This window comes from Spongiimicrobium salis, assembly GCF_043678055.1.
GTDB lineage: Bacteria > Bacteroidota > Bacteroidia > Flavobacteriales > Flavobacteriaceae > Spongiimicrobium > Spongiimicrobium salis.
In genome coordinates this window covers 1,644,299-1,701,969 of the sequence record NZ_JBHEQA010000001.1, presented here as the reverse complement: position 1 = coordinate 1,701,969, position 57,671 = coordinate 1,644,299, and the positions used below count along the sequence as shown (strand labels likewise).

Below are 57,671 nucleotides of genomic sequence, written 5' to 3'. Positions count from 1 at the left end.
CACGAATCAGGTCTATTGGCTGTTGTGGTCATGGGTATGGTCATGGGAAATATTGACTTACCCAATCTTAAGGAACTGCTCTACTTCAAGGAATCCCTCAGCGTGTTGCTGATCTCTATTCTTTTTATACTGCTCTCCGCAAATATCAATATGAGTGATTTGGAGTTGATCTATACTTGGAACACAGCCCTGCTTTTTGCCTTGGTCATTTTTGTGATACGCCCCCTTGGAGTCTTCCTTAGCACCTCTGGTTCCAGCCTAAAGTTCAAAGAAAAACTTTTTATCAGTTGGGTAGGCCCAAGAGGTATTGTGGCCGCGGGTATTGCTTCCTTATTTGGGTCCAAATTATTGCTTTTGGAAGAACCTGGGGCAGAATACATTACTCCTCTTGTGTTCATGATCGTACTGGGTACGGTTCTGCTCAATGCTACCACTGCCCGGATTTTTGCTCAAATGGTGGGTGTCTTTCTAAAGAAGTCCGAGGGCATTCTTATCATTGGCGCCTCCAAGGTTTCCCGTCTGATTGCACACTATCTCCATCAAAACAAACGCCATGTGGTATTGATCGATAACAACCAGGCCAACATCAACAAAGCTAAAAAATTGGGATTGGAAGCCATGACCGCCAATATCTATTCCGATAGCCTACAAGACAATATAGAGCTTAACGATATGGGATATCTTATGGCGTTGACCGGAAATGCGGAAATCAATACGTTCGCCCTTGATAAATTCAAAGATCAATTTGGAGAAAATGGTGCTTTTCGATTGGTCAATAGTGACGAGATGAAAGATCCTCAAAATAATCCGGAAGAAGGTTTATTCTCCCATACGGATGACTTTATCAAACTCATGGATGCTGTACGTAAATATCCGGCGATACATGAAATTGATATACAGCATAAAGATCATTACGACAGCCTTATTGCCCGTACGCAAAAGGACAATGATATTATTCCCGTCTTTACGAAATCTCCGGACGGGAGTATCGATATCATTCATGCGAACAATACCGATTTTGTTCCTTCAGGAGAAGGCTACAAATTAGTTTATCTTGGAAAGGCTCTTGATATAGAGGGCATCTCCCTTACGAAACAAGAAGGGGAAGACGAAAACTAAATATCTCGCTCATATTTCTCCTTCGGAATCAATCATTGAGCTTCAAAACCGCCATAAATGCTTGTTGCGGAATTTCCACATTCCCTACTTGACGCATCCGTTTCTTTCCTTTCTTTTGTTTTTCCAAAAGCTTTCGTTTACGGGAAATATCTCCTCCGTAACATTTGGCAGTAACATCCTTCCTTAGGGCCTTAATCGTCTCTCTGGAAATAATTTTGGAACCAATAGCAGCTTGAATCGGAATGTCAAATTGTTGCCTTGGGATAAGTTCCCGAAGCTTCTCGCACATTTTTTTCCCAATGTTTGTGGCATTGTCAAAATGAATCAATGCAGATAGTGCATCCACAGGTTGTGCATTTAATAGGATATCTACACGCACCAATTTGGAAACGCGCATGCCAATAGGTGCATAATCAAAGGAAGCATACCCTTTGGATACCGTTTTAAGTCGGTCATAAAAATCAAATACAATTTCAGCGAGGGGCATATCAAAATTCAACTCCACCCGTTCCGTGGTCAAGTAGGTTTGATTGGTAATAAGTCCTCTTTTTTCAATACAGAGCGACATCACATTCCCTACAAAATCTGACTTTGTGATGATGGTTGCCTTGATAAAAGGTTCTTCTACACGATCAACCGTAGAAGGGTCTGGCAAATCGCTAGGGTTGTTTACAATCAAGGGAGTCTCCGGATCTTTCCGGGTAAAGGCGTGGTAGCTTACGTTAGGTACGGTAGTAATTACCGTCATATCGAACTCCCGTTCCAAACGCTCTTGAATAATTTCCATATGCAGCATCCCCAAGAATCCGCAGCGGAATCCAAAACCGAGGGCGGCACTACTTTCGGGTGTAAAGACCAGGGAGGCATCATTTAACTGCAATTTTTCCATGGACGACCGCAATTCTTCAAAATCTTCCGTATCCACCGGATAGATCCCTGCAAAAACCATAGGTTTTACATCTTCAAAACCTTCAATGGCATTGCTGGTAGGGTTGGCGGCATCCGTAATGGTGTCTCCCACTTTTACTTCCCGGGCATCCTTTATTCCCGTGATCAAATATCCAACGTCCCCGGTAGCAATGCTTTTCTTGGGAACCTGGTTCAATTTTAGGGTGCCGACTTCATCGGCAAAATAATCTTTATTGGTAGCGACAAATTTTATCTTTTGTCCCTTGGTAATAGCACCATTGATCACTCTAAAATAGGTTTCTACACCTCTGAATGGGTTATATACCGAATCAAAAACCAAAGCTTGTAAAGGTTCCTCTGGATTACCTTCGGGTGCAGGAACCCGTTCAATGACTGCCTTTAATATCTCCTTAATCCCAATTCCCGTTTTAGCACTGGCCGGGATAACTTCTTCGGGGTCACAGCCCAAAAGATCCACAATATCATCCGTAACTTCTTCGGGGTTGGCACTGGGAAGGTCTACTTTGTTCAATACCGGAATAATCTCCAAATCGTTTTCTAAAGCCAAATACAAATTGGAAATCGTCTGGGCTTGTATACTTTGTGCTGCATCTACCACCAATAAGGCTCCTTCACAAGCAGCAATAGATCGGGACACCTCATAGGAAAAATCCACATGCCCCGGAGTATCGATCAGGTTAAGGATATATGTTTCCCCCTCAAGGGTATATTCCATCTGAATCGCATGACTTTTAATGGTGATCCCACGTTCCCGTTCCAAATCCATATTATCCAAAAGTTGGTTTTGCTCTTCCCGCTCTGTAGTCGTTCCGGTAAAACTCAATAACCTATCGGCCAAGGTACTTTTACCATGATCGATATGTGCTATAATACAGAAGTTCCTAATGTTTTTCATGCAAATTCCCTTTATTTATCCGCTTTAATCGGCATCGGATTTTAAGTGACTGCAAATATAGTGCAAAATCCATGGGATATTCCGCTTTTTAATGACAAGCTAGTGTTTATCTCCGATTAAAAAACACATTAGGGCATCTTCTAGCAGCATCAGATTCAAACCATTGCGGGAATTGTAATTTTTAGAATACGCCGGCCAAACCTCCACAAACCCCCAAGCTGATCAATAAATAGACCCCCGCCAGAATAAAGAAAATCTTGGCGGCCTTTTTCTTCTGTTTCGATCGAAGAATAAACCCGATGATTAAAAACAAAAGCGCTGGCCCAAACATAATGAATAGAATAAGGGCAAAAAGGCCATCTAAATTGCCAACTTCCCAAGGAATTGTTTTCATAAGGCATCTATTTAGTGTTCATCAAAGATGTATTTCAAATATTGGACAACAAGAGACCACAAGTACCTAAGCCTATGATAAGGTAGATTCCCGCAATGATAAAGAGGAGCTTGGCCAATTTCTTTTTTTGTTCCCTCCAAACTACCATCCCTGTAATGATCAGCATCAATGCCGGACCAAGCAATAGAATCAAAAGTATAGTCATCGCAATGCTATTTTAAGTTATCCTCCGATACCACATAATCCTGCACCTATTAAAAGTACAATCCCCGCGATCATTAAAGTCTTTTTGGCGGCCTTCCTTTTTTTGGCTATGGCTAAAATCAAAGCCAACAACAATAGTATTGGGGTTGCCAAAAGAATGACAAAACCAAAAAAGGCGGTATCGCTTACTCTAAACTCAAGAGGCAGGTTTGGTATCATATCTCAGCTTCCTGTTGCAATTCCTTGAGGCGCTCTATTTTATCATCCCTGTAAAACAAATTCATGGTTTCAAAAGGAATGATTTTATAATCTTTATTGACAATATGCACACAAGATTTTTTAATGGCCCGAACATCAAAATTATGAGCGTCTATAAATTGCATAATAATAATTCTAAATAGATTATCATAGCCCAATTCGGGAGCATCAATTTCTGGCAAACAGCACATGATGCTCTTTAGGTTTTCCGAGGCTTTCTCTACGGAATTTCCCGTACTGAACAATTCGATCATTTTTCCGTGCAAAGCTTCATCTTGCTCATATATGATGGTATTCTTCCCTTCATTCAACAAATCTTCTGGATTAATATAACGGGTCAAAGGCGTTACCTCATTTCCCAGTTTTAAAGCATAACCCATAACCAAGGCATCTGGATTACAGGGTACGGGAATAAGGTCATCGCTCTCAAAAATAGAGGATTGCTCTAAAATATTTCGGCGTACTTCCGTTAAGGTAATCCGATGATCATCTGCCTCAAAATTTTCCAAACGTCCGGCCACCTGTGTAGGCTGAAAAGTAACCCCTCGTACCGCCTGTTGCTTTAAGGCAAAATCTATGGTCGCACCCATTTCAGCATCGTTCAATCCCTTTTGTAAGGTAACGACCAGTGTGGTAGAAAGGTTCAAGCGGTTCAGATGCTCCAATGCCTGTAATCGGGTCTCTGCTAAATCGGCTCCTCGTAATCGCTGTAATACGGTATTGTCCAAAGAATCAAATTGAAGGTAAATTTCAAAATCCGGGGCATAGGAGGCCAGACGTTCCGCAAAGGCAAAGTCCTTTGCGATTTTAATGCCATTGGTATTGACCATCAAATGCCTGATGGGTAGGGATTTTGCATAATCCAAGATTTCAAAAAACTGAGGATGTATCGTAGGTTCCCCTCCGCTAATTTGCACCACATCGGGTTCCCCTTCATTTTTCACAATTACATCGAGCATCGTTTTAATCTCCTCCAAACTACGATGACGCCCGTAGGTAGGTGAAGAAGAGGCATAACAAGTGGGACAGGTAAGGTTGCAACGATCGGTGACCTCCACTACCGTAAGGCAAGAATGCTGTTCGTGATCTGGACATAGGCCACAGTCATACGGACAACCATAATCTGTTTTGGTATTAAAGGTTTTGGGATACTCTGACTTTTTATTGTAATTCCGAATATTCTTATAGTATTCAATATCATCGGCAATAAGCACTTTTGATCTCCCATGCTCTCTACAGTTTTTCAGCATATACACCTTGGCATTTTCAAAAATAATCTTGGCATCCACCCTTCGCAAGCATTCCGGGCAAAGGCTCATGGTGAAGTCATAATAGGTGTAGTTTCTTGTTGGCATATTGGATGGCTTTTCCGATGGTTTTATAGTAGTACCCAAAACAAATTAAGCATAAATATTGAATGCTGCTCAATCCAAGGAATAAAAATGTATTTGGCTTAATGAATTCAATGGCAAAGCGAAAACCAAAGTAGGCCAGCATAAAGACCTTGAACAGGGTGCCGTTTTCAAGCTGATCGGAATAGTGTTGAAGTTTCTTTATTCCCATGAACAAGAAGAACAGGAATACCAATTCATAGAGCGAAGTAGGATGGCGTAACAGTCCATCTCCCAAGTCCATTCCCAAGAAAAAAGTAGTTTCGGTTCCATAGGTAAACTCATGGGTGCCCGAAAGAAAACAGCCCAAGCGCCCAATACCAATGCCTAAAATTAGCGGTAGGGTAAACAAGTCGCCCGAAGATTGTTTTTCTCCAATGATCTTTTTAGCCAACTCTACCCCCAACAATCCTCCAAAGAGTCCGCCCATAATGGTTTTATTGTTCAATAGGGCCAATATGCCCTGCGTGGCATGAAGCGGAGGGTTTTCTAAAAAGGCCATTCCCCTGGACAGGAACAAGGCCCCGAAAACAGCCCCTATAATAATGGACAGGCGATTTAAACTGGAAATGCTATCATTGCTCTTTTTACGTAAGCGCACATAATACCGAAAGCCTACAAAAAAAGCCAAATACTCCAGTATCAAATGGATGTTCAGTTTAGTATCAAAGAGTACAGGTTCATAAGGAATATCCATACTTATGGGGTTGCGCTTTGCTTATTTTGTTTGGTCTAATCGTTTGCTCTCTATTGGAGTGAGTCTAATAGCTCTCCAAAAGTACAATGGTGATTTTCCTACGAAGATAGTTGGATTTTTAGGTTTTTGTGCCTTGCGGATAAGTTGTAAATTTGCAGCATGCCTAAAATAGGAGACATACAATTGCCAGATTTCCCCCTATTGCTCGCTCCCATGGAAGATGTGAGTGACCCTCCTTTTCGTGCCTTGTGCAAAGAACAAGGGGCAGATGTGGTGTACACGGAATTTATCTCTTCGGAGGGACTGATTCGCGATGCGGCCAAGAGCGTGATGAAATTGGATATTTACGAAAAAGAACGCCCGGTGGGCATTCAAATTTTTGGGGCCAATCTGGATTCTATGCTGCGTTCGGTGGAAATTGTGGAAAAATCGAATCCTGATATTATCGACATCAACTTTGGTTGCCCGGTAAAAAAAGTGGTCAGTAAAGGTGCTGGAGCCGGTATTTTGAAAGACATTGATTTGATGGTTTCTTTGACCAAAGCTATGGTAGAACACACCAAACTTCCGGTGACCGTAAAAACACGCTTGGGCTGGGACCATGATTCCATTAAAATCGTGGAGGTGGCCGAACGCCTTCAGGACGTCGGTTGTAAAGCTATAGCCATTCATGGGAGAACCAGAGCCCAAATGTATAAGGGCCATGCCGATTGGAAACCTATCGCTGAAGTAAAAAACAATCCCAGAATGCATATTCCCGTCTTTGGGAATGGTGATGTGGATTCGCCTGAACGCGCTATGGAAATGCGGGATAGTTATGGCTTGGATGGCGCCATGATCGGCCGTGCCAGTATTGGGTATCCTTGGTTCTTTAAAGAGGTGAAGCACTATTTTGAAACAGGCACGCATTTGGCCCCTCCCACTATGGAAGAACGAGTCACAGCAGCCCGAAGGCATCTGCAAATGTCCATAGATTGGAAAGGCGAAAAATTAGGTGTTTTTGAGACGAGACGACATTACACCAACTACTTTAAGGGAATTCCCAATTTCAAGGAATATCGCATGAAGATGGTGACCAGTGACGATGCTGTAGATGTTTTTGCTGCCTTTGACGAAGTATTGGAGAAATTTGGGAATCATCAGTTTGTTTAGCATGGCCCAATAAATCCATGCTCCTGCTCCTTTCTTAATTCTAAAAAAAACCCTAAAGTCCACTCAAGGAGACCATATCATTATGATGCAATTAATTTCCTGGTAATTCTACTGCTGGCAATTTTTGAAGCTATGACCCCCAAGACAATAATGGTGCTTAATACAATAGCAACATTCATGAGGTTGTATTCCACAGGATAAGCCAGGGAAGGAGTTATTTTGAACCATCCGAACCATATTTGGGACCAAATCAGGAGCGAAGCCACAAAGACCCCTACAATGCCTCCTATACTAGTGACCATGACCCCTTGAACAAAGTAAATCCTACGTAAGCTCTTCAAGGTTGTCCCTAAACTATATAAGGTTTTGGAGTTTTGTTGTTTGTCCAATATCATCATAATAATGGCTCCCACCACATTGAAAAGCGCAATGACAATAACCAAGGTAAAAATAAGATAGGTGGCCACATTTTCCGTATTGAGCATCCGATAGAGCGTTCCATTTTGCGCTTCACGATCTTTCACATCCAATTTTCCATTGAACAGTGCCGTTACCGCTTCTTCTACCTGAGCGATGTCTGCGGTTTCCGTTAGTTTTATATTAATTCCGGAAACTTCAGTAGCATCTTTGTCCAAAAGGGCCTGTACTACGCCTAGTTCTGTAAAGATGTATTTCTTATCCAAATCCTGCTCCACTGCATAGGCACCGCTGATGACCAAGGGCAACTCATTATAGAGTGTATTTACATTAAAAGATTTGGGCGTCACTGCTCCTTTCCCTGGTTTCAGGGCCAATACACGTAAAGGACTGCTATAACTATTGAGTGCTATTCCCAAGGTATTCACAATACCGATGCCCGCAACACCCTGTTTTGCGTTGATGACCCAATCGCCATAGTATATCATACTATCTACGGCCACCACATCACCATATTGCGTATCTATTCCCTTAATATAGGCGACATCACTTTTTTCCCGATGAGTGATATACACGCGTTCCTCCAACTCTTTGGCATAAAAGGCAATGCCTTCAATGGCCTTTAGTTTGGTTTCCTGTTCTGGCGATAGGGAAAATGATTTTCCCACAAAAGGAGTGGCTTTTAAATCAGGATCAAAAGTATCGCTAAAGGAAAGGCTGAAGGTTTTTAATCCTGCAAAGCCAGAAAGTACAATGAACAAAGCACCGGCCCCAATAACAATGACCAGAAATGTGATAAAATTAATGATGTTTACCGCATTTTGACTGCTCTTGGAACGGAGGTACCTCTTTGCAATGTAAAAGGAAAAGTTCAAGCTTAGGATTTTTTTCTTTTCGGAAGTAGGTCCGGATTCTCAATAGGATTCTCTTCTCCTTTCAAAGATTTTTCAATATTGTCTATATATTCCAGGGAATCGTCCAAGAAGAATAACAAATCGGGCATACGTCGCAACTGATGTTTTGTACGTTGTGCCAATTCATGTTTGATCAAAGGTTGGTTAGATTTAATGCCCTCCAACAGTTCCGCAGCATTTTTTGCCGGAAAAATGCTCACATATACTTTAGCAATGGAAAGATCGGTGGTTACGCTAACTTTGGAAACCGAAATCAAGGTTCCCCTTAAGCCACCATCTGTAGCGGCGCGCTGCAAGATATCTGCAATATCTTTTTGAATGACCCCTCCAATTTTTTTCTGTCGCTGTGTTTCCATGGGACAAAAGTACGGTTAATATTGTGTAATTTTGAGCTTTGCACTACTGAAATATAGCATACTTGTATGAATAAAATAGAACATATTGGAATCGCGGTCAAGGACTTGGAGGTTTCCAATGGTATTTTCGAGAAATTATTGGGAGCGCCCCACTACAAAATTGAGGAAGTGATCTCCGAAGGGGTAAAAACCTCATTTTTTCAGGTAGGCCCCAATAAAATAGAATTATTGGAAGCAACGAAGCCGGATAGCCCTATTGCCAGGTTCTTGGAAAAGAAGGGAGAAGGCATTCATCATATTGCCTTTGCCGTGACCGATATTCTCGCGGAAATAGAGCGCCTTAAAAAAGAAGGTTTTAGGGTCTTAAACGAGACGCCCAAAAAAGGGGCAGATAATAAGTTGGTCGCTTTTTTACATCCTAAAGGGACTAGTGGGACTTTGGTAGAGCTGTGTCAGGAAATTCCTGAAGTCTAGTGTGTTGTTCTCTTCTTACCTCTGGAACGATATCATCTTTTCGTTCTGTTTTCCCGTAACGTTCATTTCTTTTGCCCATCCAAAAGAAACGAAGCAAAGAAAAGGATGCTTTTCCATAGGAATTTTTCGGCCGATGCCGAAAACCGCTGACCAAATACTGCGCTGTTTCACAGCTGAATCTCAGTATTTGTTTCAGCATATTCTCGTGGAAAAGATGTTTTTAAGACTCTGTTTGATATAAAAATTCCAATCGAATGAACAGAAATCGAGGAAAGTATTTTCTTTTCGCTTAAAAGTAAGCCTTTACTCTCCTAAATTCCTTGCAATGTTTGGAAATAAGTAGTAATATTGCATCCGCAATTTGCAGGTCCTATAGCTCAGCTGGTTAGAGCACCTGACTCATAATCAGGGGGTCCATGGTTCGAGCCCATGTGGGACCACTAAGAATTGAATAAAGCTACTTCCTAAGAAGTGGCTTTTTTTGTGTCCAAAAGTTGCTTGGGCGAGAAGCCTGTCCTGAGCACTCCGCAATGCAATAAGGAGTAGCCGAAGGGAGCCCATGTGGGACCACTAATCATTGAATAAAGCTACTTCTCAAGAAGTGGCTTTTTTTATGTTCAAAAGTTGCTTGGGCGAGAAGCCTGTCCTAGAATTAATAAACCTTGAACCTCCCAACTGAACAACAATGGCTTTTATACCGTCATTTTGATCTCTTCAAAAGCGCTTAGGTCAGCTTCACATACCGGACATTGGTAATCTTCCGGAAGCTTTTCAAATGGGGTTCCCGCAGTAATATCATTTTTTTCATCTCCAAATATGGGGTCGTAAATGGTAAGGCAGGAAGTACATTGGTGTACCATTGCCTCGGCAACTTCTTTTTCTGTGATTTCTTGGAAAGTTTTTCTTTTCTCGCCCAATTGTTCAAAGTATTTTTTGCTGAGTTCCATCAGCAGCCCAGGAAGTTCTACTTTGTCCACATCCCTCGCATAGGACAGATAGGTCAATGTATTGGGATCAAAAGCCTTAAAATGCAATACATTATAAGTAGGTCGTATTTGAAAATTTTTTATAATAGCAGGAGATTGGTTTTTTTCAATGATGACCGAAGCAAAATGGGATCGCTTACCCACATCTTTGCTGATGCCAAAGGTAAGACCATAGGTACTGATGTCATTTTCATCAAAATTACGGACCAAAAATTTCTTTAACTCAAAAGCTTCTCGGTCGTCCACGGGGAGGTGCCAGTTCATTTCCAATTGGGAATGGCGTACATTGATGCCCCGTTGTCCTATAAACCGCTCCAATTCTGGGCGACTTTTTTGCTTGATTCCTTTAACAATAAAGGATTTCCAGGGAGTGATGCATATCTTTCCAATGCTATTGTCCAGACAGAAACCACAGAAATCCTTTAAAAATTGGAGATCATAACGGTTGTTCCTCCAATAGATTCCCAACCAGTATTGATCCAAGCCCATACGATTCATTCCTTCATAATAGGGGAAGGTGAGATAGGGAGTGGCTAACTTTTTTTGAATATTCTTATTGTTGGTATCTATGGTCTTGTTCAGGATATCAAATAGGGATTCCACATCATGGGCCTGGGTATAGACTTCCTCAATAGTTTTGGACACCCGTACAATGTCCCAACTATAAATTAAAACTGGATAAAAATCGGTAATTGTCCAGCCCGGCATATTGAGGTGTAAAAACCAATAATCTTCCTGTTCCGAAGCAATAAAATTTAAATTCCCGCTGTACAAGGGGACCAATCGTTGCTTGGGATCGGTAATATTGATCTTTAATTTGGGCAAATAGTCAAACTCTTCCAAAATATAGAGGTAGGTAGATCCTTTGAGCCAATAGGTCATCTCAAAAATATCGGCCGAAACATAGGAGGAAACAATGTTCTGATAGCTCCGTTCCCCAATAATATCGGTATTGTATTTTGAGATACTTTCCAAGGAAGTCTCTTCTCCCGCTCCCAATGGGAACAGCAAATCCTGACGGGATCCAAAATATACTTCTTTGTGCCCCGCAGCTTCCAGCATGGCGATGCTGTCCTTGAGTTCTCCCGGGGAGGTTACCCCTCCTTTGATCAATATGCGATGTAGGTCGTCATTCATCATAGCATGCTATCATTTTGCTACTTGCAACGCAGTATTCATTAGATTTTTTATTTCTGGTTTACAGCTTCCGCAACCCAAGCCGGCCCCGGTTTCGGAACAGAGTTTGGCAAAGTCGACACAGCCGTTACGAATCGCTTCTTCAATATTTCCTTCACCTACTTGACTGCAAGAGCAGACCAGTTTCCCTTTTAAAGGTTGGGTCTTGGACGCACTACGCAACAGCTCATCCCGCTTTTCCGATAATTCTATTTCCTCTTCGATCAAACGCTTGAATTCTGCAAATTCATTTTTATCGCCCATCAAAATAGCGCCTTTCAGTGTATCGTCCTTCACAATACATTTCTTATAGAATCGCTTTCGCGCATCCATTAAAATAATCTCTTCGTACCTAGGGTCATTTGGAGGAGCATTGACCATACCAATACTACAAAGGTCCAGATTTTCGAACTTCAGAATATTCATCAACACCGAACCGGTATAGATACTCCCCAAATCGCCCAAAATGTACTTGGCAGCGATATCCGCCTGCTGTTCGGCCGCAGAGGTAATACCATAAAGGGAATTCTCAAATTCTGCAATCTCTCCCAAGGCAAAAATGGAAGCATCACTGGTCTTTAAATATGAATTTACAAGCACCCCTCTACGTGTTTCCAAGTTAGCCTGCTTGGCCAGAGCTATGTTGGGACGCGTACCGATGGCATAGACAATGGCATTACAACTAATGGTCCGCCCTGTTTTGAGATTCACCAGAAGCGAATATTTGCCCGATGTATCCTCAAAAACTGTACTGACCTCATTATCAAAATACAGGTTAATGCCACGTTCATGGACGTCTTCGGCCAGTAATCGGCTTGCCACAGGATCCAATTGTCGTTCCATTAATCTGGGCGCCCGTTGAATGATGCTGATGTTGATATCAATTTTCTTAAGTGATGCCGCCAGCTCCAATCCCAAAAGTCCTCCTCCTACAATAACCACATGTTGTTCCGTTATGGGAAGCCCTGTCTGGTTCAAATAGCGTCTAAGGCGATCGGCATCATTGCGTTCGCGCATCGTAAATCTTCCTGGCAGGTCCATTCTCACCTCATTGGGCACAAAGGCCCTACTGCCGGTGGCCATGACCAAAAGGTCATAGTTGTGTTTGTTGCCCTGTTCATCGACCACATATTTATCTGCTGCATCTATTTCCACCACCCCATTGGCAGGGTACAATTGTATGCGCAGCTTTTCCAGTTCCCCCTGTTTTAACTTCTGTAAGGCTTCCCACGGCAGTTCTTCATTGACATATTCAGGGAGTAAGACCCTGTTGTAAAAGGGATATGCTTCTTTAGAAAATACATGAAGCTCGTCCGTACTGTTTTTTTCGCGGTAGGACTGTATAAAGCGATAGGCTGCCGCTCCTGCTCCAATTACGAGTATACGCTGCTTTGGTTTATTATATTTTTCTACGCGTACCGCACAATATTTAAAATCGGGTTCCTTAGAAATGGGGTCTACCAAATCGTTGGTCAAGTTATTGGCTCTGCTAAAATCGCTATTTAGGATTTTCCCCCAATGCATCGGTAAAAAAACGATCTTTTCACGAATATCAAAATTGATCTTCACTTTAACCTGAACACGTCCCCTACGGCTTTTTACTACGGCGATATCACCTTCTTTCAACCCTAAGATATAAGCATCTACTTTATTCATCTCAAGATAAGGGGTCGGGATATGTGTAAGCAGACGTTTTACTTTTCCTGTTTTGGTCCGGGTATGCCATTGATCGCGTACTCGGCCAGTAGTCAATACCAAAGGATATTCGCTATCGGTCTGCTCGGATTTGTTGTACAGTTTTCTTGGGGCGTTAAAATGGGCCTTGCTATCTGCCGTGTAATACACTTGGTCTCGAAATAGTCTAGGGGTACCGGGATGTGTTTTATGGGGTACTGGCCATTGAAAACTTCCTTCGTTTTGAAGCCTTTCATAGGAGAGTCCGGAGATATCCATGGTAGTGCCTTTGGTCATGAGGCAATACTCCTCGTATACTTCGCTAGTATCCTTAAAATCAAAACCAAGATAACCCATCTCTTGGCCAAACCGCCATAAAATCTCTGCGTCCGGCAAGGCTTCTCCAGGAGCATCGATGACCTTGGGCAAATAACTGATCCGGCGTTCAGAATTGGTCATGGTACCTTCTTTTTCCAACCAGCCAGCGGCCGGCAATAGTAAATCTGCGTATTTGGTCGTTTCCGAATTGTGGGAAATATCCTGAACAACCACAAAATTTGCTTTTTTGAGCGCTTCTTCCACTTTATGGGCATTGGGCATGCTCACTACAGGATTGGTACATATGATCCATATGGCTTTTAAAGTACCTTTTTCCAAGGCGCGGAACATTTCAGTGGCCGTTAGACCCGGCTCCTTTTTTATAGGTTTTCCTCCCCAAAATTCCGCTACTTCCTTCCGATGTTTCGCATTGGCCAAATCTCGGTGCGCCGCCAGAAGGCTGGCCATGCCTCCCACTTCACGTCCGCCCATGGCATTTGGTTGCCCGGTTAGGGAAAATGGGCCCGAACCCGGTTTTCCGATTTGCCCGGTCAACAACGACAGGTTGAGCAGGGATATATTTTTATCCACACCAATGACACTTTGGTTGAGGCCCATGGTCCACATGCTGATAAATCCCTTGGCGTTGCCGATCAGTTTGGCCGCTTTTTTAAGATCGTCCAGAGCAATACCACAGGTTCTGGCCGCTTCTTTTAAGGTGAGCTCGAAGGCCATTTGTCTGCAGGCTTCAAAATTTGAGGTATACTTTTTAATGAAGGCGGTGTTGATTTTCTTTTTTTCGATCAGCCAACGCGCCATCGCATTAAAAAGGATGACATCGGTACCCGGAAGTATCTGTAAATGGATATCCGCCAGGGCACAGCTTTGGGTTTTTCTTGGATCCACCACAATAACCTGCACATGGGGATTCTCTTCTTTATGTTTTTCCAATCTCCGGAAAAGGATGGGGTGGCACCAGGCGGGATTGGCTCCTGCAATCAAAAAGCAGTCTGCCAATTCAATGTCTTCATACGAAATGGGAACCGCATCCTGCCCTACTGTTTTTTTATACCCCACCACGGCGGAGCTCATACAAAGACGGGAGTTCGTATCAATATTATTGGTCCCTATAAAGCCTTTGGTCAATTTATTGGCCAGGTAATATTCTTCGGTAAGGCATTGCCCGGATACATAAAGACCTACGCTATCAGGACCGTGCTTGTCAATAATGCTTTTAAAGACCGCGGCAGCCCGCTTTAGGGCCGTATCCCAAGAAACTTGTTGCTGCGGATGGTTTCTGCTCCATCGCATCAGGGGATGAAGAATACGATCGCTCACATCCTGGGCCACATAGTTCAAATTTTTTCCTTTGGAACAGAGCATTCCTTTGTTGACAGGATAGTCGGTATTCCCCGCTACGGAAAGTATCCCTTTGGTGTCCTTGCTCACAGTAATTCCGCAGCCTACACCGCAATAGGAACATATGGTATTATGGATCTCTTTTTTCTGCATTCAAAAATGGCCTTAAGGCGTTCTTTTTCAAATGAGAAAATTAAAAATTTACGTACTAATACGTAGTAAGAATTTAGTAAAAGTACTTGCTTAAATCGAAAGATTCATAATAATTTACCCTCAAAATTAATAGATTGAAACCTAGATCAATTGATGTTTTCGTGCCTTCTTGGAAAGATCGATCAGATTTTTAACCTGCATTTTTTTCATGAGGTTAAAGCGATGGGTTTCAATGGTACGTTTGCTGTTCTGCAATTTTTCCGAAATTTCCTTGTTCGTAAAGCCTTGCAAAATTAATTCCAGCACTTGTAGCTCCTTGTTGGTAAGGTCAAATGGAATGTTTTTGGTTTTTTTTGTCCCAGCACGTTCTTGGGGGGTAGGATGCAGAAGGTTATTGACCAAAACATTGGAAATATCACCACTAAAATACTTTCCTCCATCTTGGACGGTATGAATGGCCTTTATAAACTCACTTTTATCGGTATCCTTGAGCAGGTAACCGGCCGCTCCGGCCTGAACAGACTTCAAAATATATTCTTCGGAATCGTGCATGGATAGAATAATACATTTTGTCCCAACACCTCCAGACGAATTAATGCGCTCTACCGTTTCAATACCTCCAAGCTTTGGCATGCGGATATCAACAATCAAGATATCCGGTCTTTGCTCTTGAACTGCCCCAAGGGCCTCGAGACCATTGGAAACCTCTCCCACTACTTCCAAATCCGATTCTTCTTCCAATAAAGCCTTGATTCCATCACGGACCAGTGCATGATCATCAGCAAGAATAATTTTAATAGTGTTGGTGGAATCCAATGTAGACATACCGCAAAAATAAGGGATTTTATTTGGGTTTTGCAAAAACAACAAGGGTCATCCCGACGGCATTGTCGACATGACCCAAGTGAATCAACACTTTTAATAGATTACTTATCCGACTTGGCCGTTGTAAAGAAGGTGGGTTTAATAACGATCATAGCCCAAGCCCAGTTTTGGGAACCTTTAAAGTCTACCGCTTCCGTAGCTCCAAGGCGAATGGTTTCCAACTCCTCCAGGCCATCGGCTGCAAATAGTTGGGAATACCCTAATTTAAGGGCAAAACCTTTGAACTTTTGGGTCAGTACCAAGTCCAATTCCGTACCTAGATTACGTTCCCCACTTGGCGTATCTTCCATTCCCTGAAAATAGAGCAGTTTTGAAAAGAGGGTCGTTTTTTCGCCCAGCTTGAAAGTTGCGCTGGCATGGAGGTCCAGGAGCCCTACATTATTGATCCAATTGCCCACATAAAAATGATCCATGAATCCATTGAATTTGTGGTTGGTTCCAAAATGGGGCAAAAATGCTTCTGTTGCTGCGGTAGAAGGATCATCTCCACTAATCGCCTCAATACCCAGGCCCAATTTGGTTTTTGTACTCACATCATAAGACGCTTCCAAGCCCAATAGATAGGCGCCTTCGATATCTATTCCATTTACAAATTCCCCGGTCTGCAAAAAGGCATTTCCGGCCAAACCAAATTTTCCTTTTTTGTAGCTCAGGTGTGTCCCTACGGTAAAGGTATTTCTAAGGTCGCTGACTTCTCCGGTTTCCCCATTAATTTGCTGGAACCCTAAATTGGCCGCTACCAAGCTTGCGCTAAAGGCATTGAATTTTTTCTTGGCATACAGATGTTGCATCGTCTTGTATTGGAAAGGGTTGGCCGAATTGAACTCCGTTCCTGAATTTTTGAAACCGAATAGTGGGCCGCCAAGGTTATCCAAATCTTGGTTGAAGGCAAGACCTACATCCAACATAAAATCCTTTTTTCGCAGTTTCAGCATAGCCAAATCATGGTATCGCCCTTGCTGGGCCCAATCCAACCCCCCAAAGTAACGTTGATCATCATAAGATAATACTTGACGACCCAATTTTGTGGACCATCCTCCTCCAAACTGCAATTCTGCCCAAGCTTCAAAGAGCGAGAAGGAATTGTTGGCGTCTACGGGAACAAGCTGAGGATTCTCTCCCCAAATCTGCACATCCTGTACGTTGATATAGATCTGATAAGTATCAGTCTTATATCCCGCTCCGATACGAGCTCGGGTATTGGTTACAAAACCGGCGTCAGCCCCTTCTTGTTGTAAAAATTGAAAGCCGTTTCTATATTCAGTTCTTGGTCTAAACTGTGCATCCAGGGTAAATTGTGATTTTACAGATTGAATCGATAGGATAACTAGGATAATGATAGCATAATATCTTTTCATAATAGGTAGTTTTAGTTCGTTGTTTTGTTTTTAGTGTTCTAAGAAGTCAATTAAATGCTTGCGGTAAGTATAGTAGTCCTCATGTTCCAATACCGCTTTCCGGGTACGGGGGCGCTCAAAGTCTATTTTCAACACATCCCCAATTTTAGCCCTTGGACCACTGGTCATCATCACTACTCTATCCGCTAAGAAAATAGCTTCATCCACATCGTGGGTAATCATGACCGCCGTGATTTTTTCTTTGTTCCAAATCTCAATGAGAATATCCTGAAGTTCTCCCCGGGTCAAGGAATCGAGCATTCCAAAGGGTTCATCCAACAATAGCACCTTGGGTTTTATGGCAAAAGCACGGGCAATACCTACCCGTTGTTGCATTCCTTGTGAGAGTTCATGGGCTTTTTTGTCAAAGGCATCCTCAAGACCTACTTTGTGGAGGTAGTATTTGGCGATATCCTTACGTTGGCTTTTGCTCGCATGGGGAAATACCCGGTTTACACCCAACATTACATTTTGCAATGCACTCATCCAGGGCATTAAGCTGGGCGCTTGAAAGATAACGCCTCTATCTGGTCCGGGGCCTTTTATTGGATTTCCAAGCACTGCAATATTTCCTCCCGAAATAGGGTTTAAGCCCGCAATCATAGAGAGCATAGTTGTTTTTCCACATCCGGAATGCCCTATTATGGTGACAAATTCTTCTTTTAGAATCTGAAGGTTAAGGTGCTCCAATACCACATAGTCACCTTTTGGAGTTGGGTATACTTTTTTTAAATCCTGTAAATCCAACATCACCTTGTCAGAAGGAAATACAATTCCGTTTTCGTGTGTTTCTTTCGCACTAATATTTTCCAATACCATGATAGGCTGTTTTTAACTGATAAAACTTTTCGGCATCAATTCGGACAATTCATAGACCTCCTTAGATCTTGATCTGCGTTCTTCCCCGATACCCATTAAATATTCGATGATCGCATTTCGGGTTTTTTTATAGACCGGATTGTCGTTCAAAGCTGTTTTATCCCGAGGTCTCGCGATGTCAATTTTAAATTCAGGCCCCAAAGTGGCTTTAGGCCCAGGTCTTAGGGGAATGATGCGATCTGCCATATAGATGCCCTCATCCACATCGTTGGTAATCAGCAGGGCCGTCCGTTTGTCCTTACTCCATATGTTCAGTATTTCATCCTGAAGATTTCCACGTGTCAGGGCATCCAAAGCTCCCAAAGGTTCGTCCATGATGATCATCTCCGGATTCATGGCCAGTGCACGCGCTACCGCCACACGCTGTCGCATTCCTCCAGATAGTTCCTTGGGCCTCTTATTGATGGCTGGGGATAAATTGACCATGGCTACGTATTGTGCAACACGTTCTTTAATGAATTCTTTTGGTTTCTTGGGAAAAGCTTCTTTAACGGCCATAGCTACATTTTGCCCAACGCTAAGCCATGGCAATAAAGAATAGTTCTGAAAAATTACGCCACGCTCATGGCTAGTGTCCTCTACGGATTCCCCTTTAAAAAGGACTTGCCCGCTTGTGGGTTTCAACAATCCATTGATCAGGTTCACCAAAGTGGTTTTTCCACTTCCTGTAAATCCCACGATCGCTACAAATTCTCCTTCTTCAATACTTAGGTTGATATTGCTCAATACCTCCGTGGCATGCTTTCCCTCCCCGTAGGTTTTGTTTACATTTTTTAGTTCCAAATAGGCCATAATTTTAACTTTTAGGCGGTTGCATTTTTATTGAACGAAACCATATTCTGAATGGTCAACATGATGCGGTCCAATAGAAAGCCAATAATTCCTATGATGAACATAGCTACAATAATCTTGGAATTGGAATCATTGGCGCCATTTTGAAACTCTTCCCAAACAAAAGATCCCAAACCAGGGCTTTGTGCCAAAAGTTCAATGGCAATCAAGACCATCCATGCCACGGAGAGAGTTATCCGAAGTCCTGTAAAAATCAAAGGGAGGGAAGACGGTAGGATGATTTTAAAGACTTTTTGAAAAGGTCCCAATTTTAGCACTTTGGCCACATTGATATAGTCCTTGTCCACAGCGGAAACCCCCATAGCGGTATTCACTAAAGTAGCCCACATGGCACATAGGCCTACGCTAATAAATGAAATAATAAAGGCACTGTCCGAATTGGAATCCTTCGTCAAGGTCTTTACGATCATAAAAACCAAAAGTAGCCATACCACAGGGGAAACAGGTTTGAAGATTTGGATCAACCAATTGAAAGAATTCCGTAAAGTCTCACTCAGGCCAATAATGATGCCTATGGGTATAGCGATGATGAATGCCAGTAAAAAGCCTGCAAATACGGTTTTTAAACTGGTCAATATCTGATCTACAAAAGAAGGTCTTCCCGTATAGGTAATAGGGTCCTTGCCTGCTGCCATGCGTTTTTCGTTCAAGGCAGCCGTCTTTTCCTTAAAGGCCAATTTATCGGCACTGATTACTCTATGATCGGCAATAAGCGTATTAAAAGATTCCCATACCTGGGCTGGTGAAGGCAGGGTATTGGGCTGACAACTGATATCCCCGGATGCAATACAGGCAGCCATGGCATCCGCAGCCTCCTGACCTTGGTCCGTCATGGCCTTTTCGATTTTATAATCCGCTTCAGTATTGTAAAGCGCTTTCGCTCCCATATGCCAGAGTCCGATAAAAAGTAGGATGGACAAGAGCGGAATCCCTATTTTTTTCACCAAGGTTTTGACGTTGAACTTGGGTATCTTGACCTTGAAACTGTACAATAACGCCTTCACGATACTGGCCCATTTCAATTCTCGCGTTTTGGTTACACTTACACTTTGTTTCATAATTGCAATCTTTAAGGTTTTTACAGCGAGGAATCCTCTTTATTTCCAATCTGGAAGCTATTGATATACCCTATAGGGTCTTTGGCATCATAGGTCTTTCCATCAATAAAATCTGAAGTAGCCGGCTTGTATCCATCCGTGACGGGAATATCCGTTGCCGGAATATGACCTTCTGCCACCAATAACTCGGCCGCTTTCTTCCAGATATCCGGACGATAAATATCTTTTATAGTCTCCTCATACCAAGCAGCAGGCTTTGCTTCTGGAATCTGGCCCCATCTGCGCATTTGAGTCAAGAACCATATGCCGTCGGAATAGAAGGGATAGGTGGCATTGTATTTATAGAAAACATTAAAATCGGGCATAGAACGTTTATCTCCTTTTTCAAACTCAAAAGTTCCGGTCATAGAATTGGCCAACACCACTTCATCTGCACCTACATATTGAGGCATGGAAAGAATTTTCACTGCCTCGGTGCGATTTTCAGGTTCGTCCAACCATTTCCCAGCACGAATCAGTGCCTTGGTCACGGCAATGGCCGTATTAGGGTTCTCTTCCACAAACTTTTTGGTCATCACAAATACCTTTTCCGGATTGTTTTTCCAGATATCGTAATTGGTAGTTACCGGTACGCCTATACCCTTAAACACCGCTTGTTGGTTCCAAGGCTCGCCCACACAATACCCATAGATGGTTCCCGCTTCCAGGGTAGCGGGCATTTGCGGTGGTGGGGTCACGGAAAGCAATACTTCCGCATCTATTTGCCCCTGTACATTATTTGCGGTGTACATTCCCGGGTGGATCCCAGCCGCGGCCAACCAATAACGAATCTCGTAATTGTGGGTAGATACCGGAAACACCATACCCATCTTAAAGGGTTTTCCGTTGTTTTTGTATGCTGAAATCACCGGTTTCAAGGCATCGGCCTTGATGGGATGCACGGGTTTTCCATCGGTGTCCTTGGGCAGGTTGGGCTTCATTTTGGACCATACATCATTGGACACGGTAATGCCATTCCCATTGAGGTCCATGGAAAAAGGAGTGATCAATTCGGCCTGCCTACCAAATCCGGCGCCGGCCGCAATAGGTTGTCCCGATAACATATGTGATCCATCCAACTGACCGTCGATAACACGGTCCAAAACGTTTTTCCAGTTAGATTGCGCCTCTACGGAGACGAATAATCCCTCATCTTCAAAAAATCCTTTTTCTTTGGCGATGGCCAAGGGAGCCATATCGGTTAATTTAATGAACCCGAAGGTCAACTGCGGTTTCTCTATTTCCAATGCATTGTCTGGGATAGCTACCTGCGCGGTTTCTTTGGACTTCTTTTCGGTTTTTCCTCCACAGGCGACCAAAACCAGTAAAAGTAGCGTATAGAAGGCTTGTTTTAGGATTGATTTCATAATAGGTATGTTTTAGAGTGAATTATTGATCTACGTAGCAAACATAAAACATATTTAAGTATTAATACGTAGTACCAATAAAAAACATCTTTTTACTACGTATTTTTATGTAGATGAAAATTCCTTGATCCCAAAATTTAGAAGATGTCAAAAAAGAGGCTACAATATTACTGAATACGAAAAACCTTGTCTAGCTCTGGCAGATGGGGCATTATGGATGAAAACAAGATATACGTATGCTACTACCTGTTCGGTGATTTAAATCGCCGACCGTAAAACACGTTGTATTTCATCTTCAAAAAAAGAAGGGTGTTCCGCAACGACATCACCAACTATAATAATCCCTGGAAGGGAAACATCTACGGATTTTGCCAGAATTTCGGCTTGGTCCAGTGTGCCTATAGTGTAGCTTTCATTTTTTAAAGTTCCGTTTTGAATCAGTGCTACAGGGGTAGCTCCGCTCCTATATTTTATGATTTCTCGGGCAATTTCAACGAATTTACGAACCCCCATAAGAATCACCATGGTTGATGAGGATTGGGCGGCCCACTTCAGGTCTTCGGAAAAAGTGCCATCACTTTTTGTAGCCGTCATTACCCAGAAACTTGTGGCAATACCCCTTTGCGTTAGTGGAATTCCTTGATTTCCAGGAACTGCTATGGCACTCGAAACTCCAGGGACCACCTCAACGGGTATTCCAAAAGACTCTACATGGGCAATTTCCTCTGAGGCTCTTCCAAAAACAAAAGGATCACCTCCTTTTAGACGTACAACATGTCCATAATTAAAGGCGCATTCCACCAATAGCCTATTGATCTTTTCTTGTGTAACAAGGTGTTTTCCACAACGCTTCCCTACGTATATTTTTGGGATTTCTCCTGCTACTTCATCTAATAAACTTTTATCTATTAAAGCATCATATAAAATTGCGTCAGCATTTTGCAAAACCCGAAAACCTCTCCTTGTAATAAGGTCTTTGCTCCCTGGTCCGGCACCTACCAAACTCACCTTAGGGTATTTTTTTGATTGTATCATTGCAATTAATTATAGGTTGGTTTTATGAATTTCGCAACAAGAATACGTAATTATTTTGATAAAATTAGATTAAAAATACGTAATTATACGTAATATTGTCATTCCGTTTTAAATCAAAGTAACTATGAAAACCGTATTAGTCATTGGAAATGGAATGGTGGGCTACAAATTTTGTGAAAAATTCGTAGCGCAAGAAACTCATAAAAATTACAAACTCATCGTTTTTGGAGAAGAGCCAAGAGTCGCCTATGATAGGGTGCATCTTAGTGATTTTTTTGAGAGTGGCGATGCCGAAAAATTGACCCTTGCACCACAATCTTGGTATGCGGAAAATGGTATTGAACTCTACACCAATGAACTTGTTGTGGACATTCAAAAAGAAACGAAAACTATAATCACTTTAAGCAAAAAAGCTTTTTCCTATGATTATCTGGTCCTAGCAACGGGTTCTGCTCCTTTTGTACCACCCATTAAGGGTGTGGACAAAAAGGGGGTATTTGTGTACCGAACCATAGAAGACTTAGAAGAAACCATGAGCTATGCTTCCAGCATCAAAGGCGGCAGAGCCGCTGTACTTGGTGGTGGTCTCTTAGGGCTTGAAGCGGCCAAAGCCGTGAAGGATATGGGATTGGAACCACATGTAGTGGAATTTGCCCCTCGCTTGATGCCCCGTCAATTGGATACGGAGGGCAGTAAGGCTTTAGAAACCAAAATGAAGGCCTTGGGAATTAGCGTTCACCTGAGTAAAACTACCCAACAAATCCTAGGTAATGGAAGCATTCAAGGCATGGAATTCTCCGAAGGAAATCCGTTGGATGTCGATATGCTTATTATTTCGGCAGGTATTCGCCCTCGGGACGAATTGGCCAGAACATGTGATCTTGAAGTTGGTGCCCGAGGGGGTATTGTAGTGGATAATACAATGCGCACTTCTGATCCCCATATTTTTGCCATTGGAGAAGTCGCACTATACAAACAAATGATTTATGGTTTGGTTGCTCCGGGTTACGAAATGGCTCAAGTGGCCGTAGATCAGATATTGGGAAAAGATAATCTTATGGCTGAACGTATAGATATGTCTACCAAACTGAAGCTTATAGGTGTTGACGTCGCCAGTTTTGGAAGCCCATTTACTTCAGAAGAAGAAGCACATACCATTGTCTTTGAAAATAAATTACAAGGATTGTACAAACGCATCAATGTTTCCAAGGATGGAAAAAGATTACTGGGCGGTATTTTGGTAGGAGATGCTTCGGCTTACAATATGCTGTTGCAATTGCAGCAAAATGAAATGCCATTACCAGAAAATCCAGAAGATTTAATTTTGGGCACCAGAGGAAACGATGGGGCAGTTATGGGCAGTGTCATGGAGCTACCCGATGAAGCGGTGGTCTGTTCCTGTGAATCTGTGACTAAAGGTGCCATTTGTAAGGCCGTGACCGAAGAAGGACACGAAAGCGTAAAGGCTATAACTGCAGCTACTAAAGCAACCACAGGCTGTGGCGGCTGTAAACCTATGGTGGCAGATTTGGTCACCGAAAGTCTAAAGTCTCTGGGGAAAACGGTCAAAACCCGTATTTGCGAACATTTTGATTATTCGCGCCAAGAGTTATATGATATCGTAAAACTGCGCCGTATTCAAGATTATGAAGAACTGCTCAATACCGTAGGCCAAGGTGATGGTTGCGAAGTTTGCAAGCCTGCCATTGCTGCTATTTTTGCAAGCGTATACAATGAAACAGCCAATAAACAGGAAACTATTCAAGATTCGAACGATCGGTATTTGGCCAATATTCAACGGAATGGAACTTACTCGGTGGTTCCCAGGGTTGCTGGGGGTGAAATTACGCCAAAACAATTGATGGCCTTGGGACGTATTGGAATGAAATATGACTTATATACTAAAATAACTGGAGGGCAACGCATTGATATGTTTGGCGCACAACTGCATGAACTTCCCCTTATTTGGGAAGAACTGATCCATGAAGGTTTTGAAAGCGGACACGCCTATGGAAAAGCCTTGCGGACGGTGAAAAGCTGTGTAGGATCCACGTGGTGCCGCTATGGAATGGACGAAAGTGTAAGCTTCGCCATAGAAATTGAAAACAGGTATAAAGGCATCCGTTCACCTCATAAAATGAAAGGAGGGGTATCTGGTTGTATTCGCGAATGCGCCGAAGCCCGTTGCAAGGACTTTGGCTTTATCGCAGTCGAAGGAGGGTGGAATGTATACGTTTGCGGGAACGGAGGAGCAAATCCAAAGCATGCTGAGCTTTTAGTGGAAAAAGTAGATAAGGAAACGGCGGTCAAATATGTGGATCGTTTCCTGATGTTCTATATTAAAACTGCAGCACCCCTGACCCGAACAGCCGCTTGGCTCGAAAAATTGGAAGGTGGAATCACCTACTTAAAAAATGTTGTGATCCATGATTCCTTAGGTATTGCAGAAGAGTTGGATGCCGAAATGCAAGACTATGCCAACACCTACAAATGCGAATGGAAAGAAGCTGTAGAAACACCAGAAATTAGGGCAAGGTATACCCATTTTGTCAATTCGGAAGAAGAGGATAGCAATATTGAATTTGTTCCGATGCGAGGACAAAAAATGCCTAAAGCCTGGACTTAATTTTCAAGGAGACAAGGGCTATTTTCAAAAACCATAAATTATTATATTATGATAGCAACATTGAACCTATATCAAGGCACAAAACCAGAAGAAGTGAACATTTGGTTTAAGGCCGCCGAGGTTTCCAAATTCCCTGCCAATGGCGGAGCCTGTATAAAGTATAAGGATAAACAAATCGCTGTGTTCAATTTTACCCGCAAAGGAGAATGGTATGCTTGCCAGAACCTCTGTCCGCATAAAATGGAAATGGTATTATCAAGAGGAATGATCGGCGTAGATGGGGACCATCCCAAAGTAGCCTGTCCGCTGCACAAAAACACCTTCTCTTTAAGAACAGGGGAACATCTTAACGGACAGATGAAGGGTATTGCTACCTATCCCGTAAAAATTGAGAATAACTTTGTGTATATTGGTTTCTCAAAATAATGCTTTACCGGCATTTATGAGGCATGGAACATCAAAAGCAACAACAGGCACTGGATACCGCCACTTTCTTAAGGGTCAGAAAATGGTATCTCTTGGCCATAGCCACCATAGCTTTAACCATTATTGTAGCTCAAATTCTAATTCAACAACATCTGAATTCACAGTTGAACGATTCCAGAGTAATCAATGTGGCCGGGCGCCAAAGAGCTTTTAGTCAAAAATTAGTCAAAGAAGCACTGCTTCTTGGAACCACCAATACCGATGTCGAGAGGCAGCAAAAAATTAAGCGCGACTTAAGCCTAAGCCTTCGCACATGGAAAACCTCCCATGAAGGACTTCAGTACGGAAATGATAGTATTGGGCTCCCTAAGGAAAAAAACGAAACTATCCTTAGTTTGTTTCAGGCATTAAATCCCCATCATCAAGCCATGGTAGGGGCTGCAGAAGCCATTTTGAGCGAACCCTTGGACCAAAAGGAAGGTCTTTCATCTTATGAAAAACAACTCCAAGTGCTTTTGGCCAATGAAAGCGATTTTTTGACAAAAATGGATGCCATCGTAAATCAATACGATGCCCTGAGCAAAGGCAAGCTGCAAAAACTAAAACTCAAGGAATACCTTCTGTTGGTCCTATCCCTTCTCATTCTCTTATTGGAGGTGGTCTTTATTTTTAGACCGCTATCCATCCAGATACGCGAGACCATTTCAAAATTGATTCAAAATCAGATAGCATCGGACAAAACTGCCTCTGAGGTCAAACGTCTTTTCCAAGAAAAGGAACGTTCATTGCAACAGCTCCAAGAGCTCAATTTTGTTATTGATAATGCTGCGCTTTTTGCAAGCATCCGAAAAAATGGTACGGTTGTTTTTATCAGCAAAAAATTTCTGAATTTATTGGGTATTTCCCAGATACAGATGAACGCATCACTTGCAGAAATTCTATCCGAAGATGAAGGGCAGCAACAATACCTCCGTGAGATGGTCAAGAGCAAGCGAAAAAACATTCGCACAGAGGAAATAGAGATAATGACCAAAACAAGAAAACAGCTTTGGTTGGATATGTCCATTATCCCCATGCACCAATCTAGCTTGGAACAAAGCATCCTGATCTTGTGTTCGGACATTACAGAACGCAAAAAGAACCAGTTGAAAATTGAAGAACTGACCAAGCAGAACTATGAGGAACGTATGCAACAAAAGCAGTTGCAGGCCAGTCAGATTGTAGAAGGACAGGAAGAGGAACGAAAACGTATTGCAAAAGACATTCACGATGGCATCGGGCAAATGCTCACCGCGCTAAAATTCAATATTGAATCCATAAACATAGATCAGAAGGAAAAGACAAAGGAAAAAATCGCCTATCTGAAAACATTGGCTTCAGATTTGATAAAAGGGGTACGTACGGCGACTTTTAATCTTACCCCTCCGGAGTTGGAAGACCATGGGATTTTTCCAGCACTGCAAAAAATGACCGTCGAACTGAGTAAGCTCACGGGGAAAAACATTTTGTTTGAGAACAATACCAAACGGAATATCCGCTTTGATTCATTAGCGGAAACAAACATTTATAGAGTAACCCAAGAAGCCGTCAATAACGCCATTAAGTATTCGGATGCCAACTATATCCTAGTTACCATAAGCCATGTTGACGAACTTTTGAGCGTGGTCATTGATGATGATGGCAAAGGCTTTGATCCTTCTGTCCTGGATAAGATTCCCAAAAAGAACAGTGAAGGCGGAATGGGCGTCTTTTTTATGAAAGAGCGTATAAGTTATATCAATGGGCGCCTGTTCATCAATTCCATCCCTGGGGAAGGCACTAGGGTCACCGTAAACTACAAAATTAGCGAAGCTACATTAAATCGATTAAAATAAAAAAATGAAGATACGAATCAAAGGCAATTCAGTACGGTTTCGATTGACCAAGACCGAAGTAGAAACATTCTGTAAAGAGGGCTTCTACGCGGAGTCTACGACCTTTGCAAATAATACACTAGTCTATTGCCTTAAGGCCAAGGCTGGCATTGAAGAATTGGAGGCTAATTTTTTAAATAATAGGATTACCATTTACATGCCACAAGAAGCATTATCTACCTGGGCCAACAGCAACCTTATAGGATATAGGAACGCTGTAGATTGGAATGATACTTCTACCCTCTCGCTTTTGGTTGAAAAGGACTTTAGCTGTTTGGATAATACGGTAGAAGACCAATCCGACAACTATCCTAATCCAAAATTGAGTTAAAAAATCGTATAGGCAAGTATTCCGAATTTCCTAAATATTACTTTTTTTAATTTTTTTTAAAATAAAAAGTAAGGAGTCTAAAAAGTGTTCGACTATAGGGGTAAGAATACTTTAGAATACTAAAGTTTCATATTTTTGTAAGTTTGGTTTGGTTATTTTTCGGGGTGGTTCCCGGAAATAAAATTTAAAGCCTGGGGTGGTTCCCAGGCTTTCTTCTTTTTACTACTTATTGGACTTTTTTAGTTTTGATAAGATCTCCTTTTTATAACTTTCCCCTATAGGGATTTCCTTTGATTCTATTTCAATATCCACCGATGTAAATGCTGTTATTTTATGGGTGTTTACAATGTAGGAACGGTGTACTCTAAGGAAATTCTCCGGAATCTTTTTTTCAAATTCACTAATCTTATCCCGAGTTACTACATTTTCATTCACCGTATGAATACGAATATAATCCTTAATACTTTCTACATAAATAATATCATCAAAGAGCACTTTGATAAACTTCTTATTCGCATTTACATAGATGTGATCGTTCTTTAAACCGGTATGGATACTAGATATCACAATATGTTCGCTTGTTTGCTTCTTAAATCGATTGACGGCTTTGAAAAAACGAGCAAAGGAGACTGGTTTTAACAAATAATCTACTACCTCCAACTCATAACTCTCAATAGCATAATTGCGGTAGGCCGTAGTAAAAATAACCTGAGGCCTATGCTTTAATGTTTTTACAAAATCGACACCTGTCAGCAAGGGCATCTCAATATCCATAAAAATTAAGTCAATAGTGTTAACATTTAGAAAATCCAAGGCACTTATAGGGTTTTCGAAAGTAGCGACGAGCAGCAAGTCTGGAATTTGCGCTACATAGCCTTCAATAATTTCAATGGCTAAAGGTTCGTCATCAACTATTAAACATTTTATGGACATAAGCGCTTACTTCAAATCTACTTTTAATGTTATGGAATATGATTTTAGTGTTTCCTCGACTTTTAGTTGATGTTTGTTTGGATAATTCAATTCCAATTGTCTATTTACATTGGCAGTACCTATTCCTTTGCTATTGGAAACTTGCCTCGGGTCTTCGGACTTTGTATTGTACACCTTGAAGAGTAGTTCCATATTCTCAATTTCCAAATCTATATGTATCTTAGGGTCTATAGGATTTCCACTCGCACCATGTTTAAAGGCATTCTCTACAAATGCAAGTAGAATTAGCGGTGCAATTTTCTGGTCTTGCACCCCCCTTACATGATTGAAAACTACTTCCAGTTGCGATCCGTATCGCAGCATTTCCAAATCGATATACCCTTGTATTAAGGTAATTTCATTTTCAATAGCCACTCTCCTTTCATTGCATTGATACAACATATAGTCGAGCATTTCAGAGAGTTTTAGAACCACTCTAGGAGCCACATCAGATTTTCTCAAAGTCAGCGCATATAGGTTATTGAGTGTATTGAACAAAAAATGTGGATGTATTTGGGCTTTTAGAAACTTAAGCTCATTGCTTACTTTTTCCTTTTGTAGTACTTGCATTTGATGTTTCTCTTCAAAACGTTGTTTGATTGTTTTCAGGGCAAGCATCAAAAAAACAACCACATATACTGCAGGAAAGTAAGCTATAAACAGGTAATAAGGATCCGAAATGACCTCCAATACCGACTCTTGTTCGAAATTCTCTCGAATGAAAGGTTCTGCAATATAGATTACCACTAAACGTGCAATTACTGCAAACACATAAGCAGAAACGACAAAAGATACTCCAAGTGTAAGATATTTTTTCTTCAAAAGAAACTGGGGCACCAGAAAATAAACCAAACTATAGGCTGCCATCATTTGAACAGGTAATAAAGCAACGTAATTAATAAGATGGTCAATAAAAGAACCGGAATTTAAGGTCGCCAAGAGGGTGAAAATGAATAAAAAACTCCCCCAAAACAGGAAATGGGACACAACTCTGTGCTGAAGTATATAATCTGTATATGAGGTCTTTGCATACATATAAAAATGAAAAATAGGTAAAAATTGAATTACTCCTTGGAATATTGCGTCAAAATCTGTCTAGCCTCCTACAGAACAGCCCTTCCAGATGACAAAGCCGATAAAGCCCCAAAAAACCTATTTATATGCAGTAATAGCCGATTCGTCTTTTTAAACAATATCCTATTTGTATTGCCTATACATTTGAATCTCAAATAGGTATCAATCCATTTAAAAAACTACAATCATGAAAAAATTAGTATCGATTTTAATTTTAGTATTCTGTCATTCAATGCTTTCTGCACAATCCAGCAATTGTCGTGCATTACTCTCGGCGGTTAAAAGCGGAAATAGTGCAGAGGCAGAAAACTTGCTGTCAAAAACCTCGCCTAATTGCCATTACCGCGGAGATGGGGAGCCCAGATATCCACTTGGGGCCGCAGCCTATACTGGAGATTTAAAAATGGGGAAATTACTTATGGATTCTGGAGCAAAAGTTTCCTTTCGCGGTAAAAGGGACGCCAGTGCTTTAATGATTGCGGCTAGAAATGGGCATTTGGAATTTGTGAACTACTTACTGGAAAAGGGCGCAGATGTCCATAAAAAGATAAACGGAGATGGAACACCATTAATGGCAGCGGTCACAGGTAATAATGATGATATCGTAGCATTATTTTTAAAAAAGGGTGCTGATCCAAATGCATCGGTGGAGGGTGATGGCAACCCCCTTATAATGGCCGCCCGCTCAGGAAACAACGAAGTACTAAATCTACTCCTTGAATATGGGGCCGATGTGAATAAGGGCAGTTTAGGAGATGGAACCGCACTCATTCAGGCAGTTCATTTGGGCAATTTAAATTTCGTAAAGACCATGGTAGCGCAGGGAGCAGACATCAATAAAGGAATCAAAGGCGACGGAAACCCCTTGATTGCGGCAGCAAGTATGGGACATTTAAAAATTGTACAGTTTTTAGTGGCTTCGGGCGCAGAGGTGAATGCCGTGGTTATAGGGGACGACACCCCTTTGATCAGGGCTGCTTGGAATGGACACTTGGAGGTGGTAAAATATCTAATTGAAAAAGGGGCGGATGTAAATAAAACGGTCCGAGACGGGTATCACCTCCTCTCAGAAAAAAGAAACCCATTAAAAATGGCAAAACGCGGGCAACATAGGGAGGTTATAAACTATTTAATTCGCAAAGGGGCAAAAAACTAATTTTAAAAGCAAACTCATTCAAATCATGAAAAAGACTGTCTTCCCAACATTATTTATTGCAGTATTCCTATATCACCTTGGGTTCGCACAAGATTACCATAATACTGTAGGACCAATACAAGATTCAAAGGCATTGCCCAATACCGATCTTGTAAAGACATTGGCCAATGCCTTTATTCAAAAAACCGGAATCCCTGGGTTTTCTATAGCAGTAAGCAAAAACGACACCCTACAATATGCCCAAGGTTTTGGTTATTCAAATCTAGAAGATGGCATCAAAATGACTCCTACTACAAGATTAAGAGCTGCATCGGTTTCAAAGTTAATAACTGTTACCGCCCTTGGGCGACTGCTTTCACAGGAAAAAGTAGATCTAGATGCACCTATTAAAAAGTATATTCCGTATATCGATGCGCAATATGCCAATCTTACTTCACGGCAACTCGCAGGACATACTTCGGGATTGGATCATCGTCCTAGGGGTAAACGCCATAAAAAGCAACAGTTCATCCATATAAAACCTATGGTTGAACTAATGGATAAACCTTTACTTTTTGAGTCTGATACGAGTTATAAATATTCTACGCATGGTTTTGTGGTATTGGGAGCAGTAATTGAAGGGGCTTCTGGAGTTCCTTTTGAAACTTATATGCAAGAGGCTGTTTTTAAAGCTTTGGATATGACACAGACAATTCCTGAAGACATTAAAAAGCTAACGGCCAACGATTCTGAGATTTACTATGTGAAAAAAGGAATGCCCCATAAACAACGATGGACAAATACCAGTTATAATCTTCCAGGCGCAGGCTTTAGAAGTACTCCAACAGATTTATTGAAGATGATGTGCGCCTATACCAATGGATTTATCTCTAAAGAAGTTGTGACGGAAATGTTTAGAAGTCACAAGTTAAAAAATGGAGAAAAAACAAATGTCGGTATTAGTTGGCGAAATTCATACGACACGTTTGGTCATCGTACTATTGAACATGCAGGAAATTGGTTGGGCGCACGAACTGTTATTGTTCATTACCCTGAGGAAAATATGAACATCGCTATTATGCTAAATGCCGGCAGGCACATTCTAATTGAAGAAACAGCACATATTTTTGCCGAGCTATTTCGTGAATGGTCAAAAAACAAACCAGTAGTTTCCCAAATAAATACCCATATTGAACTCAGATTTCGGTCTAAAGGAAAAGTAACCCAACATCATGGAAATATTAGTTTGAAGGGTCACAAAGGTGTTCTTAATGTAGATTTTGACGGATTCCTAAAATCTAATGAACTGTATTATCTAGGCCATGGAAATCATTATGCAGTTATAACGGATTTCGGGTTGGCCTATTTGAGTCTGACCAAAGAAGCTGTATTAAAAGGTGATTTATTTTTGTATGGCACTTTGAACACAGCAAACCCAACAACACAAGAAGCTAAAGCATCCTTTAGGTCGTTCTAACTATCCATGCAAAGGCATGGCCCACCACAGAAAGATTGCGATTCTTTATATTCATAAAATCATAGAAGAATTCTACTAAAAATACCAATACTGTTTCCATTCACTTAAAAAATAACCGGATCCTGCAAAACATAACTACCTTCAAAATGAGGTAGTTATGTTTTTAGTATTAATTTTTATGATAAATAATTATTGTTTTACAATAATTATTTATTTATTTGCATGTATTTCTTAATCAAAATTAATAATGAAAACAGTTAGAACCTTAGCAAAAATCCTGCATTACATAAGTAAAAGTCTTGCTTTTATGTATGCCTTAGTCGCCTTTTATTCCATTTTATGTTTATTGACAAAATGGTCCTTAGAAAAAGATGGAGACTTCTTTACTATTCTCTTTCCATTTACCAAGGAAGCTATCCTTATAGGAGAATATAACATCGCCTACATCCTATTTGATTTTTTAATGATTTTTATGCTCTACGCTATATTTTTTATGCTATTGAGCAATGTGTTTAATGTTTTTACAAAACAAAAGTTATTCACTACCCACGCCATAGGGAAATTGAAGTGGTTCTACAGTTCCAATCTTATTGTTCCATCCATTGCAGCGGTTCTTGCCTATGCTTTTGGCAACTTTGATATCGATGCGTTCCTTCTTGTTGCTTTACACTTTATACTAGGTGTTTTTGCGTATTTCTTTTCCGAAATATTCAAACAGGGAGTTAGTTTACAAAAAGATCAAGATTTAATTATATAGCAGAAGATTATGCCCATTATTGTAAATATAGACGTCATGCTTGCCAAACGTAAAATGCAAAGCAAAGAACTTTCCTCCCGTTTAGGAATGACCCCGGCCAATCTGTCCATCTTAAAAACAGGAAAAGCCAAAGGAATACGCTTCGAAACCTTGGCCAAAATATGTGAGATTTTAGAATGTGAACCCGGAGATATATTAGAATTTAAAAAATAATAACAATAAAAAATAAAACTTATGATGAACATTAAATTAATACTATTAGCAACTGCATTGCTTATAATTAATATTTCAACAGCTTTTGCGCAAAATAAAACGGAACGTATCGATAGCCTATTTACAAGCTTATCTGAATCGAGCATTTTTAATGGCAATGTTTTAATAGCTGAAAAGGGCAAGATAATCTATGAGAAAAGCTTTGGATATGCTAATGAAATCACCAAGGAAGCATTGAATAAAAACACTGCTTTTGAACTGGCTTCAGTTTCAAAACCTTTCACGGCATTGGCTATTATGATTCTCAAAGAAAAGAAGAAATTGAAATTAGAGGATAAAGTCATCAAATATCTTCCTGAGTTGGACGCCTATCCAGAAGTGACCATAAAAAGTTTATTAAACCATACGAATGGACTTCCGGACTATATGTCCGTAATGGATACGATATGGGATAAAAGCAAAGTAGCTACCAATGAAGATGTGATTTCCATCCTCAACACCTATCGTCCAAACAGTCTTTTTGCGCCAAACACACAGAATGCCTATAGCAATACGGGCTATGTATTGCTTGCATCAATTATTGAAAGAGTATCGGGGCTGTCTTATGCGAAATTTATGGAAAAGGCTATTTTTAAGCCCCTTCACATGGATCGTACCTTTGTGGATGACAAAAATTCGCATCCACGTAGCACTCCAAACTACGCCTTGGGTTATTTATATATTAAAAATAAATACATCCTTCCAGAGGAGTTTCCAAGAACCCAGTTTGTCACCTGGCTCGGAGATATTGTCGGAGACGGTTCTGTTAACTCCACAATTCTGGACTTATACAAGTTTGATATGGCGCTACAAACAGAGCAATTGATTTCCCGAAAAGCAATACAAGAAATATTTACCAATGAAATGCTCGTAAATGGAGATTTGGCCAAAAATACATTAGGGTGGAGGGTGCTAGATACTGAACCATTTGGTAAAATTGCAAGAAAAAGTGGTGGATGGCCAGGCTACAATACCTATATGGAACGAAATATAGATACGGATAAAACCATTATTATTTTACAAAACCATTACAACAATGTGGTCATGCCCAAACAAGAAGTTAGAAATATTCTTTATGACATGCCCTTGCCTAAATCTATGTTGGAATTCTATAATCAAGGAAAAAGTGTAGACAAGATCCTTGAAATGATAAAAGATCCTACGGAGAAGTATTTAGTCAGTAATTTTTATGAAAGTGGAATAAACAGATTTGGATATGAATTACTTCAAAAGGATAGGAACGAAGATGCCCTTGAAGTATTCCGATACAACAGTACCATGCATCCTGAAAGTTCAAATGCGATGGACAGTTTGGCAGAATGTCTGGTAAAAATTGGTCAAAAAGAAAAAGCTATAAAAGCTTATGAAAAATCATTGGAATTGAACCCCAACAATAAAAATGCAGCAAGTAATTTAGCTAAATTATAGTTGTTTCTCAATCAAAAAACAATAGTACAATTTATGACTAAAAAATACGGTCGTCTTTCGAGAAGGCCGTATTCTACATTTCATGATATCTATAAAATTCTTAATTATTTAATACTTTTCTTACACATTAAGTAATTATAATATTAAATTAGTGTGTTATTAAAAAACAACTAAAAACACAAACGATGAAAAAATTACGAAATCTACAAGGTGCCAAAGAACTTACAGGAAAACAACAAAGAGAAATCACCGGAGGGCTTACCATTCCAGGAGGTTTTAGATTCTGCTGCGGATGTATTGTCCAAGGTTCACAAGGCTATTTGGAAATCATTCAGGTGAGTTGTGATCTCAACTGTCCAGATGGCACTCCTTCTGTATCTGGATTGGGTTGTTAATTACAACTCCTACGTTTTTACTTAAAATGCTTCGATATTGATATTGGGGCATTTTTTATGGAATCCTAACCATTCATAACTATAGAACTCCCCTTTTGGTCCGCGACAACCGTCTTTCTATCCTCGTTTGGCACCCTATTGACTCCTCTTTTCCCCTCCATTGACGTATTTCTATAGTTTTGAACTTGAAATTCAAGTTCAAAACCCATACCACATCATGATTCAAAAACCATATTTCACTATTCTTGTATTGCTGTTTCTCTTTTCGAGTTGCAAAGGAGAAAAAGAAACTTCCGTATCCATAGAAAACAAAAAAATAACAACAACTCCTGTACCCAAATATATTGAGGGAGATCCCCAAGCGATTCTTGCTGCAGTGGAATACCACCATGGCGGATGGAAAAACCTACTGCGAAAACAAGATGTGGAATATCACTATGAATACCGTTTGCCCAACGGAAAGGCCGATCTTTCCGTAGAGCGTTACCTATTTAAATCGGAAGCTTCCTTTGGTCATTATTCCCAGCATGATATCAATGCTTTCCCCGAAATCGAAGGTGCCATTACACAATTTTTCAATGGACAAACGACCATTGCTATGGTTGACCAAGAAAAAATACTGGACAAAACCAAAAGTGCACGAGCAGAATTTCTGCGCCGCGCTAATTACTTCTGGTTTGTGATGCCTTATAAGTTAAATGACAAAGGAACCCTTGCTCGATATCTGGGAAAAGAAAATTATGAGGGTATTGCTTATGACAAAATTGAAATCACCTATGATGCTGCGATTACTGGAAAGGCACTCAATGATACTTACATCCTCTATATTAACCCTGAAACAATACTGATCGATCGTTTTTACTTTTCATTACCTGCTTTTGGGATTTTGACTCCTACGATTCTCGCTGCCTACGCCTATACGGAGATCGAGGGGCAAAAATTGGCAACACATAGAACCTATTTTTTCCGCAAACCCGACGGCACCTATGGCGCATCCCCAGATATTACCCAAAAACTCACGCAAGTGACATTTCACAATGGATTTACGCTAGAAAATATCAGTAAAATCCCTTAATAGGTCCATTTTATTGTACTAGCCCTTTACACAACATTCTCTTTCCAAAATATGTTTACAACAAATCAAAAAAATATCATGACAACAATCAAATATCTATCTTTCCTTGGAATCACCATCCTTCTTTTTTCTTGTAATTCCCCAAAAACACAACGTGAAATAGAAGATGAATTTGTAAAAAGGTATGCGCCCACAGATTTAAAAACATATGGTTTTACCCTCCCCGTAGATTCAAAAGTACCCGAAGTACATCAGCTTTTAAACGATTTGGAAAAAAACTTCTATTTCTATGGAGATAAGGAAGAATTTGAAAGAAAGGCCGCTAAAATAATGGAGCTGGACCCCTCGTATCCCAGTGGTTTGCTATTCGGTGGCTTTTACGAACAAGACCCTGAAAAATACAAACAAAAAGTGACCAATGCCTATAAACTCTCTAAAAAGGCCAGGTTACAATCAGAGCGAGACATTATGCAGGCAGAATACGCTCTTTTGGTAGAAGAAGATTATCCCAAAGCGCAAAGCTATTTTCAAAAAGTAGTGGATATCTATCCAGGCAGTGCCGCAGCCATCTGGTCCTTAGGTATGGCTTACTATTACAATGGAGAATATGACAGGGCCTTGGAGTGTTATAAAAAGAGTACGGAATTGATCCCCAATTTACCTAAAGGGTATGAATTTATGTCTGTAATGTATTATTCCAAGAAAGATTTTAAAAAAGCCTTGGAATATCTTGAAAAAGCGATAATGTACGGTGCTAATGCTAAAAATGATTTTTATTATGCCGAATACGTGGCCATGGTCTACAATAGAAATAAGATGTATAAAAAAACCCAAGCCTACATTGAAACGGCATATACCTATGGCGAAATATATAGGAATAGTGAGCTGTTAAAGAAAATTTCCGAAATTGCTACAACAAAATTAGATTCAATTCAAGCTTTAAAGCCTTGAAAATCATAGTAATTATGCTAAAAAGATGGACGATCACAATAGTGTTGGCAATAGGAATAAGCAGTTGTATTACGTACAGAAATGATTATGGCCGCAAGAGATTTAATTGCTGTAAATTCACCATAAAACCCAATAAAAACAATGCCGTTTATAAAATCATAGATACCACCAAACTATACAAAATTGTTTCCAGTGAGTACCTCCCTGACCATACCCTAAATGAAAATTTGAACATCTCATTTCTAAAGTTTTATGCGAATGGCAAACTAGGACGATTCTATTCGTATGACAAAGACGACCTTACATCCTTAAATCCAAAAAAGGCCGATTTGGGGGTTTATAATTATGCTAAGGGCAAGCTAAGGATACAAACCTATTTTTACCATGTTCAAGGAGGTGGATTTGTCAAAAACGTATTGCAAAAAAGCACTCCTAATGTGCTCATATTTGAGAGCGAAAAGGTTAAAACCATCTATAAATCTATTGAGATTCCTAAAGAACAATTGATATACAAGCCAGATTGGTAGTTTTGCAATACATATTTGCTGATGATTCAGGCGAAGTCTCTATGTATCTTCTATAGTATGCCCGCGGAATTTGGCCTTATTTCCAAAAGATTTTCCTTATAAAAACTTATCGCCTTTTTCATTTTTATCTCGTTTTTTACGTTGAATGCTTTGGTATTTTCCTCCGCCAAAACGATAGGCCAGCCCCATATAAATAGTACGGGTATCCCTCCGAAACTCTCCTTCTTGAATAATGGTTCTAAAAGCTTCAAAAGCAAACCGCTGACTTCTAAAAATGTCATTGAAATTGAGACTGAATGTCCCTTTTCCTTGGTCAAAGCTATACCGTGCCCCAATATTGAGAAACGCATTTTCCTTTAATTCATATTGTAGTATTTTTTGTCTCCCACTATAAAAACCGAAGAGTTGAAAACTAAGGTGTTCCGTGGCTTTAAAACTACTGTTCACCTTGGCATTCAATAAACTATTGTTAACGGTGACATTTTCGTTTTCAATCACTCCCTTTTGTGTTCTGGAATACAGATCAAAACTAGCATTCATATTCCACCAAGAGGTAAAGCGATAACTACTCGAAAGTTCTACTCCATAGGCATTGTTGCTGTCAAAATTATCATAATCCAAAATCAATACCGTGGGGTTGTCCGTGTCAAAAAAGCCCCTTCTATTGATTTCATCATTAATGCTGCGGTAAAACCCACCAAAAGAGAAACTTCCATTCTTTAATTTCCTACCATAGTTTATTTCTATGGAATTGGTGAACTGAGGAAGCAGTATTGGGTTTCCAACGATAATGATCTGGGGGGTACTTAATTGTCGTATCGGATTGATCTGATTCAAGGAAGGGCGATCTATTCTTCTACTAAAACTAAGTTGATAGGTATGCTTCTGTTCCGCATCCGGACTATATTGTAAAAAGCCAGAAGGATATACATTGAACAATTTATCCTCAAAGTTAAATTGCGGTTCTGATACCTCATCAAATTGGGAGCGTACCGCATAATCTTCCAGACGAAGTCCTATATTATACTGCAACTTGTCTAATTGTTGACTAAAGGAAGCGTAAAAAGAATGAATATCCCGATCATAAGAGAAGGTAGAATTATTAAAATCAGTGCGATCGGTAATATAATTATTGCCTGTACGTCTCAAACGTGTCTCTGCTCCAATTTCCAAGCTTGTGTTTTCTGAAATAGGGTATGCGTAATCCAAGTTTATGGTGGTATTGGTCCTACGATCTTCAATATCTTCCCTATAGTCGTTCAAAGGGCTATTTCCAGTAAATTGGAAGCTATTGCCTGTGGTACTGTTCAATCTATTATAGTCTACTTCAACCTCAAGAAAATGTCCTTCTTTCGGGAAAGTATGTCTAAAATCTGCATTATAAATTGCGCTGGTATTGTCACGAAAAGTGGTATCGAATTGTCTAAAGTTGGCAGATAGGTCATCAAAAAAACGAAGGGTCCTTATCCCATCGATCGCTGTATCAAACACATTTTGATTGGTGTATACAGAAAAGGTATTGGCATCATTGATATAGTAATCTATCCCTAGTTTAACAAGATGGGAGGTATTCTCGTTTATATTATCCGTTAATTGATTGGTATTTTCCAGGGTTCTGGTAACTGTTCCATCCGTGACACTTTTCCCCAATTGGTTGCCATAGGTCCCATAAAGATTTACAGCACCCGTACGATAGTTGAGGCTCAATGTATTGTTGTATCGGCTCCGTTGTCCAAAAGTGATTCCTGAATTCGCAGAGCCATTGAATCCTAGATTGGTATTTTTCTTAAGGGTAATATTGATGATTCCGCTCATCCCTTCAGGGTTGTATTTTGCAGATGGATTGGTAATCAATTCCACCGTCTTTATAGAAGAGGTAGGAAGTTGTTGCAACAGCTCCCTCGCGCTTATATTTGTGGGTTTTCCATCGATCAGTATCCGGACATTTTCATTACCACGAAGCGATATTTCCCCATCTTGATTTACGCTTACGGAGGGAATATTGCCTATAATATCATTGACCGAGGCCCCGGTATTGGTCAGATCCCGTCCTATATGGATTACTTTTCGGTCAAGCTTTTGTTCAATCGTAGAGCGTTCTGCAGTTACTTCTACCCCCTCCAAAGAAACTGCATCCTCGGCTATAAAAATGCTGCCTAAATTCAGGTTTTTCGTAGTCCTATCTAAGGTAATGTCCTGGTTCCATGTGGCGTACCCTATAAATTGCACCTCCAACGTATAGGCTCCAAAAGAGAGTTTTCCGATATTGAATATCCCTTGCTCATCGGTAATACTTCCAGTAACAATGGCTGTATCGGACTTCAGCACTACGTTGGCATAGGGGATGGGTTCTTGTGTATTTTTGTCCAATACCACTCCCGTAACTGCAGCCTTTTGTCCAAAAACACACAGTGATGCCAAGCAAAAAAACAAGGAAAAGCATTTGTTTTTGAACACATATGGAAGTCGGGAGAAAAGGCTGTTTCGATTATTCATGCTTCAAAAAGTTTAGGTTTGAAAACGAAGGTATAGGAAGGTGTAACACCCCTAAAAAAAGTGGATAGAGGCCTCTTAAGCAGGGTTGAAAAATAGTTACTTAAGGATAAATACACTGGTCTCCGCAAAGCAGACTTTTGGCATCGGTTGCTGCTGATTCATCCTTTTTTGAAGCAATTGGACATATAGATTTGTACCTTTATATGGAACCACGCTCTTATGCTGCAACGAATTCAAACTTATCTGGAAGGGTCTAAACTCAAGTACCTCGTATTTTTAGGTATTCTATTTGCATTTTCGGCATCTACCTCCGGTTGGTATTACACCAGCAATACGGAGCTCTTCATCACTTTTGGCATCCGAGCCACCCTACAGATTGTCCTGGCCTTTATTATTATTGAATTTCTAATCCCCCAACTGTTAAACAAAGGGAAAACACTGTCATTTGGCTTTGCCGTAACCGCAACTTTATTGGCTTTTTACTGCATTTGTACCTTGATTTATGTTCATTATTTTGAGCCCACATTTCCGGAGACCTATGTAAATTATATCAAGCGTTTTGACGATCCTTCCTTTTTAGGAAGACTCACGCATTTGAGTGAATTTATCTCAAAATCCCTGTATTTGCTCTACCCCACTTTCTTGCTCTTGGTCTTTAAACTCTACAATGAAAAACAGCGTCTGCTACGTTTGAACGAACAGAAAAAAACGGCAGAATTGGCAGCCCTAAAAAATCAGCTAAACCCGCATTTTTTATTCAACACCCTAAACAATCTATATGCTTTGGCGCTAAAAAAATCGGATGATACCACTAAAGTGATCCAGAAGCTTTCCAATATTTTGGATTATATATTATACGGTTGCAATGAACCTTTTGTCTCTCTGGATAAAGAGATTGCATTGATTGAGAATTACCTGTCTTTAGAGAAAATCAGGTATCAAGATCGGGTCAGGATTTCCTTCAGTAAAGATGTTACCGGGCAAGAAAAAATAGCCCCTTTATTGTTACTTACTTTTGTAGAGAATGCGTTTAAACATGGAGTAACCAACGAAATTAGTCAGGCACACATCAATATCAATATTGCAAAACAAAGAGGCGTATTGACCTTTAAGGTGGAAAATAGCAAGCCAGCAGTTCCGGAAAGCACAAATAACAGAGAATCTATTGGACTTAAAAACATTAAAAAACAACTGGAACTCCTCTATCCAAAAGCCTACGATTTAAGTATTGAAAACAAATCAACCTCATTTTCAGCCAACCTCAAACTAGCAATGGTATGAATTATAGCTGCCTGATTATCGATGATGAGCCCCTTGCCCGGGAATTAATAGCTACCTATTTACAGAAAATCCCGAATTTTCAACTGATCGCTTCTTGTTCCAGTGCCATTGAAGCAAGTGCCATTCTCAGCACAAAAAAAATTGATGTGTTGTTTTTGGATATAGAAATGCCGGTATTAAAGGGCACCTCTTTTTTTAAAAACCTGGTCAATAAGCCTGCTGTAATCTTTACCACGGCATATCGCGATTATGCCCTGGATGGATTTGAATTAAATGCCGTGGATTATCTGCTAAAACCTATTTTCTTTGACCGCTTTTTTCTGGCCATCCAAAAGTTTTTAAAATTACAGGAAAGCGCAAACATCCCTATTCAAGTAGATAAAAGGCCAGACTACCTTTTTGTAAGCAAGGCCAAAAAGCAGATCAAAATTACCTTAGACGACATTTTATATGTGGAAAGCTTCAAGGATTATATCAAAATACACCTGCCTGAAGAGAGCTTGATGGTCAAAGAAAGTATCTCCAGTTTTGAAAAGCGTATCGATACGCGTTTTATTCGTTTGCATCGATCCTATATTGTCAATAGCGAAAAAATTACGGCCTATACCAAAAATGATGTGGAAATAGGAAAAATCGAAATTCCTATAGGGAAAAACTACAAAGACAATATGCTTCCTTTTTTGCAATCTTTATAAGATGCCCTCGATTTTCAAAAAAACTCGGGAAACCCTTAAAAACAGGTGCAAATACCGTAAGCGTACGCATAGCAGCCTACTTTTTTTTGTACCCATTTCCGAGTCGCCTAGATTAGCAGCATGATGTTAAACCTTAAAGAATTTAGTATGAAACAATGTAAAACGATGCTCTTATTGATAGCACTTTTGTGTGGGACTTTCACTTATGCACAATCAAAATCCAAAACATTACACTTTAAAAAAGGAGAGGTTTTGGATATTTTGCTCTTTACCGGAAAACCCGCATTGTCCGAGTTATTTCCGAGATATAAGGAAACTGCTTTTGCCTTTGCTCTCGAAACGGGCTACCAACCTCAACCTTTACTTTCTATTGCAGAAACCACTCAAGGCGGTATTCAGCCTAGTTCTTTTGTCTTTGGAAAATGGAATGACCTAAGCAGTAGGGAACGCTTTTTAAACAACATTCTCACTAAGGTGCCCGACTTTCATGAACAACGCAGAGCCATGTGGTCCTCATTTTATTTGGCATACTACCCTATGGCCAAAGAGGTATCCTTTGAAATTGATCCGGGAAAAATTGTCGTAGCTACCGCCTACTGGGAAAAGGACGCCTCCAAATTCAAACTCTTTAAAAAAGAATGGCTAAAAAAGGCAAAAAATAAAGGAGGAAAAGTACTTTTAGAATTAACAGATGCCAAGTCTTCTGTTGGGTATATGTACAAACCAGACCTTGTGATCCTAACGGAATGGAACACAAGGGAAGATTTTGATGCCTTTTACAAAGAAAACCTGCAAATGAGCGAAGAGGGCATTCAAAATGTAAATCAGTTTATCATAAAATAATTCAACCAAAACCATTACGGCAGGTGGGTTCAATACCCACCTGTTTTCTTAGCAACATGCAAACATTTATCAATCAATTCACCTATTTCGCCTTTTTCCATTGTGTCTTTCTATTGTGCGTTTATCTTTTTTCCTCCAAAAACAGGAAAAACATCAATGGATATGTGGCATTCCTGATTTTCGTATTATTCATTGGCTTAAGTGGGCGTATTTTGTACCTCTCTGAAATTTTTGGCAGTAATTTTAGATTGATTTCCTTTTCCGAATTTGCGATCTTACTCTTTGGAGCAACAGTCTTTTTGTTTACAAAGTCTTCATTGAACAACACTTCCTTCCGCCTCAAGGATTTATGGCACTACCTTCCTGGGCTAATCTATATTCTTTTTGTTATTTTTTACTTTATGCTGCCTTCCAATACCGTTATTGTAGAAAGAATAGAACGAGGGGAGTTCTATACCGTGGTCAGTATTTTAGTTGGCATAGGCTTATCTTTTAATATTACCTATTGGGTTAGGAGCCTTGTTACTTTTCTTTATTTCCGAAAAAGCTTGAAAAACGAATTGAGTTATGCTGTTAAAACACACTTCTTCTTCAATTTCTTGATTGCCATCGGAATCGTTCTCTTTGTTTGGGTCGTGGTGTATCTCCTAAGTCTTTTTCAAGTAGAAACGCTGGAACGGGAAGCACGCCAACTAATTTGGTTATCCATTGCTTCCATTATTCTCCTGATTACCTATTATGAAATGGTACAGCCCGCTATGTTTAGGGTACCCCTTTCCCAAGCACCCCAAAAATACGCCCAATCCAAACTGAGTTCCAAAGATTTAGAATCCCTTAAAGCCCGATTGGAAACCATTATGCTTGAAAAAAAGCCTTATCTCAACAAAAAGCTCATCAAAGCGGAACTTGCAGAATTGTTAGGGGTAAGCAATCCAGAATTGGCACGTTTGCTCAATGAACGCATTGGCATGAATTTCTTTGAATTTGTGAATTATTATCGCATCAAAGAATTTATTCAATTGGCCAATACCCCTAGGGCCAAGGAGCTAACATTTTTTGGATTGGCCCAGGAAGCGGGTTTTCATTCCAAAACCACCTTCAACAAATCCTTCAAAAATCTAATGGGTACCTCCCCATCGGCTTATTTTAGTAAAAAATTATAATCTCAGCGTTCTCCTTTTTATTCATGGGATTCCAACCAACGCTTTGCTTCTTGGGTATACCACCAAGGGGAAAAATTTTCGGCTTCAAGAATGCTACGGTAGAAAAACGCCGCTTTGTCTTTTTCATTTTTTAGATCGTAATAATTGGCCATATAATAGTTGGCATAGGGATTATTTTTGCCCTCTTTAAGGAGCTTTTCTCCCACTTTTACATAAACCTCATCATATTTGGTCTCTTCTTGTTCCCCTCGCATGGCCGCAATAGCTTTTAAGAATTGCAGATTAAAAAGAAAGGTTAGATCTCCATAACTTTCATAATCTGGATACAGTGTCAGCAATTGATCCAATAAGGCTTTACTGTTTCCCGTATGTACAGCATCAAACCGTACCATATAGTTCTCTGCCGATAATTGTGCCATTAATTTTTTTCGGTAGAACTCTCGATTAGAAGAATCCATACGTTCCTGTATCCGGGCGAGGGTCTCCCTACTTTCAAAAAGTGGTATTTCTAGTCTATCCAACACATAATTTTTTAAAAAACTCAGAGCAAATAAGGAAGAGGTCACGTCTCCATTGATAAGGCGGGCGGGATCGCTCATTAAGTTATTATTGGCCGCTAGGATAAGGGTTAAATCCTTAGAAGGAACCTTCAGAAAAAGGCTGGAGTAACAGTCATACTGTCCGTAGCCCCAAATCAGCTGTTCTCCCAGAAACTCTTGGGTAAAAATCCCCAAACCATAGGGAGATCCCGCTACGAAAGAGCTTGTCATTTTTTCTTTAGAAGCCTTCGAAATAAGCGTATTTTGATCTAGAGCGGCGCTCAATAAGGCCAAATCTTGCACTGTAGCCGTTATTCCAGCCGAAGCGGAGAAGCCATAGTCAATAAACCCTTCCTTGGTCGTTTTCTCCAAGAAACCATTTTTCATTTCCCCGCCTAATAGGTAAGGTGCTGCTATTTTTCTGTTTTGTGAAACCAATTGTGTGGAATCTTTTAGCAAATAGGTGTTTTTAAGTTGTAGCCTATCTATGATACGCTCTTGCACGGCACGCTCATAAGACTGTCCGCTAAGTTGTTCTATTATCGGAGTCAACAAGCCAAACCGATTACTATAATAAAACTGCTTGCCTACCTTACCTTGAGAGGTATGAGATAGCACATGCTTCACCTTAACACTATCCGGAATCCCTAGGGACACATAGGTATTAACCGGTTCTTCCAAAGAAGTTTTATCTTCTTCCAACAACTGCATCATGATAATTCCAGAAAATATCTTGGTCAACGAAGCCATCGGAAAAGTAGTGGTGCTGTCTAGAGGTGTATTAGATGCAACATTGGCAACACCAAGATAATCTTCATACAAAGTTTGATTTCCTTGCTTCACAAGAATGGCCATTCCAGGAATCTGAAAATAAGCTTTTAACTCCTGTAGTTCCGATCCAAAAACAGCTTTTGTTTGTTCTTGTGATGTTCTTTTCTGAGAAGTACAGCTCCATATAAGCCCTATAGTACAGAGTAGGACAGGGATTCTTTTATATATATTCATGATTGGTGATTTGTTCTGCAATTTTCATCAAAAAAACCAATAATCCCATTCATTGCAGCTTTAAAACGTCCCAGATTCCAGTATTGGAACTCTTACATTTCCTTAATTGGATGCCTTTACGTAATCCGAAGGGGTTTTATCGGTAAACTTCTTAAAAGTTCTATAGAAAGATGTTTTTGAATTAAATCCGCTTTCATGGGCCATTCCCAGTAAGGTGATGTTTTGATATTTTGGGCTCTTCATTTTTTCAATAACCGCATTGACACGATATTCATTGATAAAGTCCGAAAAATTCTTGCCACTGCCTTCATTGATGATTCGAGATAGCAAATGCGGATGCATCCCTAAGTTTTCGGAAAGTGCGTTTAGGGTCAGTTCTGGATTGAGGTACCAGCGGTTCTGTTCCATTTCTCTTTTGAGTTCATCCATTTTTGAAACAATATCGTCAATGGGCGGACTCTTCTTCTGGGCATTTTCATTCTTCTTTAACGTAACAATAATATACTCTGGCCTCAAAAAGGCCTCTACGCCCATCCATACCGAAACAACCCCCATAAGGAGGTAGAGCGGATAATAGTATTTAAAATTCAATTCATAATTAAAAAGAAGATAATCTACCAGGGTATAGGGAAGCCAAAGAAACCACATGAGCCCAAAAAAACGAATAACGCGCTTTAGCCAATCTAAAGTGTACTTTTCGCTATTACTGTAGTTTTCCCTTAGTTTTTGGGTGAATTCCTCAATCTTCCGAACAGCGCGCAATACATAAATAGCCACGGAAATAATGGCAAACAATTGGAAGAACGGGCTGATCAACTCAAAAGTCATGGTTCTATGGATGGGTTGCCCCGTCTGGGAACTTTCATAAACCTGAAACCCATGAAAAGTGAGTTCCAAAAGTAAGGGGCTAAAATGAAGCCATTGCCTCTTTCCCATTTTTAGATCTGGATCTATTCGCTTTAATACATAAAAATACAATGCTGGCCCTATAATCAACAGATAGGAGGTTATGGGAAACCAGGTTAAGCGGGTATAGTAATTTAATATTCCCATATCTCCGGCATAGACCCAACTCAACCATAAGGACATAATACCGACCACGAGCGCCATAAATTTATTGGCCGATTTATTTTTCCGTTTTGTGAATAAAAGCAATAAGCTAAATGTAAAACCAACAATAGTGGAAGCCGCAATGAGGATATTCCAAAGGGTGAAGTGAAGTTTAAAATCCATAGCTATACAAACAAAAATACAGTTTTAATCGAATGATCGCGAACCCTTCTACTATTAAACGAACCATTTACACCCTCATATCTTCCTCACATACATTTCATTAGGGCGCCTAGTGCTTTTTTTTTATTTTTGGAATAAACCAAACCTATGCAGCTTAGAATATCGCTGGCACTGATACTTTTTACCTTTCTACAACTAAAAGCGCAACGATCCGTTCAAGACAGTATTTACAGTATTTCTGAAAAGACTTTCTATGAAATTATGAAGGAAGGTGATTTTCAAAGGTTTGATTCCCTGATTCCACACTTTGAACGTACCGCATCTTATTTTAAGGAAAATGACCCCAAAAAATATATGGGTAGCCTCTTGTATCAATCCCGTATGATGTCTCTCAGGAAAAACATGAAAGCGGCTTGGGAAAAGCTTCTTTTGGCGGAAAAAACATATGGGTCTTCGGGTTTAAATATTCCCCAATACGAGCAAGCCATGGCATATTTGCGGTCATACGTGTCCTTTCAAATTACCCGAAAATACGAATATGAGGACATGTTGACCACTTTGGAACAGATTAAAAACAACCCTCCGATAGATCAGGACATCCTTGCGCTTATGGAGGAACATGTTGGCCGTACGAGCATTGATTACAATAAGTACGATGCCGCCCTGTCCCATTTTAAGAATGCCCGAAAAATATACCAAAAAAAAGGTTATGTGGTCCTAGAGTCGGTTTCCGTGAATTTGATCGGGGTAGCTTTCGATGGCCTTGAACAATTGGATAGTGTCCTCCATTATACCAAAAAGGCCATTGAAATGAACGAAGTTTTGGAGAAACCTAGGTACAGTACCATATCTGCATCGGCCTACAATTTGGGATTATTGTATCTGGAACGTCTTGGAAATTTTCACGAAGCAGAAACCTATTATAAAAAAGCGGTGAAGTATGACATTAAAGCGGCTGGGGAAACCAATGGTTATCTATGCGAAGATTACAGAGCCTTGGCAGAAACCTATTTGACTAAAAACGATCTCACCAAAGCTATTCTATATGCCGAGAAGGCGGTGAACCACGGCAAGAAGTTTCTGGGCGAATACGACTCCCGTACGGCCCAAGCCATGTTGATACTCGCAGAAGTCTATAATGCCATGGACCAGACCGAAATTGCCAGTACCACCATAGAAAAGGCACTTCTCATTTTTAAGAAGGTCATTAAAGATCGAAAAATACCGGGAGGTGAGCGTCACCGTTGGATGGTTATGGGATATTATGACCTAGCAGAAGTAAGGCGGAATGAAGGGAATATGGAAGCAGCTTTGGCTCTGTACAACAAAGGAGCACAGATATCCAAAGCGATCAAGAGAGATCTTTTCCTCATCGAAGCCTATCAAAAAATGGCCTTGATCCATGAAGAAAATAAAAACTTTACCGCAGCATTGCACTATGTAGATAGTTTGGAGCAATTTTTAAATACAAAATTTAAAGCGGCCACCTACCGCAATTTCGATCAAAAAATGAGCCGTCTGCGGCTACAGTTGCAAACTGGGGATACCACTAAAATTAAAGCACGTATTGCCCAATTGCGAAAAGAACTTCCCTCAAAAAAGGATGATCCCAATATATGGCTGAGGGTCTTGGGCATAGAACTTCGTTATTTTAATATGGCCGAAAGAATAGGGCCAAAGGAAAAGTTGCGCACTGTACTGAATACCATCATCCACATTCGCAATACCTTCTCCAATCAACAGGATCGGGTTTTTTACAATAAAAATCTTCAGCGCCTTGTAGAAGATGCGATAGCGCTCTCTTTTGCTTCCTATGAAAAGACCGAAGACGATTTTTATAAGCAAATGTGTTTTAAATTTATGGAGCTCAATAAAAATTCGGCCTTGCTCGAAGGCCTTCAAAATATACGCTTTAAAGAAATAGCTGGTGTTCCGGAAACTATTGTAAGTCTAGAGCAGCATGTCTTAGAAGAACTACAGAACACCAACAAGAACATCATCTATCTACAAAACAAAGGAGAAGTAAGCCCTATTACCCTGCAAAAGCTTAAGGATAAACTTTTAGGGTTAAACGAAAAAAACGATAGTATACATAGCGTTATCCTCCAAAACTATCCGAAGTATGCCGGACTAAAAAGCTTAATGGCTAATGAGAATTATAGCCGTTTTGTGCAGTCAACCTTACGCAAGAATCAGGCTATTCTTGAATTCTACATAGGTACGCGTTCGTGGTATCGAGCCATTCTTACTAAGGAAGATATGCGTATTGAACGTTTTGATACCAGTGGGGAACTTCGCGAATTATCCGAAACACTCCGGACTCAAATCCAAGCACAACAAAAATGGGAAGATACTGCTGCCAGCTTGCAAAAAATAGTCTTTCCCGTATTGCCTAAAAAAATAACTTCTATTGCCCTAGTAACCGATGATGTTCTAAATTTCGTGCCCTTCGAAATTCTCCAGAAAGATGGAGCTCCCCTATTGAAAACCTATGCTATAGGATATATAGGCTCTGTACAATTGCTTCAGGAACAAACACAACTTGTTCATACACCTGGCAATACCTGGTCTGGTTATGCCCCTTCCTATACTGCCAACATGCTTCCCAACAATCAAAAAGAGGTAGAAGACATCCGCACCATTACCAATGGTAAGGTCTATCTCCGAGAAGCAGCCACCAAAGCAGCTTTTCTACATTCGTCTTCCAAAAGTAACTTACTACATCTGGCACTCCATACAGAACTGGATAAAGTAAACCCTTTGAACAATCATATGCTCTTTGCAAAAGATAGTATTGCCACGACTGGCAATGCGCTTTCTGCCGCAGAAATCTACGGTTTAGATCTCAATGCCCATATGGTGGTTTTAAGTTCGTGCAATACCGGGTATGGAAAAATAGCCCAAGGAGAAGGTGTCATGAATATGTCTCGTGCTTTTACGTATGCTGGGGTATCTAGTACGGTAATGAGTCTATGGAAAGTTCCGGACAAGGAAACTTCTCAAATTATGGAAAGCTTCTATAAACACCTTAAAAATGGAGACTCGAAAGATGTGGCACTAAAAAATGCCAAATTAGAGTACTTGGAACAGGCGGAAGATCCCTTGTTAAAACACCCTTACTATTGGGCGGGCTTCATTGTTTCTGGAGATACTACACCCATTGTGCAATCTACCCTATGGCTTTGGTATGTTCTAGCTGGGGTTGGTATGGTATTCCTTTTTCTAGTATTTCGCAAAAGACTAGTCCAACACCTTCAGTAATTTCTTGGCCTTTTTTACATTATAGCGATTTTCGGCAATTACTTTTTGTAGCATTTTCTTGGCTTTCTCATGATCGTCTAATTTTAGATACGCCATGGCCAAATACCAATTGGATTTCTCTCTTAAGGTATCTTTGGTTTTTAAATGGGCATTGAGAAGTGTAATGGCCTCCTTTGCCCGATCAAGTTGCAGCAAGGCATTCGCTTTGTAAAAAAGATAGTACGGCTCTTTATCCTGCTGATATAGTTTTTCAAACAGTACCAATGCATTTTTGTATTCCCCCATTTCATAATATTGAAAGGCTTTGGTCTTTTCGTCTTGTTGAGTACTTCCTCGCACAATAGGATGTACTACGTTACGATAAGGTTCAAAACTTTCTACGAACAGCTCTTGGGTATCTATTGTTTCCGGTGGCATCATAAAGAAATAGGTAATCCCTGCCAAAAGAATCAAGGAAGCGGCCACCCACCACTTTCTTAGGGATATACGCTTTGATTTAGGCTGATGTTCCGCCTCAAAATCGGCCACCATGGCCTTTGCAAGAATATCGTCCTCCGTCTCGGCCACTTTTTTCACATTTTCTAAGAAACGGACTTCCTCCTGAAAACTGGGGTCATTGGCAAAAAGGGCATCGAACTGCACTTGTTCTTCTGCATTCAATGTTCGAGTCAGGTATTTATCAATGAGAATAGTTCTGTCCATAACTTAGCTATTCATGAGTTGTTTGAGGGATTTTAGACATCGAGATTTCTGCGCTTTTACGGTATTGGCATTTTCATAGCCCGCCTGCTCCACAATCTCTTCAATAGTTAGTCCTCTATAATAAAATAAGGTTAACACCAATTGACATTTTTTTCCCAATTGCACAAAAAAACGTCGTAAAACTTGTTGTTGTTCCGTCAATTCAACAGCATCATCCACCTGAATTTCTTCCACTTCCTCGGTGACCAAATGTAGATTTCCTTCATAAGAAACCGTCTTTCCTTCCTTCTTCAACGCATCATAAATCTTAAATTTACCTATACCGAAAAGATAGGTCTTCAGATTACTCTGTACCTCTTCCAATTTTCCTTTAATAGCCTGTTTCCGCAACGCCAAAAATGCTTCTTGATACACATCGCACAAGGCCGTTTCGTCCAAACCATACTTCTTGCCAAAATTCAAAAAGGGAGTCCGGTACGCATTGTATAGGGCTTTAAGTTCTAGCCTATCATCAGATTTAAGTGTATTGACCTCTTTGCTATCCACAGAAAAAAAATATCAGGGAAATGTTAACCTAAGGATTCGTTGTCAAGACTAAAGGTAAATCAAATAAAACAAATGACAATGAAAACAAAGGATACTACCAGGCTCATACTACTGCTCAGCTTTCTTATCGGCACTGTGCCCACTACCAATGCACAGATACTAAAAAAGCTCAAAAAAAGAGCTGAAGAAAGTGTAATCAGAACTGTAGAACGCAAAGTAGAAGAGAAATCAGAACAAAAAACAGAACAGGCCATGGATAGTCTTTTCCAACTGGGTAAAAAAGGGAAACGCAAAAGGAGAAAAAAGAAAAAAAGAGGCAAAGAGGTAGGTACGGAAATGAACGACCCTGAAATGATGTCCACTGAAGAAACCTCTTTTGAAGCCTATTCCAAGTTCGATTTTACCCCGGGGGAACACATTTTGGGTTTTGAGGATTTCTCCCAGGATGAAATAGGAGACCTTCCGGCGCGTTGGAACACCAACACTTCTGCCGAAGTGGTTACTTTAAATACTTACGAGGGAAATTGGATGCGGATCGGATTGGGAAAGGCGTCTTTTGTTCCCGAATTTATTTCCGAAATCCCGGAAAACTTTACCTTGGAGTTTGATCTTATTTTTGACTTTGACCCCAATTCCTTTGCCTACAGCCGTCGTTTAGGGTTCTTATTGTCCGACTTGGAAGACCCTGGCTACCATTTGGACAAGCCCCAAGCCGGCCAGAACTTTTTTAGAATGAACCTGGTTGGTCAGGTAGGTGCAGAATATTTTAAAGTCGCGCCCAACCCACAGCTAAATTCAGATGCCCGTTTCCCTTTAAAACAACTATCCAAAGAAAGTGATCATCGCGGGCAACGTATGCATGTTGCCATTTGGCGGCAAAAGAATCGCATTCGAGTATACGTAGACGAAAAAAAGGTTTTTGATGTTCCCAGGGCCCTGGAGCAAGGGGTAACTGCCAAAACCTTGCGCCTGCAGAGTCAGGTCTCCGAGGAAAACGAATACTTCTACATTAGCAATATCCGCTATGCCGTAGGTAAACCCGATATGCGCAACAAACTATTGACCGAAGGAAAACTGGTAACCTATGGCATCACCTTTGACACGGCCTCGGCCTTCTTAAAACCAGAATCTCACGGAACCTTAAAGAAAATTGCAGCGGTGCTGAACCAAAACCCCGATTTACAAGTACAGATCGTAGGGCATACAGATGGGGATGGGGATGAAAACTACAATCTAGAGCTGTCCATAATGCGAGCTTCTGCTGTGGAACAAGCATTGATCAATCAATTCCAAGTCGCTCCGGAACAGCTTGCTTCCGATGGCAAAGGAGAAACAGAACTTTTGGACAATGGCAACTCTTTAGAGAGTAAGGCCAAAAACCGTAGGGTAGAATTCATCAGACAATAACAGACAAAAATCAACTTTATATGAAAACCATAAAAATCACGGGGCTATTGTTAGGCATGGCCATGAGTTTAGGCGCCCAGACGTTTAAGGTGGCGCCGGGTCTTGCCACTGACGTAAGCCTTAATCGACAAGGTGATGTTTTTGTGCAGGGAACCTCAGGAAACATATTCAAGTTCCACACCAAAGACATTGAATTTAAGCGGTATCAACCTTTAAATTCAACAACCATCAATGGTGTTGGTATCTCATCCGGACCTTATAGAGACCGTTACAAAAATCCGGCATTGAGCTCTCGCCTGGTCGGTCATGACCTGCTACTTCATTTAACAAAATCCCCAGCTTATCTCGATGCTTGTTTAACGACCAACAACTCCGTTTGGGCATTGGATAAAACAGGCCGTTTATTTCCAGCCATGACTTTTGGAAGAAACAACATTCCCAACAAAAGAGCCTTAGGTACCAATAACAGAAGAATTGTGGCCGTGGATCGAAACCATATCTACGTGGTGAAAAAGGATCGCAGCATCTGGCACTATGGCAATAGCAACTATAAACTCCCGGGAGCGGCACTGGATATTGCCTACGACCAAAAACAGAAAAAGTTATACGTTATAGACGCCTACAAAAGAATCCTTGTTTGGAATACGCGTCGAAAAAACTGGGATGCGCTCTCTGGAACGCGAAGGGACTTTAAGCGCCTAAGCGTATACAATGGGAAAATTTGGGCGACAACCACCAACAATAAAATCTACACCAATGACAGCAAGGCGTTGGAATCGTATCGCTATGCAAACACAAGGGAATATAAACTAAAAGTCACTTTAGAGCATATCTCCTGTAGCCAAGCTTGGGACAACGATCGCAAAGATGACTATTTATTAAAAATGGAGCCCGAGCTCTCCATCAATTACAGGAAGTACTACTTACGCGATCAGCGCTATGGACGTATCAAAGACCTCATCAAAAAACATGGCACCAACAATTCCCTCTATGTACATCGAAACAAAAATCAAAATGACCATGGGGCCGTGCAGCTGCATACCAGGGAAAATTCCAGTGTTCAAATACAAAATTCTGGGGTATTCTATATTCCCAAAGGTGTAGATCTGAACAAGAAGGCGGATTTTAAAGTGGCCTTAGTCGTGGATGAAGTTTCTGCCAAAACAGAACGAATCATTCAAAAAACAGACAAGCTCCACCTCAGAAATATGTTGGATTACCTCAGCGGACACAAGAAAATGAATCAATTTCGGGTGGCAAAGACGGAGAATATTTCTTCCAATACCAATGGTGTCCTTATTCGGGGACAACGCAAATATTACGACATGGGTTCAGGGTATAAGTCGGTGGAATTGAAAACGGATCCTAAAAATCGACCTGTAATCTATGCCTATGTTTCCGGCAGTAAAAAATCTAAGGCCTTCGGCGCTTCCCATAAATATACCAAACCTAATGTGCGCTATCGCATTGAACTAGTTGATTAATCATAAAATACATTCGCATGAAAACAATACAAAACACAAAAATATATCTTCTGTTGATCCTCTTCTGTATCGGAGCCAATGCCCAGACATTCACGAAAGCAGATGGCGGAGCCACGGACATTAGTATGGACACTAAAGGGAATGTCTTTGTCGTTGGCACGTCCAAACAGCTTTTCAAATACAATTTCAAAGAAAATAGATTTAAGTTACATGCCATTGCCAAAAGAAAGGCAAGGGCCTTGGCCGCACAAAGTGGCTGGAATTATCTGCTTACCACAGATGGAAAAATGCATAAGAGCTATGCCAACAGTACTTCCCGTATCAATCCTCTGGGCGGTAGTATATTGAAAGATATCTATGTGGGCCAGAGCAATAACTTGTGGTCGGTAAACGGGAAGGGAGAAATACAACGCTATAGTTCTGGCTGGCGCCCCTTCCCCATAGCCGGAAAGAACAACAAGAAGGTTTGTGTAAACAATACGGGGGGCGTCTTTGTTCTTAAAACCAATAACACCATCTGGAGTTATACTAACGGAAAAGCACGAAAGTTACCGGGAGCTGCCACCGATATTACCTATGATCATGTTCAAAAGAAATTATATGTGGTGGGTGTATCCAAGCGTATTTTCTTATGGAATCCACGTAGAAATAACTGGGATCTGGTAAAAAATACAAGAAACGATTTTAAACGTATTGCCGTAAACAATGGTAAAATTTGGGGAACCACCACAAGAAACGAGGTTTACACTACGGACGATATTAAAAGGCGCAAGGGAGACAGCAACAATTACAAACTTAAGGTTACGCTTACTGGTATTGAATGCTTTAGAAATGGAGATGGGGGAACAAATCCAGATGATTATTATTTGGACTTTTATACCAATTTATCTGTGAATAACAGGAACTATGCTTTTGCAAAGAAAGAACTGCTAAAGCTTGAAAACGATATTAAAAAGGTAAAAAAAGATTACCTATACCTAAATCATTGGTGGAATGGCGACAAGAAGCATGTTATTGGCAGGACCGTATTATCCCAAGATGAGGCTGCTCTTATGAATAAACACCGCCAACTCTTTGCCAGACCGGGAAAACCAGCCGGCATACACAACTCAGGAATTTACTTAATTCCTAAAAATTCATCCATTTCAACATCTAACACACAGTTTTATGTGGGGGCCACTTTAGATGAAATTACAAAAGTCTACACCGGTAAAGCTCCTTTTACAAGAATAACGGGCGGCAAAAAGAAAATAAACCTTAAAAAAGCGTTGGACTATTTAAGCAGAGCTACAGACAAAAGAGGGTTTTCCCCCGCCAAAGCGCCCTATTACAACATGGGTACGGGCTATGCCGTAATGTCCTTGGATGAAGCCCCGGATGGACACCGATCTATGAGGGGATACTTCTATGGAAGAGTAAATAAGAATGGGAAGTTGCGTACGGCGCAAATCAATTATACTATTGAACTAGTAGATTAATTTAAAATAGATACAAAATATGAAAACCATACTACAACATAAGCTGGCGTTGGTAGCGCTTTGCCTAGCCATGCAGGGGAGCGCCCAAAAAATAGAAGGAGAATTACACCTTAATGGAAAAGCAAAAATGGAACTGGAATTGGAAACCAATTCTGTGGTACAATTGTTCAAGGACTTTAAGACCAGGAAATACCAGCTCCAGTTTCGCTATGATGCCACGGACATTCCCTTGAACAGGTACAATGAAACCATTGTCTTTTTCGATTTTATAACACAGGTCAAAAAAGATGGAAAGTTACTCAAAGAAATCCGTAGGGAGGAGCCTTTCCCTTATTTCCCGGGAGATATGTTCCTAGCTCCGGAAACCTTTGACTTTATCTCCATCCTATCCAATATTGATGGAAATAATCAAAAATCCCCTAAAAATTACGGGACCATGCCTCCAGGCAACTATAGTCTAGTGCTTCTCATTGAACCCAAAGGTTTTAAAGGACGCATTGCGCCATTGGAGATTTACTTTGCCTTACGAAAAAGACCTACCAGATAACAAAAAGCTTATGAAAACCATCAACATACTTCTACCTTTTTTCTTTTTGTTTTTCGCTTCGTGCAAGGCACAGAATACCTCTTCCTCCAAGGAAAACTCCCAAAACATATGGTATACGTTTACCATGGATGGAGAGGTTCGCAGTGCCACTTTTTCTGAAAACACGATTATTTATCAGGATGTGGACAGGCCGCCCAGTCCCAAAACAACAGACACGGTGCTCATCAAAAAGCGTCTGGATGCAGCACATTGTATTGTATTTAATGGACGAAAAAGACCTCCTTACGCCCTGATACGGATGAAGGAAAATGTGCCAAAAGGAACCCTTAAAATCGATGTGTTGGATAAAGGGGTTGCAATAGATTCCTTAGATCTTATTTTTGAAAAAAAGAGCTTTCCTTCCTGGACTGATCTAATGGCCCAACAATGGTATAGCGCATCTACCTTGGCTAGATTAAAACAGGCGCCCGGCCTCAATGAAATTAAGCGCCAAGATATGCTCACTGCGCTACAATGGCGGAAAGCCCTTTCCGAAAAAATAAAAGCTTATCTTGAAGATACCGGAGGGGCAAGGCCTTTTATGATCTATCGTTTCGTGGAGAATTATCGCAACCACAAATTGGTGGAGCTGGGCTATAACCCCTACAAAAGGGTTCCGTACAACCTACAGGAACAATTTAAAAATGACAAAGAAATTTTACGGTTGTTGAACGAAGAAATTCAGTTTTAGTAGTTTCCTCGGGTATCCGTTCATTTGATGAGAATGGGGGAGTCCAATGCATGGGCTTCTCCATTTTTATGTGGCGAAACAGGACCTCTTGTGATCAATGCAGCCATTAATGGTATGAAAACCCTTTTTGTTGAAAAAGCCCCATTTCCTACCCTAAAACATCTATTCCATCACTTCTCATAATACGCACTTCAAACGCTACTATACTTTTCGCATAAAAACACAAGAACAATGGTCGAATTTCATGAACGCCCTTTTTATGCCCTTGCGATACGTTATGGGTTGCTATTGGGATTATGCTACATCCTTTTTGAATTGGTCCGTTATGTTACCGGAACACATTACCGCACGACACACTTGCATCTGTTTTTCCGTGGTATCGCTCTCCTTTTTAGCATCCTGTTGATGCTCTATTTCTATATGAAAAAAGATGCCATTCAGCTTGGCCTAAAGAGGCTTGTTCAGATCGGTGTTGTTCTTGGCTTTACTGCAGCCCTTATTTTTATTACTTATCATTTTATCCTAACCTCTTTTATCGAGCCC

51 protein-coding genes and 1 tRNA gene (2 of these 52 running past the window's edge) are annotated in these 57,671 nt (G+C 40.6%); 28 read left to right on the top strand and 24 right to left on the bottom strand.

Going from position 1 to position 57,671, the window contains the following annotated elements:
* A protein-coding gene (locus ACEXOE_RS07545; protein WP_394748129.1) for a cation:proton antiporter crosses the window boundary here: on the top strand, positions 1-1,119 show its 3' portion. It extends 747 nt beyond the left edge of the window; only the last 1,119 of its 1,866 coding nucleotides appear in the window; its start codon lies beyond the left edge, outside the window; the stop codon is at positions 1,117-1,119.
* A 28-nt stretch (positions 1,120-1,147) separates the two neighbouring features.
* On the opposite strand, the gene lepA is transcribed toward ACEXOE_RS07545, so the two are convergent.
* The 6 genes from lepA to ACEXOE_RS07515 form a co-directional block, all read right to left on the bottom strand.
* Positions 1,148-2,944 (bottom strand): translation elongation factor 4, encoded by a 1,797-nt coding sequence (gene lepA / locus ACEXOE_RS07540; protein ID WP_394748128.1) that lies wholly within the window; start codon positions 2,942-2,944, stop codon positions 1,148-1,150.
* Positions 2,945-3,125: 181 nt separating this feature from the next.
* Positions 3,126-3,338, bottom strand: coding sequence for a hypothetical protein (locus ACEXOE_RS07535; RefSeq protein ID WP_394748127.1), 213 nt, complete (start codon positions 3,336-3,338; stop codon positions 3,126-3,128).
* A gap of 34 nt (positions 3,339-3,372) precedes the next feature.
* On the bottom strand, positions 3,373-3,543 hold the full coding sequence (locus ACEXOE_RS07530; RefSeq protein WP_394748126.1) for a hypothetical protein: 171 nt from the start codon (positions 3,541-3,543) through the stop codon (positions 3,373-3,375).
* 17 nt (positions 3,544-3,560) lie between these two features.
* On the bottom strand, positions 3,561-3,761 hold the full coding sequence (locus ACEXOE_RS07525) for a hypothetical protein (protein WP_394748125.1): 201 nt from the start codon (positions 3,759-3,761) through the stop codon (positions 3,561-3,563).
* Positions 3,758-5,155, bottom strand: coding sequence for a radical SAM protein (locus ACEXOE_RS07520; RefSeq protein WP_394748124.1), 1,398 nt, complete (start codon positions 5,153-5,155; stop codon positions 3,758-3,760). The genes ACEXOE_RS07525 and ACEXOE_RS07520 overlap by 4 nt, the downstream gene beginning before the upstream one ends.
* Positions 5,127-5,888: a prolipoprotein diacylglyceryl transferase gene (locus ACEXOE_RS07515; RefSeq protein ID WP_394748123.1), complete on the bottom strand. Its 762-nt coding sequence runs from the start codon at positions 5,886-5,888 to the stop codon at positions 5,127-5,129. The genes ACEXOE_RS07520 and ACEXOE_RS07515 overlap by 29 nt, the downstream gene beginning before the upstream one ends.
* A 159-nt stretch (positions 5,889-6,047) precedes the next feature.
* Between ACEXOE_RS07515 and dusB the strand changes: the two genes are divergently transcribed.
* A complete protein-coding gene (gene dusB, locus ACEXOE_RS07510) occupies positions 6,048-7,040 on the top strand; it encodes a tRNA dihydrouridine synthase DusB (protein ID WP_394748122.1) in 993 nt (330 codons plus the stop codon).
* Positions 7,041-7,120: 80 nt separating this feature from the next.
* Here the strand turns inward: dusB and ACEXOE_RS07505 are convergent, their stop codons facing one another.
* Both ACEXOE_RS07505 and rbfA read right to left on the bottom strand, forming a co-directional pair.
* Positions 7,121-8,332 (bottom strand): ABC transporter permease, encoded by a 1,212-nt coding sequence (locus ACEXOE_RS07505; RefSeq protein ID WP_394748121.1) that lies wholly within the window; start codon positions 8,330-8,332, stop codon positions 7,121-7,123.
* A gap of 2 nt (positions 8,333-8,334) precedes the next feature.
* The gene (gene rbfA, locus ACEXOE_RS07500) at positions 8,335-8,727 is read right to left on the bottom strand and encodes a 30S ribosome-binding factor RbfA (RefSeq protein WP_394748120.1); all 393 of its coding nucleotides are present in this window, start codon (positions 8,725-8,727) and stop codon (positions 8,335-8,337) included.
* 66 nt (positions 8,728-8,793) lie between these two features.
* Here rbfA and mce point away from each other — a divergent pair, with 66 nt between their 5' ends.
* Entirely contained in the window at positions 8,794-9,201 is a 408-nt protein-coding gene (gene mce / locus ACEXOE_RS07495) for a methylmalonyl-CoA epimerase (RefSeq protein WP_394748119.1), read from the top strand.
* A gap of 366 nt (positions 9,202-9,567) precedes the next feature.
* Positions 9,568-9,641: transfer RNA gene (locus ACEXOE_RS07490), tRNA-Ile, on the top strand.
* Between the two features lie 252 nt (positions 9,642-9,893).
* Here ACEXOE_RS07490 and ACEXOE_RS07485 read toward each other — a convergent pair.
* The 9 genes from ACEXOE_RS07485 to cobA form a co-directional block, all read right to left on the bottom strand.
* The gene (locus ACEXOE_RS07485; RefSeq protein WP_394748502.1) at positions 9,894-11,324 is read right to left on the bottom strand and encodes a rubredoxin; all 1,431 of its coding nucleotides are present in this window, start codon (positions 11,322-11,324) and stop codon (positions 9,894-9,896) included.
* A 12-nt stretch (positions 11,325-11,336) separates the two neighbouring features.
* Positions 11,337-14,867 (bottom strand): molybdopterin-dependent oxidoreductase, encoded by a 3,531-nt coding sequence (locus ACEXOE_RS07480; protein WP_394748118.1) that lies wholly within the window; start codon positions 14,865-14,867, stop codon positions 11,337-11,339.
* A gap of 141 nt (positions 14,868-15,008) precedes the next feature.
* Positions 15,009-15,692 (bottom strand): response regulator transcription factor, encoded by a 684-nt coding sequence (locus ACEXOE_RS07475; protein ID WP_394748117.1) that lies wholly within the window; start codon positions 15,690-15,692, stop codon positions 15,009-15,011.
* Between the two features lie 101 nt (positions 15,693-15,793).
* Positions 15,794-17,110, bottom strand: coding sequence for an alginate export family protein (locus ACEXOE_RS07470; RefSeq protein ID WP_394748116.1), 1,317 nt, complete (start codon positions 17,108-17,110; stop codon positions 15,794-15,796).
* Positions 17,111-17,140: 30 nt separating this feature from the next.
* A complete protein-coding gene (locus ACEXOE_RS07465; protein WP_394748115.1) occupies positions 17,141-17,968 on the bottom strand; it encodes an ABC transporter ATP-binding protein in 828 nt (275 codons plus the stop codon).
* Between the two features lie 12 nt (positions 17,969-17,980).
* Positions 17,981-18,820, bottom strand: a complete 840-nt coding sequence (locus ACEXOE_RS07460; RefSeq protein ID WP_394748114.1) for an ABC transporter ATP-binding protein — start codon at positions 18,818-18,820, stop codon at positions 17,981-17,983.
* Between the two features lie 11 nt (positions 18,821-18,831).
* Positions 18,832-19,938, bottom strand: coding sequence for an ABC transporter permease (locus ACEXOE_RS07455; protein ID WP_394748113.1), 1,107 nt, complete (start codon positions 19,936-19,938; stop codon positions 18,832-18,834).
* Between the two features lie 20 nt (positions 19,939-19,958).
* Positions 19,959-21,344 (bottom strand): CmpA/NrtA family ABC transporter substrate-binding protein, encoded by a 1,386-nt coding sequence (locus tag ACEXOE_RS07450; RefSeq protein WP_394748112.1) that lies wholly within the window; start codon positions 21,342-21,344, stop codon positions 19,959-19,961.
* Between the two features lie 258 nt (positions 21,345-21,602).
* Entirely contained in the window at positions 21,603-22,379 is a 777-nt protein-coding gene (gene cobA / locus ACEXOE_RS07445) for a uroporphyrinogen-III C-methyltransferase (RefSeq protein ID WP_394748111.1), read from the bottom strand.
* A 124-nt stretch (positions 22,380-22,503) separates the two neighbouring features.
* On the opposite strand from cobA, the gene nirB reads away from it, so the two are divergent.
* The 4 genes from nirB to ACEXOE_RS07425 are packed head-to-tail and all read left to right on the top strand — an operon-like array spanning position 22,504 to position 27,675.
* Entirely contained in the window at positions 22,504-25,005 is a 2,502-nt protein-coding gene (gene nirB / locus ACEXOE_RS07440; RefSeq protein WP_394748110.1) for a nitrite reductase large subunit NirB, read from the top strand.
* A gap of 48 nt (positions 25,006-25,053) precedes the next feature.
* Positions 25,054-25,431 (top strand): nitrite reductase small subunit NirD, encoded by a 378-nt coding sequence (gene nirD, locus ACEXOE_RS07435; RefSeq protein WP_394748109.1) that lies wholly within the window; start codon positions 25,054-25,056, stop codon positions 25,429-25,431.
* Positions 25,432-25,454: 23 nt separating this feature from the next.
* Positions 25,455-27,305, top strand: coding sequence for a PAS domain-containing sensor histidine kinase (locus ACEXOE_RS07430; RefSeq protein WP_394748108.1), 1,851 nt, complete (start codon positions 25,455-25,457; stop codon positions 27,303-27,305).
* A 4-nt stretch (positions 27,306-27,309) separates the two neighbouring features.
* Positions 27,310-27,675, top strand: a complete 366-nt coding sequence (locus ACEXOE_RS07425; RefSeq protein ID WP_394748107.1) for a DUF7009 family protein — start codon at positions 27,310-27,312, stop codon at positions 27,673-27,675.
* A gap of 222 nt (positions 27,676-27,897) precedes the next feature.
* Here ACEXOE_RS07425 and ACEXOE_RS07420 read toward each other — a convergent pair whose 3' ends face one another.
* Together ACEXOE_RS07420 and ACEXOE_RS07415 are read right to left on the bottom strand one after the other, a co-directional pair.
* Positions 27,898-28,608 (bottom strand): LytR/AlgR family response regulator transcription factor, encoded by a 711-nt coding sequence (locus tag ACEXOE_RS07420; protein WP_394748106.1) that lies wholly within the window; start codon positions 28,606-28,608, stop codon positions 27,898-27,900.
* Positions 28,609-28,614: 6 nt separating this feature from the next.
* Positions 28,615-29,682, bottom strand: a complete 1,068-nt coding sequence (locus ACEXOE_RS07415) for a sensor histidine kinase (protein WP_394748105.1) — start codon at positions 29,680-29,682, stop codon at positions 28,615-28,617.
* Between the two features lie 226 nt (positions 29,683-29,908).
* Between ACEXOE_RS07415 and ACEXOE_RS07410 the strand changes: the two genes are divergently transcribed.
* The 9 genes from ACEXOE_RS07410 (at position 29,909) to ACEXOE_RS07370 (ending at position 37,718) form a co-directional block, all read left to right on the top strand.
* Complete coding sequence (locus ACEXOE_RS07410; protein ID WP_394748104.1) at positions 29,909-30,877, top strand: ankyrin repeat domain-containing protein; 969 nt, start codon at positions 29,909-29,911, stop codon at positions 30,875-30,877.
* Between the two features lie 25 nt (positions 30,878-30,902).
* On the top strand, positions 30,903-32,333 hold the full coding sequence (locus tag ACEXOE_RS07405) for a serine hydrolase domain-containing protein (protein ID WP_394748103.1): 1,431 nt from the start codon (positions 30,903-30,905) through the stop codon (positions 32,331-32,333).
* Positions 32,334-32,580: 247 nt separating this feature from the next.
* Positions 32,581-33,090 carry a DUF2975 domain-containing protein gene (locus ACEXOE_RS07400; protein WP_394748102.1) on the top strand — a complete coding sequence of 170 codons (510 nt, stop codon included), beginning with the start codon at positions 32,581-32,583 and terminating at the stop codon, positions 33,088-33,090.
* Between the two features lie 9 nt (positions 33,091-33,099).
* Entirely contained in the window at positions 33,100-33,303 is a 204-nt protein-coding gene (locus ACEXOE_RS07395) for a helix-turn-helix domain-containing protein (RefSeq protein WP_394748101.1), read from the top strand.
* A 21-nt stretch (positions 33,304-33,324) separates the two neighbouring features.
* Positions 33,325-34,770: a serine hydrolase gene (locus ACEXOE_RS07390; protein ID WP_394748100.1), complete on the top strand. Its 1,446-nt coding sequence runs from the start codon at positions 33,325-33,327 to the stop codon at positions 34,768-34,770.
* Positions 34,771-34,955: 185 nt separating this feature from the next.
* A complete protein-coding gene (locus tag ACEXOE_RS07385; RefSeq protein ID WP_394748099.1) occupies positions 34,956-35,165 on the top strand; it encodes a hypothetical protein in 210 nt (69 codons plus the stop codon).
* A 217-nt stretch (positions 35,166-35,382) separates the two neighbouring features.
* Positions 35,383-36,240, top strand: a complete 858-nt coding sequence (locus ACEXOE_RS07380) for a DUF6503 family protein (protein WP_394748098.1) — start codon at positions 35,383-35,385, stop codon at positions 36,238-36,240.
* 78 nt (positions 36,241-36,318) lie between these two features.
* Entirely contained in the window at positions 36,319-37,191 is an 873-nt protein-coding gene (locus ACEXOE_RS07375) for a tetratricopeptide repeat protein (protein WP_394748097.1), read from the top strand.
* 14 nt (positions 37,192-37,205) lie between these two features.
* Positions 37,206-37,718 carry a hypothetical protein gene (locus ACEXOE_RS07370; protein WP_394748096.1) on the top strand — a complete coding sequence of 171 codons (513 nt, stop codon included), beginning with the start codon at positions 37,206-37,208 and terminating at the stop codon, positions 37,716-37,718.
* 96 nt (positions 37,719-37,814) lie between these two features.
* Here ACEXOE_RS07370 and ACEXOE_RS07365 read toward each other — a convergent pair whose 3' ends face one another.
* Entirely contained in the window at positions 37,815-40,214 is a 2,400-nt protein-coding gene (locus tag ACEXOE_RS07365; protein WP_394748095.1) for a TonB-dependent receptor domain-containing protein, read from the bottom strand.
* A gap of 219 nt (positions 40,215-40,433) precedes the next feature.
* Here ACEXOE_RS07365 and ACEXOE_RS07360 point away from each other — a divergent pair, with 219 nt between their 5' ends.
* The 4 genes from ACEXOE_RS07360 (at position 40,434) to ACEXOE_RS07345 (ending at position 44,196) form a co-directional block, all read left to right on the top strand.
* A complete protein-coding gene (locus ACEXOE_RS07360; protein ID WP_394748094.1) occupies positions 40,434-41,495 on the top strand; it encodes a sensor histidine kinase in 1,062 nt (353 codons plus the stop codon).
* Positions 41,492-42,190, top strand: a complete 699-nt coding sequence (locus ACEXOE_RS07355; protein WP_394748093.1) for a LytR/AlgR family response regulator transcription factor — start codon at positions 41,492-41,494, stop codon at positions 42,188-42,190. Before ACEXOE_RS07360 ends, ACEXOE_RS07355 begins: the two co-directional genes overlap by 4 nt.
* Positions 42,191-42,337: 147 nt before the next feature.
* Entirely contained in the window at positions 42,338-43,033 is a 696-nt protein-coding gene (locus tag ACEXOE_RS07350) for a hypothetical protein (RefSeq protein WP_394748092.1), read from the top strand.
* Between the two features lie 164 nt (positions 43,034-43,197).
* Positions 43,198-44,196 (top strand): AraC family transcriptional regulator, encoded by a 999-nt coding sequence (locus ACEXOE_RS07345; protein WP_394748091.1) that lies wholly within the window; start codon positions 43,198-43,200, stop codon positions 44,194-44,196.
* A 17-nt stretch (positions 44,197-44,213) separates the two neighbouring features.
* On the opposite strand, the gene ACEXOE_RS07340 is transcribed toward ACEXOE_RS07345, so the two are convergent.
* Both ACEXOE_RS07340 and ACEXOE_RS07335 read right to left on the bottom strand, forming a co-directional pair.
* Positions 44,214-45,740: a serine hydrolase domain-containing protein gene (locus ACEXOE_RS07340; protein WP_394748090.1), complete on the bottom strand. Its 1,527-nt coding sequence runs from the start codon at positions 45,738-45,740 to the stop codon at positions 44,214-44,216.
* Positions 45,741-45,842: 102 nt separating this feature from the next.
* On the bottom strand, positions 45,843-46,973 hold the full coding sequence (locus ACEXOE_RS07335; protein ID WP_394748089.1) for a helix-turn-helix domain-containing protein: 1,131 nt from the start codon (positions 46,971-46,973) through the stop codon (positions 45,843-45,845).
* A 147-nt stretch (positions 46,974-47,120) separates the two neighbouring features.
* On the opposite strand from ACEXOE_RS07335, the gene ACEXOE_RS07330 reads away from it, so the two are divergent.
* Entirely contained in the window at positions 47,121-50,234 is a 3,114-nt protein-coding gene (locus ACEXOE_RS07330; protein ID WP_394748088.1) for a CHAT domain-containing protein, read from the top strand.
* Here ACEXOE_RS07330 and ACEXOE_RS07325 read toward each other — a convergent pair.
* The gene (locus tag ACEXOE_RS07325) at positions 50,214-50,936 is read right to left on the bottom strand and encodes a tetratricopeptide repeat protein (RefSeq protein ID WP_394748087.1); all 723 of its coding nucleotides are present in this window, start codon (positions 50,934-50,936) and stop codon (positions 50,214-50,216) included. The genes ACEXOE_RS07330 and ACEXOE_RS07325 overlap by 21 nt on opposite strands.
* Before the next feature lie 3 nt (positions 50,937-50,939).
* The gene (locus ACEXOE_RS07320) at positions 50,940-51,482 is read right to left on the bottom strand and encodes an RNA polymerase sigma factor (protein WP_394748086.1); all 543 of its coding nucleotides are present in this window, start codon (positions 51,480-51,482) and stop codon (positions 50,940-50,942) included.
* A 78-nt stretch (positions 51,483-51,560) separates the two neighbouring features.
* Here ACEXOE_RS07320 and ACEXOE_RS07315 point away from each other — a divergent pair, with 78 nt between their 5' ends.
* From ACEXOE_RS07315 to ACEXOE_RS07290, 6 genes are all read left to right on the top strand, one after another.
* Entirely contained in the window at positions 51,561-52,889 is a 1,329-nt protein-coding gene (locus ACEXOE_RS07315; protein WP_394748085.1) for an OmpA family protein, read from the top strand.
* Positions 52,890-52,909: 20 nt separating this feature from the next.
* Entirely contained in the window at positions 52,910-54,373 is a 1,464-nt protein-coding gene (locus ACEXOE_RS07310; RefSeq protein WP_394748084.1) for a hypothetical protein, read from the top strand.
* A 17-nt stretch (positions 54,374-54,390) separates the two neighbouring features.
* Positions 54,391-55,851, top strand: a complete 1,461-nt coding sequence (locus ACEXOE_RS07305; protein ID WP_394748083.1) for a tectonin domain-containing protein — start codon at positions 54,391-54,393, stop codon at positions 55,849-55,851.
* Positions 55,852-55,870: 19 nt separating this feature from the next.
* Positions 55,871-56,398 (top strand): hypothetical protein, encoded by a 528-nt coding sequence (locus ACEXOE_RS07300; protein ID WP_394748082.1) that lies wholly within the window; start codon positions 55,871-55,873, stop codon positions 56,396-56,398.
* 10 nt (positions 56,399-56,408) lie between these two features.
* Complete coding sequence (locus ACEXOE_RS07295; protein ID WP_394748081.1) at positions 56,409-57,128, top strand: hypothetical protein; 720 nt, start codon at positions 56,409-56,411, stop codon at positions 57,126-57,128.
* A gap of 231 nt (positions 57,129-57,359) precedes the next feature.
* A protein-coding gene (locus ACEXOE_RS07290) for a DUF4199 domain-containing protein (protein WP_394748080.1) crosses the window boundary here: on the top strand, positions 57,360-57,671 show its 5' portion. Its footprint extends 228 nt past the window's final position; only the first 312 of its 540 coding nucleotides appear in the window; it begins with the start codon at positions 57,360-57,362; its stop codon lies off the right edge, out of view.

Coding starts and splice junctions, on each gene's coding strand:
- ACEXOE_RS07390 (WP_394748100.1), top strand. CDS start 33,325: ATGATGAACATTAAATTAATACTATTAGCAACTGCATTGCTTATAATT.
- ACEXOE_RS07480 (WP_394748118.1), bottom strand. CDS start 14,867: ATGCAGAAAAAAGAGATCCATAATACCATATGTTCCTATTGCGGTGTA.
- ACEXOE_RS07420 (WP_394748106.1), bottom strand. CDS start 28,608: ATGTCCATAAAATGTTTAATAGTTGATGACGAACCTTTAGCCATTGAA.
- ACEXOE_RS07325 (WP_394748087.1), bottom strand. CDS start 50,936: ATGGACAGAACTATTCTCATTGATAAATACCTGACTCGAACATTGAAT.
- ACEXOE_RS07305 (WP_394748083.1), top strand. CDS start 54,391: ATGAAAACAATACAAAACACAAAAATATATCTTCTGTTGATCCTCTTC.
- ACEXOE_RS07405 (WP_394748103.1), top strand. CDS start 30,903: ATGAAAAAGACTGTCTTCCCAACATTATTTATTGCAGTATTCCTATAT.
- ACEXOE_RS07470 (WP_394748116.1), bottom strand. CDS start 17,110: ATGAAAAGATATTATGCTATCATTATCCTAGTTATCCTATCGATTCAA.
- ACEXOE_RS07475 (WP_394748117.1), bottom strand. CDS start 15,692: ATGTCTACATTGGATTCCACCAACACTATTAAAATTATTCTTGCTGAT.
- ACEXOE_RS07485 (WP_394748502.1), bottom strand. CDS start 11,324: ATGAATGACGACCTACATCGCATATTGATCAAAGGAGGGGTAACCTCC.
- ACEXOE_RS07360 (WP_394748094.1), top strand. CDS start 40,434: ATGCTGCAACGAATTCAAACTTATCTGGAAGGGTCTAAACTCAAGTAC.
- ACEXOE_RS07315 (WP_394748085.1), top strand. CDS start 51,561: ATGAAAACAAAGGATACTACCAGGCTCATACTACTGCTCAGCTTTCTT.
- ACEXOE_RS07455 (WP_394748113.1), bottom strand. CDS start 19,938: ATGAAACAAAGTGTAAGTGTAACCAAAACGCGAGAATTGAAATGGGCC.
- dusB (WP_394748122.1), top strand. CDS start 6,048: ATGCCTAAAATAGGAGACATACAATTGCCAGATTTCCCCCTATTGCTC.
- ACEXOE_RS07370 (WP_394748096.1), top strand. CDS start 37,206: ATGCTAAAAAGATGGACGATCACAATAGTGTTGGCAATAGGAATAAGC.
- ACEXOE_RS07425 (WP_394748107.1), top strand. CDS start 27,310: ATGAAGATACGAATCAAAGGCAATTCAGTACGGTTTCGATTGACCAAG.
- ACEXOE_RS07380 (WP_394748098.1), top strand. CDS start 35,383: ATGATTCAAAAACCATATTTCACTATTCTTGTATTGCTGTTTCTCTTT.
- ACEXOE_RS07395 (WP_394748101.1), top strand. CDS start 33,100: ATGCCCATTATTGTAAATATAGACGTCATGCTTGCCAAACGTAAAATG.
- ACEXOE_RS07350 (WP_394748092.1), top strand. CDS start 42,338: ATGAAACAATGTAAAACGATGCTCTTATTGATAGCACTTTTGTGTGGG.
- ACEXOE_RS07330 (WP_394748088.1), top strand. CDS start 47,121: ATGCAGCTTAGAATATCGCTGGCACTGATACTTTTTACCTTTCTACAA.
- cobA (WP_394748111.1), bottom strand. CDS start 22,379: ATGATACAATCAAAAAAATACCCTAAGGTGAGTTTGGTAGGTGCCGGA.
- nirB (WP_394748110.1), top strand. CDS start 22,504: ATGAAAACCGTATTAGTCATTGGAAATGGAATGGTGGGCTACAAATTT.
- ACEXOE_RS07385 (WP_394748099.1), top strand. CDS start 34,956: ATGAAAAAATTACGAAATCTACAAGGTGCCAAAGAACTTACAGGAAAA.
- ACEXOE_RS07530 (WP_394748126.1), bottom strand. CDS start 3,543: ATGACTATACTTTTGATTCTATTGCTTGGTCCGGCATTGATGCTGATC.
- ACEXOE_RS07465 (WP_394748115.1), bottom strand. CDS start 17,968: ATGGTATTGGAAAATATTAGTGCGAAAGAAACACACGAAAACGGAATT.
- ACEXOE_RS07310 (WP_394748084.1), top strand. CDS start 52,910: ATGAAAACCATAAAAATCACGGGGCTATTGTTAGGCATGGCCATGAGT.
- ACEXOE_RS07335 (WP_394748089.1), bottom strand. CDS start 46,973: ATGGATTTTAAACTTCACTTCACCCTTTGGAATATCCTCATTGCGGCT.
- ACEXOE_RS07515 (WP_394748123.1), bottom strand. CDS start 5,888: ATGGATATTCCTTATGAACCTGTACTCTTTGATACTAAACTGAACATC.
- ACEXOE_RS07460 (WP_394748114.1), bottom strand. CDS start 18,820: ATGGCCTATTTGGAACTAAAAAATGTAAACAAAACCTACGGGGAGGGA.
- ACEXOE_RS07520 (WP_394748124.1), bottom strand. CDS start 5,155: ATGCCAACAAGAAACTACACCTATTATGACTTCACCATGAGCCTTTGC.
- rbfA (WP_394748120.1), bottom strand. CDS start 8,727: ATGGAAACACAGCGACAGAAAAAAATTGGAGGGGTCATTCAAAAAGAT.
- ACEXOE_RS07410 (WP_394748104.1), top strand. CDS start 29,909: ATGAAAAAATTAGTATCGATTTTAATTTTAGTATTCTGTCATTCAATG.
- ACEXOE_RS07365 (WP_394748095.1), bottom strand. CDS start 40,214: ATGAATAATCGAAACAGCCTTTTCTCCCGACTTCCATATGTGTTCAAA.
- ACEXOE_RS07430 (WP_394748108.1), top strand. CDS start 25,455: ATGGAACATCAAAAGCAACAACAGGCACTGGATACCGCCACTTTCTTA.
- ACEXOE_RS07400 (WP_394748102.1), top strand. CDS start 32,581: ATGAAAACAGTTAGAACCTTAGCAAAAATCCTGCATTACATAAGTAAA.
- ACEXOE_RS07525 (WP_394748125.1), bottom strand. CDS start 3,761: ATGATACCAAACCTGCCTCTTGAGTTTAGAGTAAGCGATACCGCCTTT.
- ACEXOE_RS07450 (WP_394748112.1), bottom strand. CDS start 21,344: ATGAAATCAATCCTAAAACAAGCCTTCTATACGCTACTTTTACTGGTT.
- ACEXOE_RS07340 (WP_394748090.1), bottom strand. CDS start 45,740: ATGAATATATATAAAAGAATCCCTGTCCTACTCTGTACTATAGGGCTT.
- ACEXOE_RS07355 (WP_394748093.1), top strand. CDS start 41,492: ATGAATTATAGCTGCCTGATTATCGATGATGAGCCCCTTGCCCGGGAA.
- mce (WP_394748119.1), top strand. CDS start 8,794: ATGAATAAAATAGAACATATTGGAATCGCGGTCAAGGACTTGGAGGTT.
- ACEXOE_RS07295 (WP_394748081.1), top strand. CDS start 56,409: ATGAAAACCATCAACATACTTCTACCTTTTTTCTTTTTGTTTTTCGCT.
- ACEXOE_RS07535 (WP_394748127.1), bottom strand. CDS start 3,338: ATGAAAACAATTCCTTGGGAAGTTGGCAATTTAGATGGCCTTTTTGCC.
- ACEXOE_RS07415 (WP_394748105.1), bottom strand. CDS start 29,682: ATGTATGCAAAGACCTCATATACAGATTATATACTTCAGCACAGAGTT.
- ACEXOE_RS07375 (WP_394748097.1), top strand. CDS start 36,319: ATGACAACAATCAAATATCTATCTTTCCTTGGAATCACCATCCTTCTT.
- nirD (WP_394748109.1), top strand. CDS start 25,054: ATGATAGCAACATTGAACCTATATCAAGGCACAAAACCAGAAGAAGTG.
- ACEXOE_RS07300 (WP_394748082.1), top strand. CDS start 55,871: ATGAAAACCATACTACAACATAAGCTGGCGTTGGTAGCGCTTTGCCTA.
- lepA (WP_394748128.1), bottom strand. CDS start 2,944: ATGAAAAACATTAGGAACTTCTGTATTATAGCACATATCGATCATGGT.